This window comes from Vibrio profundum (assembly GCF_050337555.1).
GTDB classification, from domain to species: Bacteria; Pseudomonadota; Gammaproteobacteria; order Enterobacterales; family Vibrionaceae; genus Vibrio; species Vibrio profundum.
The window spans coordinates 173,015-214,619 of the sequence record NZ_JAKJTA010000008.1 but is presented as its reverse complement, the minus strand read 5'-3'; the positions used below and the strand labels follow the sequence as shown (position 1 = coordinate 214,619).

Below are 41,605 nucleotides of genomic sequence, written 5' to 3'. Positions count from 1 at the left end.
GGGTGTGTAAGTGCTGCGAGGCATTGAGCTAACCTGTACTAATTGCCCGTGAGGCTTAACCATACAACACCTAAGGGGTTTTGTGGACTCAAAGCCAAGAACGAATTGAATGTGTGATGAACTTTTAAAGCCAGCTTTCCGAATTTAAGCATTTGCTTGGCGACCATAGCATTGTGGACCCACCTGATTCCATGCCGAACTCAGAAGTGAAACGCAATAGCGCCGATGGTAGTGTGGGGTTTCCCCATGTGAGAGTAGGACATCGCCAGGCTTTAATACCGTCTTAGGTTACAGACCCAAGACAAACCTGAATAAAGCAGTTTGTTCGTAAGACTTTATTTATAAAAGCTCCGTATTAAACGGGGCTTTTTTATGAAAAACAAAATTAATGCTGGTATAGCTCAGTTGGTAGAGCGCACCCTTGGTAAGGGTGAGGTCCCCAGTTCGAATCTGGGTACTAGCACCACTAATTTTGTTTGGCGACCATAGCATTGTGGACCCACCTGATTCCATGCCGAACTCAGAAGTGAAACGCAATAGCGCCGATGGTAGTGTGGGGTTTCCCCATGTGAGAGTAGGACATCGCCAGACTCTAATTTCCTCCGCTGAATAAGCGTCGAGAAGAAAACGAAACCTCAGCTAACGCTGAGGTTTTTTTGCTATTTGGCGTTTAAATTCCAATTGTAATCATAATTCACTTTCCCATTATAACCTGCAAGCTTTGGCCGGTACTTAGCCAAGTGCTCGATTAACTGTGCCTTATTGCCAAAATCACTCGCGAACCAGTCATAAATAGAAGAAAGAACTAGGGTATCACCATCAAAGTGAGCACCTTTGGGGCTATTAATAAACTCCATTGCTGCCTTCTCTTTCATCGCTTCAGTATTGCCAGACGTGAGGGCTGTCGGCTGTAGGTTAGGACAACCTAAGCTGGCGCAATTTACTAAGTAGTGAGTGCGTTGATCTTTCCAGATTGGGCGCAATATTCTATGTTCAATGTCATTTAAGGTTAACTCCTTATTATCAATACGAATAATATTGTCTCCCCATGGACCAAAGCTAAACAACCCACCTAGCTTGGTAATAGACTGTATCGGGTAATTGTCTAGGATTAAGTTAACCGTTAAGGCATTGTATAGGTTAACCCAGTAAGCATATTGTTCTGCTTTGGAATAGACTCTCGGATCTAGCTGAGCAAGGTGTTTAATATATTGCTTAAGCTTTTGTTTATCTGTCGGGGTGACTTGTTGATAGTTAAATAATGTGTTTTTTCCCTCTTTGACGACATACTTGCTCAGGATTTTCTGCCAAGGAGCATGAGAGATGACGCTGTGATTGCTATTATCCCATTTTGCCCAATAAGGCCATAAGTCTGCTTTAGGGGCTGCTATTGTCGAGTAGGACACGCATACGAGAATTAATGAGAGGAGGTATTTCATTCTTGGGTTCCATAGTGAGAAAGATACTTAACTCACTAGACCTAGCGAAGAGCCCTAAAATTTCAGGTAATAAAAAAGTCGATGCTTTCACATCAACTTTTTATTAGTGGTTAGCTTTTTGATAACTAAGGCATCGCTTAACGAAGGTAATCTGGGATGCTTTGTTCGTACTCCGTGATCTTATCTTCGTATTGTAGTGTTAGACCAATATTGTCTAAACCATTTAGCAGGCAATGGCGGCGAAATTCATCGATTTCAAATGAATATTCCTTACCATTCGCCCGAACTTTCATGTCGACGAGATCCACTTGGATCTGTGCGCCTTCTTCATTTTCGACGAAATGGAATAACTCATCAACTTGTGATTCGGTTAGTCGAACAGGAACAAGTTGGTTGTTGATTGAGTTGCCATAAAAAATATCAGCGAAGCTTGGAGCTATCATCGCTTTGACGCCATAATCAGCTAATGCCCAAGGAGCGTGTTCTCGCGATGATCCGCAGCCGAAGTTTTCACGGGCTAAGAGAATAGAAGCGCCCTGATAGCGCGGCGCGTTTAAGACAAAATCGGGATTTGCCTTTTGGCCTTCATCATCAAGAAAGCGCCAATCATGGAAAAGGTGTTTACCAAAACCAAGCCTAGATACTTTTTGTAGGAATTGTTTTGGAATAATAGCGTCGGTATCGACATTCGCGGAATCTAGAGGAACGGCAATGCCTGTGTGTGTTTTGAAACCTGACATAATATTTCCCTTATAGCTCACGAATATCAACAAAGTGACCAGCGATTGCAGCGGCGGCGGCCATGGCTGGGCTCACCAAATGTGTACGGCCATCGCGCCCTTGTCGGCCTTCAAAGTTTCGGTTGGATGTCGAAGCGCAGCGCTCATGAGGCCCTAGTCGGTCGTTGTTCATTGCTAGACACATAGAACAGCCCGGTAAGCGCCATTCAAAACCTGCGTCAATGAACACTTTATCTAATCCTTCCGCTTCTGCTTGTAATTTGACTTGCTCGGAGCCTGGAACAATAAGAGCTTGTACATGAGAAGCCACACGCTGCCCTTTCGCAATTTCCGCAGCGGCGCGCATGTCTTCAATACGTGAGTTGGTGCAAGAACCGACGAAAACTTTATCTATGCGATAATCGGATAGGGATTTTCCAGACTCTAACCCCATATACGCTAATGCCTTTTCAGCTGATGCCTGTTCGATTGGGTCGCTGAAGCTATGTGGGGCCGGTATCGGCGTATCGATGGCGATGACTTGACCCGGATTGGTTCCCCAAGTGACCTGAGGTTTAATTTCAGCAGCATCTAGTGTCACAACAGCATCAAATGTAGCATCGTTGTCGCTGCGTAATGTGTTCCAGTAGTTGATAGCTTGATCTAACATATCATCGGCTGGAGAAAATTTTCGATCGCGAATATAGTCAAACGTGGTTTCATCAGGGGCGATAAGGCCAGCCTTGGCACCAAGCTCGATGGCCATGTTGCATACGGTCATACGACCTTCCATTGAAAGATCTGTGATCGCTTCACCGCAGAACTCCACAACATAGCCAGTTCCCCCCGCGGCCGTTGTTTTTCCAATGATCGCGAGAACGATATCTTTGGCTGTAATACCTGCGGAGACCTTGCCTCTAACTTCAATCTTCATCGTTTTGGCTTTGGCTTGCTTGAGGGTCTGAGTGGCCAACACGTGCTCAACTTCTGAGGTGCCAATACCAAATGCAAGGGAGCCAAATGCACCGTGGGTTGCCGTATGCGAATCACCGCATACTATGGTCATTCCTGGTAGTGTGATGCCAAGTTCTGGCCCCATTACATGCACGATGCCTTGGTATTTGTGGTTGATGTCGTACAGGGTGACACCAAATTCTTCGCAGTTCTTGGCAAGCGTTTCCATTTGGATACGCGCCATTTCACCTGAGGCATTGATGTCTTTGGTTGTTGTAGAGACATTATGATCCATCGTGGCGAATGTCTTATTCACTTGTCGTACACGACGTCCTTTTTCACGCAGACCATCAAAGGCTTGAGGGGACGTCACTTCATGAACTAGGTGCCTATCTATATACAAGATAGGTGTCTCTCCCTTTGCCGCGACGGCGACGTGAGCGTCGTAAACTTTTTCGTATAGTGTTTTACCCATTATGACTACTCTGTGTATGGCTCCTGACAACAGCTCATCAGGAGCGAATAATTATTATGAATTTAGAATGTATTCAGCAATCTTATCGCCCATCTCTGACGTGGAAAGCGCTGGGCTATTGCCTGCGAGATCTGCGGTCAATTCTCCCGCTGAAAGTGCTTTTGACACTGCGGCTTCAATGTCTTGCGCCGCTGATTCTTCGGCAAGGCTATAACGTAGCATTAGAGCGGTTGAAAGGATCTGCGCGACGGGGTTGGCGATATTTTTCCCCGCGATATCAGGGGCAGAACCGCCAGCTGGTTCATAGAGACCGAACTGACTTTCGTTTAAGCTGGCAGACGGCAGCATGCCCATCGAGCCTGTTATCATGGCGCATTCATCAGAAATAATATCGCCGAAAATGTTGGAGCAGAGCATCACGTCAAACTGAGATGGATCTTTGATAAGTTGCATGGTCGCGTTGTCGATATACATGTGCGATAGGTCAATGTCGGGGTAGCCTAGAGCCACTTCTTCGACGACTTCTCGCCAAAGAATCGAGCTTTGTAGTACATTTGCTTTGTCGATAGAGCACACTTTTTTTCTACGCAAGCGGGCGGACTCAAAGGCAATTTTGGCAATACGTTCAATTTCGTAGCGGTGGTAGACCTCGGTATCAAACGCTTTTTCATTTGCGCCTTCTCCTTCTCGCCCTTTGGGTTGGCCGAAGTAAATTCCGCCAGTGAGCTCACGCACAACGACAATATTAAATCCGCGCGTTGAAATATCTGCGCGCAACGGGGATAATTCAGCTAAACCTTGATGAATTTGACCAGGACGTAAGTTACAAAACAGTTGGAAGTGTTTACGTAGAGGAAGCAGGGCACCACGCTCAGGTTGTTCATTGGCTGGCAATCCTTCCCATTTAGGTCCGCCGACGGAACCAAACAATATGGAATCAGACTCCTCGCACGCTTTTAAGGTGCTTTCAGGCAGAGGCGTTCCGTGGTTGTCGATTGCAATCCCCCCGACATCGTGTTCTTCGCGCGAAAACTCAATGGCATGTTTTGTTTCAATCGCATCTAACACTTTGTGCGCTTGCTGCATGACTTCAGGGCCAATGCCGTCACCGGGGAGTACGGCGATTTTGTAACGTTTAGTGATCATCTTAATCCTTTAATACTTGTCTAAGTTTGTTTTGATCTTTCATTTACCAGCGATATTACATAGTCAGCATCTTGTCTGACTTTATCTTGGCGACTTTATTGGCTCGTTCAATACTGTTGATGACATGCAATAGCGCTTCTCCTGACGCTTCGACAATATCGGTGGAGACACCAGTACCGTGATATTTCCGGCCTTTGTAATTTGCGATGATATCGGCTTGTCCCAGTCCATCTTCACCTTCACCTTTGGCGGTTAAGTCGAATTTATCTAGGGTAATTTCGTAGCCCGTGATTCGGTAGATGCATTGGTATAGTGCGTCAACAGGACCGTTGCCTACGGCAGCTTCACACTTTTCTTCTTCGCCACACAGCAGCTTGATGCTAGTGGTTGCCATCACGCTGCCAGATTGCACGCTCAGATAATTTAGTTTGTAAAAGTCGTCCTCCGCACGGAGGTTTGAGAAATGCATTAGTGCTTCTAAATCGTAGTCGAAGACTTGTCCTTTTCGGTCAGCAAGTTTTAGGAAGTCTTGATACAAGGCGTCTAGACTGTATTCCTCTTCGTTGTAACCCATGCTGTCCATATGACTCTTAACGGCAGCACGACCCGAGCGACTGGTCAGGTTCAGCGCTTGGTTCTTTAGGCCGATGGATTCTGGCGTCATGATTTCATAAGTGTTCTTATTCTTCAGCATGCCATCTTGGTGGATACCAGAAGAATGGCTGAACGCGTTCGCACCCACGATTGCTTTGTTGTCTTGCACTGGCATATTACACAGCTGGCTGACCAGTTTACTGGTGCGATGGATTTCGTCATGTTTCAATGATGTGCTTACGCCAAGTAGTGTTTGGCGTGTTTTGATTATCATCGCGATTTCTTCAAGCGAGCAATTGCCTGCACGCTCACCAATGCCATTGATAGTGCCTTCAACTTGACGAGCACCTGCTTGAACGGCAGCGATTGAGTTGGCCACTGACATGCCCAGATCGTCGTGACAATGCACTGAAATGATGGCTTTATCGATATTCGGTACCCGATCAAACAAGGTCTGGATTATGCCACCAAATTCACTTGGCACGGTATAGCCCACTGTATCTGGGATATTGATTGTGCTAGCCCCTGCTGAAATGGCCGCTTCAACCATACGACAAAGGTTATCGATAGGAGTGCGGCCTGCATCCTCGCAAGAAAACTCCACGTCGTCGGTGTAATTACGAGCGTGTTTAACGGCGTTCACCGCCATCTCAACTACATCATCATAACTGCGGCGAAGTTTATCTTGGACGTGGATATCGGACGTGGAAATAAAGGTATGGATGCGAAACGCGTCCGCTACTTTTAACGCTTCTGCCGCGGCATCAATATCTTGTTTAACCGCCCGAGAAAGTGCGCACACTCGACTGTGTTTGATGCTTTGCGCAATAGCGCGTACCGATTCAAAGTCACCAGGTGATGAAATAGGGAACCCCGCCTCAATGATATCAACACCTAGTCGCTCTAAGGCAAAAGCGATTTGCAGTTTTTCCTTCACTGTTAAGCTAGCGGAGAGCGCTTGCTCACCATCACGTAAGGTGGTGTCGAAAATAATCACCTGGTCGTTCATGTTGACTTCCTTTTAGTTAGCTAATCGTTTATGCCTAATTGACAAAGACAAAAAAGCCCGCATCTCAGTGCGGGCTTTAGGAATTTTGTGTGGTTATCTTTCTTCCATAGTCTACCCGCGCGATTTAAACACGATAAGGAGCAGGTTCAGCAGGAGAGAAAATGGCGTTGTCATTGACGCGGTATCCACAAAATTGATTTAGTAAATTAGTACCTCACTCTGTGTAAAGGGTCAAGGAATTATCACAAATTTATAAAGAAAAACTCACACGGCAGCAAAGGCTGAGGTGTATCTTGCTTATTTGTAGGGAAAAACACTTTGTTGTCCTCATTCAAGCTACAAAGTTAGTTGGAGGGGATTTATAATTAATCATATGAATAATTTTAGCAGACCAATATGCACGACGAAAAAAGGAAGCCTGGTAGGCCTAGCACCGAGCTTGATACGCGAAATAAATTAATAGGCAGTGCGCGAGACTTATTTACCGTGCTCAGCTATGACAAGGTATCGACGCGTCTAATAGCGAAAAAGGCTGGCGTGAATAGCTCTATGATTCGCTATTATTTTAGTAACAAGGAAGGCTTGTTCGAAACTATGTTGAGAGAAACGATTGAGCCGATGAGGCTCAAGGTTCAAGCATTACTTCTCAACAGTAATAGGGCAACTTTGTTTGAAATTATGCGCACGTATTATCAAGAAATGCTTAAAATTCCACATTTCCCACGGTTACTGATGCAGGTCATGTTGTTGCCACCGTCCGATGTGCAGCATCAGCTGACCAAGAAAGTGTTTTTTGAGGTGAGTGGGCCTATGCATGGACTTGTTTTCGAGCGCTTACATGCCCAAGGAGCTATTCGGGAGGACGTTGACCCACGCCTGTTTCGCATGTCGTTCATTAGTTTGATGGTGTTCCCATTCATTATGCCTCCAGCGACTTATGAGCTGCATGACATGGAAATGAACGAAGACTTTTTGATGGCCTTGTTTGAGCACAATATTAAACTGCTTCAACACGGTTTGTTTAACTAACCTTCAATAAACAGTCTCAAGAACTTAGTTCAAGTATCTTCAGGTTTATCCCATGATGTAGGTCGGCCGAAGGAATGGTCTTTCCTCATGAATCGTGTTCATTAAATCCCATCTGTTTTTATCCTTTTCGTACTCTCTTTTGGCTAACCTTGATTGCCTGAATGTCTAATATGAAGCTGGAATGTAACGTAGGCGTTTTTGTTTTGTTGTCATGGTGTATTTACTCTATTTATGGTTCATAGGGAATATCCCTCAGTTCAATGTTTCCCGACAGCGCTTTGGTTGATGGGTTTTTGCTCGCTCATATGCCTAAATATATATATTAATTCGATAATAATGGTTTTTATGTTTTTTTATACTTCATTTAATTTGTTGATTGTTAGGTGTTATTTGGTTGGGTGGCTAAAAAATACTGATTAAATATCAATCTTGTTGCCAAGCCGCAATTGATTAGTTGATAGTGATGAATGTTCCGAAAGTATCTAGGTAGTAAATATAAAAATTAGGCTATCCAGTATTCACCTAGATACATAAAATCGAATTCACTAAGCAGTTGTTAAAACTGTTGATTGATTACTAGAAGAGGCGTAACCAATGTTAGATAAGAAAGATGCAATGAGTGCAATCGCGAGTTATCGTATGGAAAGCACATTGCGTGGCGTGGACCTGAATTTGTTAACAGTGTTTGATGCAGTGATGCAAGAGCAAAACATTACCCGAGCAGCACATAACTTAGGAATGTCTCAACCAGCGGTAAGTAATGCTGTCGCGCGTTTGAAAGTGATGTTTAATGACGAACTGTTTATGCGTCAAGGTCGTGGTATTCAGCCAACGCAACGTGCAAGACAGCTTTTTGGCCCGGTTCGTCAAGCATTACAATTGATTCGTAATGAACTTCCGAGCTCTATCTTCTCGCCTGAAACGTCAACGCGTTTGTTTAAATTGGCGATCTGTAGTCCATGTGATATGCGCTTTGCACCGAAAATCATGTCTAGCGTGCATGAGCAAGCACCAAACGTACAGCTTCACCTTGATGCTGAGTTTGATCGCTTATTGGCTGAGCGGATGCGTTACCAAGAAATTGACTTTGTTATTGATTACGCGCGTTTTGATGAGCAGGGCTTTTCTAGCACTGAGATTTTCCAAGACGAGCTAGTGGTTGTGGCATCCAAAGCTCACCCAAGAATTCAAGGAGATGTCACGGCATCGAACTTAGCCCTAGAGAAGCATGCGAAGCTTTCTAGAGTTCACGGCCAACGTAGTTTCTCTGAGCAAGCGTACAATGAGATTGATATTCAGGCTTACTACGAAGGTACGAGTCTAAGCAATGTGTTGTATGTTGTTGGCCAATCTGAATTGGTGACTATTGCACCGCGCTGGATGGTTGAAAATGCTGCGAACCAAGATCAGCTTCAGATCCTCGATTTCCCATTCGAAAATGGCAAAATCAGTGGTTACTTAAGCTGGCATGAGTCAAGTGAGAAAGATAAAGGTCACATCTGGTTACGTGATCAGCTCATGATGATTTGTGGTGAAGTGGTTGCTCTAGGCTAAATTGACGCACACTGATTGAAACGTTTGTCTTAAAAAGGCAAACGTTTTCTCTATTGATAAACGTATAATAAACATTCAACCTTCTTTTCCATTGTTTCCCGCTGTTTTCTTCTCTTCCCCCCATGATCAATTGCTCGTCATTTCTGATGCTCACCACTTTATTTATCCATATTGTATTAGCTATTAATGATTGAAATATCCATGAAAACCAGATTCTTATGCCATGTCATACTGAGGAATCAGTTCTCTGACCTAAGTTGTTAGAGCGTTTTGGACGATCTCTCTTTATTGGCTTTGCGGGGGTTAGATCAATATGCCATTAGGCGTTAGAGTTAGTGGGTCTCTTTATCGCGTTATGACGCTGATAGAGGCATAGCCGAGTAATAAGCAGTGTCTATTCGGGGCTACAAATAAGACCTACGACTATGTTTTTCGGAACTGCATATTGACCAAATAAGCGGTTGCCGAATAAAGGAGAATATATGGAAATGTTATCAGGGGCAGAGATGGTGGTTCAATCTCTGATTGAGGAAGGGGTTGAGCAGATTTTTGGGTATCCGGGCGGCTCAGTATTGGATATCTATGACGCGCTACATGCCAAATCAGAGCAAATAAAGCATGTGTTAGTTCGGCATGAACAGGCAGCCACGCACATGGCAGACGGTTATGCCAGAGCGACAGGCAATCCAGGCGTGGTATTGGTATGTTCTGGTCCGGGAGCTACCAATACGGTGACGGGGATTGCGACAGCTTATATGGATTCCATCCCCATGATTGTGATTTCAGGGAATGTACCGTCTAACTTAATCGGCAATGACGCGTTTCAAGAATGTGATATCGTGGGTGTGTCTCGACCTATCGTTAAACATAGTTTTCTTGTGAAATCAGCGGATGAAATAGCCGATACGGTAAAGAAAGCATTCTATATCGCCTCCACAGGGCGACCTGGGCCTGTGGTAATTGATTTACCTAAAGACATCTTAAATCCCTCAGTGAAACGGCCATATCAATACCCAGACTGTATTAACATGCGCTCTTATAATCCCACCACGGTTGGTCATAAAGGTCAGATTAAAAAAGCACTGAAAGCATTATTGCAAGCTGAGAAACCCGTTTTGTATGTTGGCGGTGGCGCTGTAATATCCGACGCTTCCGAGCCTCTTTTTCAACTTGCCCAAACACTGAACTTACCTGTTGTCAGCACGCTGATGGGGTTAGGTGCGTTCCCTGGTGGTCACAGTAATTCTTTAGGCATGCTTGGCATGCATGGGACCTATGAAGCAAATATGGCCATGCACAACGCGGATCTAATTTTTGGTGTTGGGGTTCGTTTTGACGATAGAACAACCAATAACCTAGAAAAATATTGCCCAGATGCCAAGGTGATGCACATTGATATCGATCCTTCTTCCATATCAAAAAATGTGAAAGTTGATTTGCCGATTGTTGGTTCTGCTGAGCAAGTGCTCACTTACATGGCGAACTTACTCGTCGAGCAAGGCGGGAGTAATGATGCTGGCGCACTCAACCGTTGGTGGGATGATATTAGCGTGTGGCGTGAGAAGCGCTGCTTAGATTACCAAACCTCTCCGGACCGAATTAAACCTCAGCAAGTTATTGAAACTTTACACGAGTTGACCAACGGCGATGCCTATGTTGCGTCGGATGTGGGACAGCATCAGATGTTTGCTGCGCTTTACTACTCATTTAATAAGCCAAGGCGATGGATCAATTCGGGCGGCTTGGGCACGATGGGCTTTGGTTTGCCTGCTGGTATGGGCGTAAAATTTGCGAAACCAGATGAAGAAGTGGTTGTTGTCACTGGTGATGGCAGTATTCAGATGAATATCCAAGAACTTTCTACGGCGCTGCAATACAGTATCCCTCTGAAAATCATAAACTTGAACAATAGGTTCTTAGGTATGGTGAAGCAGTGGCAAGATATTATTTATCAAGGTCGACATTCCAACTCTTATATGGACTCGGTGCCTGACTTTGCGGCTATTGCGGAGGCTTATGGCCATGTTGGTATGAGAATATCCTCACCTGATGAACTTGAAGAGAAATTGCAGCAAGCCTTAGCAATGAAAGATAAATTAGTCTTTGTGGACATCAGCGTCGATGAAACTGAGCACGTCTACCCGATGCAAATCAAAGGCGAGGGGATGGATAAGATGTGGTTGAGCAAAACGGAGAGGACGTAATATGAGGCATATAATTTCTGTGTTGATTGAAAACCAACCGGGTTCTCTATCTCGCGTCGTCGGTTTATTTTCGCAGCGTGGCTACAATATTGAATCTTTAACGGTCTCTCCGACGGACGATGAAACGCTGTCTCGCCTAAATGTGACGACAGAGTCCAATGAAATGCAGTTGGAGCAAATTCAAAAGCAATTGCATAAGCTCATCGATGTGCTCAAAGTGCAAGAAGTGACGGAGTTGGAACATATCGAGCGTGAGTTGATGATGGTAAAAGTAAAAGCCACCGGCATGTTACGTGCTGAGGTCAAGCGCACCGCCGATATTTTCCGTGGGCAAATTGTCGATGTGACGGCTTCTCAGTATACCGTGCAATTGACGGGCCCAAGTGAAAAGCTCAATGCCTTTATAAAAGCGGTGTCAGAAATGACCGAGGTTCTAGAAGTTGCTCGCAGCGGTGTGGTGGGAATTGTTCGAGGGGAGCGTGCGTTAAAAGCCTAATCCCTTATCCTATCTAAATACAGAGGGCCACGTATGTGGCCCTTGTTGAATCTGTGTCGCCAAAGATTAGTGCAAGATTCTGGCGCGGATTGTTCCTGAAATGCTTTTTAGTTTTTCGAGTGCTTCTTCAGAGCGCGCTGATTCAACGTCAATAACGACGTAGCCCAGCTCGGACGATGTTTGCAAATACTGACCCGCAATGTTGATACTTTCTTGTGCAAAGATGGTATTGATTTGCGTCAGAATACCCGGTTGGTTACGGTGAATATGCAGCAAACGTGAACAGTTTCGATGAATTGGCAGGGATACTTCAGGGAAGTTAACGCTAGACAGTGTTGAGCCGTTGTCTGAGTATTTAGCCAGTTTCCCTGCGACTTCTAGTCCTATGTTTTCTTGTGCTTCTTGGGTCGATCCGCCGACATGTGGGGTGAGGATGACGTTGTTGAATTGCATTAATGGCGATTCAAAAGGGTCTGCATTCGTTTGTGGTTCAACAGGAAATACGTCGATTGCGGCTCCCCCTAAGTGTTTGGACTCTAGCGCCGCACACAAAGCTGGTATATCCACCACAGTGCCTCTTGCGGCGTTTATAAATATTGCTCCGGGCTTCATCAGGGAAAATTGCTCTGCATCCATCATGAGCTTGGTCTCTGGTGTTTCAGGCACGTGCAGTGAGATCACGTCAGATTGGTTAAGTAAGTCAGGTAAGCTGTGGACCTGAGTAGCATTTCCGAGCGACAACTTATTCTCGATATCGTAAAAAGACACGCGCATGCCAAGATTTTCAGCAATGATACCAAGCTGAGTGCCAATATGACCATAACCAATGATGCCGAGCTTTTTCCCCCTTGCTTCATAGGAGTTGATAGCGCTTTTCTGCCAGATACCTTGATGTGCTAAGGCGTTTTTTTCTGGGATACCGCGCAAAAGCAGTAATAGTTGGCCCAATACTAATTCGGCGACGCTGCGAGTATTAGAAAACGGCGCGTTGAATACTGGAATGCCTCGCTCAGTCGCGGCTTGTAGGTCAACTTGGTTGGTGCCAATGCAAAAACAGCCGATGGCCACCAGTTTTGGTGCCGCATCTATCACTTTTCTGGACAAATGAGTACGTGAACGAATACCGACAAAATGGGCGTCTTGAATCGCGGCGATCAGTTCTGGCTCTGAGAGCGATCCTTTATGAAATTCAATGTTATTGTAGCCTTCAGATTTTAAGCTATCAACGGCAGACTGGTGAGGCCCCTCTAATAGTAAAATTTTGATTTTCTCTTTGTCTAGTGACACTTTTATCATTGTGCTTGTCCTTTTATAGCAAATAAAAATGGGGGGATACTGATGTTAGATGTTGGCAATATTTGGCTTTTATACTACACGCAAACGTTTTCTTTGTGCAAAATATCTACTTTTCGAGCGGAGAAGGTTGGCTAGGGCGGTTTGGTTAAATCGATGGACGACGAAAAGGCGGTTTAATATAGATCCGCCTTTGTTGTGGTGAGGCCTAGTGGCTACTCTTCAATTTTTGCGCCATTTGGGGTGCCAGTGATAATGACATCCGCGCCGCGATGAGCGAATAGTCCCACAGTGACCACGCCAGCGATAGCATTAATTTTGTCTTCTAAGGCTTTAGGGTTTGCAATCTTAAGGCTATGTACATCGATGATAACGTTGCCGTTGTCGGTGACAACACCTTCACGGTAAGCAGGATCGCCGCCCAACTTGAGAATTTCACGGCCGACATAAGAACGGGCCATTGGAATGACTTCAATAGGAAGAGGAAAGTCACCTAGCGTATCCACCGCTTTAGTGTCGTCTACAATGCAGACAAATTTGTCTGCAATGGCTGCGACAATTTTCTCTCTTGTTAGGGCCGCACCGCCGCCTTTGATCATTTCTTTAGCTGAGTTGATTTCATCTGCACCATCCACATACACATCAAGGTGACCCACTTCGTTGCAGCTATATACTTCGATCCCTAGCTGCTTAAGTTTTTCTGTTGAGGCTTCAGAGCTGGAAACCGCACCTTTGATATCATCTTTGATTGAGCCTAGTGCATCAATGAAATGATTAACGGTTGATCCAGTGCCCACCCCAACAATGTCTCCTTTCGTGACATATTTTAATGCGGCCCAGCCTGCTGCTTTTTTCATTTCATCTTGAGTCATGCGTGTCTCCTAAGAGTTAATCGAACCGAGAAATAAACTGGTCAAGATTATATACCTAAGTGCTTGGGTGTGCATTACACGGAATAACAAAACACGGGATGGAAAATATGGAATAAAAAACGCATTAGAAGAGCTGAAGGAAATACGTTCAACCTTACCATTGCCACGTTTTGGTCGGGGTGGCGATCATCGGTAAGGGAATGTCCCACGCTTCGGCAGGAATAGCATCGACAAACTGGCAGTCATAAGCGATACCAATGGGCTCTGGGCCTCGCCCCGTGCTGAACCAAGGCTCCAATGTTCTATCATAATAGCCACCGCCCATGCCGAGCCGATTACCATCACTGTCAAAGGCAACTAAAGGGACACAAATGAGGTTGAGCTGGCTTGCCGGTATGATCAGCCTCTGATCGAGCTTGGGTTCTGCTATGCCATAACGATTGGTGCTCATAACCGACTCTCGGTGATAGTGCAGAAACAGTAACTGGCCTTTCGAGAATGGGTGTAAGACGGGAAGGTAAGTTTTTTTCCCTTGTTGCCACAGGCGCTCAAACAACGGTTGGGTATCCAGTTCACCATCGTTGGATAGATACAATGCGATATGTTGGCTTTGTTGTACGACGGGGAGTTGACTAAACGAAGCCGCAAGTTCAAGGGCGTCTTGCTGGCGCTGTTCCAAACTGAGTTCACGTCGTTTGGTTCTTACTCGGGTTCGAAGGGCATTGCGCGAAAGTGTCATGATTCGCCTGCTAGAAAAGGAAGATACCCCGGGGTGCCGTTGAGGATATGGACCCTTGAACCAGCTGGTTCAAGGCGGATCAGTAATGACAACCGTAGGCTTCTCGATACGAGCCGAGCTTGCTCAATAGTTGGCTAATACCAACCCTAAAATATTGCTTATCGGCTCAGGGACTTAATCCCACAGACGAGCACCTCAGGGTAAATATGGTTGCGATTTAAGACAGTTTCTTCTCGTGAACCTGACTTAACGCTTGTTCTAATGACGCAGAAAGCTGTGCAACTTTGTTGGTCCAGTCACTTTGCTGGTGCTTGGTCAATCGATTATTTTGCTGCAACTCATAACAACAGTTTAACGCAGCGATAGTCAAAAGTTGAACTTCATTGGTAACTTTAGTGCGAGACGTCATGTCTTTAAGTCTGTCATCTAAATCTTGCGCCGCTTGGATCAGAGATTCCTCTTCACCCTCGGGGCAATTTACTCGAGTCAGTTTTCCTAATATTTCAACTTCTACCGCTTGATTACTCATTCTTAATGAACTCTATACGCGCTGCTTTTATGGTAGTTATGATACGTCCGACTAAGGTAGAAACTATAGGTAAACGCTCTATAAGATTCAAGCTTTTCCGTTTGTCAGCCTGCAAATGGTTGGTCAACTACACAGTAATTGGGCAAATTGGACACTCACTGTTCATTAATGATGACATCAGCATTTCAGCCAGAGGCGGGGAATGATAAAATAGCCAATATTTTTCTGTGTGAGCTTAGATATGACCAATAAAACGTTGCCAAAATACTCAGTAGTCGCGGACTCTTTACAAGCGGCTAGCATTTCAGTGACCCCTGCAGAATTGCATGGTTTGTTAGTTGGCATGCTCAGCGGCGGACATAGCCTGACCAAAGAAGCTTGGCAGGCATTGATCTTTGATTACACCAATGAAGGGATGGGGTGGCCAGATTTGGCGTTGCAACAGGCAAACGCTGTATTTGAATACTCAAAGCGCGAGCTAACGGGGACAGACTTAGAACTGAACCTGCTGTTAGCCGATTCTGAGGGCGAGAAAGGGGTGTTTGATTTTGCAGACAGCGTATCAGACTGGGTCAATCATTTTATATCTGGATTAGGCTTGGTAGGCGCGACATTGGTGAAAGCGTCGAAAGACACCAAAGAGGCATTGGCGGATTTAGAAGAAATCGCCAAGCTAGGCTTGGATGAAGACGATGATCTGGAAGAACAATCGCTGTTATTGGAGCAAGTCATAGAACATGTCAAAGTATGTGTGTTAACTATTCATTCTGAATTAGGTATTAAGCCGACCGACGAGACTTCTCCCACAATTCACTGATAGGGGAAGCATAGGTATCTGAATGAAAAAGTATAACGTTGTTATTGCGGGTGGCGCGATGGCAGGAATGACGCTGGCACTTGCTCTTGATGAGCTCAGTGGCGGGGCATTGGATATTGCCGTAGTGGAGGCGTATAAAGCCGATCACTCTCAACACCCCGGGTTTGATTCCCGCTCGATCGCGCTTTCTTATGGAACAGTGCAACTGCTTCAGAGTTATCAACTTTGGTCACATATTCGTGAACATGCGACCGCGATCCGTCATATCCACGTATCAGATAGCCATCATTTCGGCATGACAGAGATTGTTGCAGATGATTTATCCGTCGATGCGTTAGGGTACGTTGTAGAATTGTCGCATGTCGGGCAAGTGTTTGCCCAGCAAGTGCAAAAAAGGCAACGGATCGACTTGTTTTGCCCTGACAAAGTAAAGTCGATTTGCCGTGAAGCGGAAAAGGTAGATATTGAACTGAGTAGCGGGGATATTCTATCGGCTCAATTGCTGGTGGCTGCCGATGGCGCTCACTCCCACTCTTGCCAGATGGCGGGTTTAACAGCGCAGCAGCACGATTTTTCTCAAACAGCGATTATTGCTAATGTTCGTAGTGACCTTAGCCACCATGGGCGAGCATTTGAACGCTTTACCGAATTTGGTCCCATTGCGCTTTTGCCGCTGAGTGAGAATCGTTTATCTTTGGTATGGTGTATGCCGCCAGAGGTGGCGGAGCACGTTGCTGGATGTGAGGACGCAGAGTTTTTGTCTCGCCTGCAACAAGGGTTCGGCTGGCGTCTGGGGCGATTTAATCAGGTGGGCAGTCGAGCAAGTTACCCGCTTAGCCTGTCTTATCGGCCACAAACCGTATCGCACCGTATTGCCGCTGTAGGGAATGCTGCGCAAACGCTGCACCCGATTGCGGGGCAGGGGTTTAACCTTGGTATCCGAGATGTTGCGAGCTTGGCCGATGAAATATTAATGTCTCTTGACGATCCTGGCCGTTACCAAACCTTAGCTAACTTTCGCGCACGAAGAGCAGACGACAGTAGGCACACAATCGCACTCACTACATCCCTGGTGCGCTTATTCTCCAATGACATCCCATTGCTGAGCGGAGCGAGAAACGTCGGCTTAGCTGCAATGGACAATTTCCCTGCGCTGAAGTCGCCATTACTTAACATAGCCCTAGGGTTAGTTGCGCGCTAATGGTATCAATGAAGGTTTAGAAAAATGATTCAAAGTGTGGATATCGCCATTGTTGGCGGCGGCATGGTGGGTTTGGCCCTTGCGGCAGCTTTCCAAGATAGCGATTTACGGATTGCTGTCATTGAAGGGAAAGAGCCTAGTGCTCAGTTTGATGATTTACCGGATGTTAGGGTATCGGCATTGAGCCGAGCGAGCGAAACGATCATTCGTAATTTAGGTGCATGGCAAGGGATTGAGCAGCGTCGGTTGTCGCCTTACCATAAGATGGAAGTGTGGGAGAGAGACAGCTTTGCCAATATCGACTTTTCCGCCGATCAAATCATGCAGCCCAATTTGGGCCATATCGTTGAGAACCGTGTCATTCAAGTGTCTTTACTCGAAAAAGTAAAAAGCTGCAGTAACGTTAGCTTGTTTATGCCCGCGAAATGCCAATCTATCAACATAGGCGAAAGTGAGGCATGGCTGACACTTAATAACGGCCAAGCGCTCACGGCTAAATTGGTGGTGGGTGCTGATGGAGCGAATTCATGGCTGCGTCAGCAGATGGCAATTCCTGTGACTCATTGGGATTATGGACATACAGCCATTGTTGCGAACATCAAGACGGAGCAAAACCACCAAAAAGTGGCGAGGCAAATTTTCACTCCGTCAGGCCCGTTGGCGTTTTTGCCTATGTCTCAACCGGATATGAGCTCCATTGTCTGGTCGACTGACTCACATCGAGCAGAGACGCTATCTCATTGTTCTGACAATGAATTTAATCAATCACTTAGCGCAGAGTTTGACGTTAGATTAGGACGATGTGAAGTGGTTGGTGAACGTTTTGCTGTACCGTTGAAAATGCGTTATGCACGTGATTTCGTTCTTGATCGTGTGGCTTTAGTTGGCGATGCGGCACACACTATTCACCCTTTAGCGGGGCAAGGTGTCAATTTGGGCTTACTTGATGCCGCGTGTCTCGCTGAGCAGGTAAGTAAGCTGTGGCAGAACAGTCAGGATATTGGTCTGAGAAGAAACTTACGTCCATTTGAACGCGCTAGAAAAGCAGAAGCTGCAAAAATGATTACGGCGATGCAGGGATTTAAAGAGCTTTTTTCAGGAGGCAGTCCTGTGAAAAAACTCCTGCGTGGATTTGGTATGAAAGTGGTCGCGAATCTGCCAGCCGCCAAGAGCGAAGTCATCAAACATGCGATGGGGCTGAGTGGCAATTTACCTGAATTGGCGAGGGTCAGTAAGGACAAAAGTGAAGCGCGCTAGAATCCTGTCGTCACTATTAGTGTGTAGTGACTACTAGCGTGTAGTAACTATGAGCATGTAGTGACTATGATCGCGTAGTTATTGTGAACGTGAGTTACTATGGGTGAGGCTGGCTGGGCAGCCTCACTATTCTGTATATATAACATGCTTGCTATACGTAGGCGCAGCGAAGTTTCAGTATTTCTTCATTCACCTCTTTTACCGCCTGAAAATGTCGATCTTTAGCTTTGGCTGGCAAGATCAATTTGCCATTATCAAATTCAAACCCGCCAACGCCGTGAATATAGAGTCTTCCCTTGAACAGTCGAGTGATATGTTTCGCTATCATAGTGGGAATATAGCGCTTAAACAGTCTCATAGTGTTTCCTTCCTAAATTTTAGCGCGGAAAGTATACCAGTACTCTCTTTGTTGTTTTGTGACAATACTGGATAAATGTATAGTTAAACCGCCCTTAGTTTAGATATTTATTCCGATGGCGAGAGAATTTGTGGTTAGAAAGTTTGCTTGTTAAGACTCGGCTATGCTTAGTGTATTCATTGCTGAGTGCCATTAACCTATGTGGTGTGCCCACGTATTGTCTTTCACCATTTTGCGTTGAGTATAGAAACCGGGTAGACGCTTTGTATCTATCGGTGTTAATAACTAGACAGCGCTCAGTATAATTAGTTCCGTCTATTGTCACTGACCGTATTGGGCTCTAAGGTTAGATGTTCACTATGTGTTTAATCGCGGCAGATATCAGCCCAAGATAGGGTGCAAAGACGCTCCAATTCTAGACGGCTGAGCGCAAGGCCAAAGTGCTTGTTTCCGCTACTGATGGAAACGTGAGGATGTTGCTGTAGTTTGGGGTCAAAAAGAATGGTGATGTCCTTTTGGGCAAGCAACAGTGGGTTTACAGTGCCTAACCCGTAACCAGTCACGCTTTGAATTTCAGCCTCACTCGCACAAGTCACACGCCGGCAGCCGAGTGCGGCTCGCACTTTTTTCGGATCGACCGATTGATCTCCTGGTATACATGCCAAAATGTAATTCTTCGCCATATCTTTCAGTAAGATTGACTTAACCATTTGGCTCGTACAGATGCCCCGTTGAGCGGCGGTCTCTCGAATGCTGGTGGTTGGTTTATCTTGAGGTAAGATCGTAAACTCAATACCTAGTGAAACTAGGTATTGAGTTACTTTGGTGCTGAAATTATTCGTCATCAAGCGAATAAGGTAGAGGTTGAAGAGACCAAATTGATTCTGGCTGGTCCGTCAGTCTTAGCTGCACATTGCTATCTAAATTATTGGGTAGCACAATCAAGCCAATCGTGGTGCCGTCGGCATAACGCAGGTGTGTCAGTAATTGTCCCGCGCTACGCCAGTTTTCGCCTACGGCTCGCTGTAACTCAATCGGGTTGGTCTGCTCATCAATATCAGCGTTTGAGTGGCCTTTGACCAAGTGCATTGAGCGTTTATTCATACCACGATATTTGGCGCGAGCGACGGTTTCTTGGCCCGTGTAGCAGCCTTTGCTAAAACTGATTCCGCCTAGCGCATGTAGGTTTAGTGCTTGAGGGATATGTTCAGTCTGAGCAAAGCTCGGTACAAACGGTTGCGCTTGCTCAATGTCTTGTTTAAGCCACAATCTTTGATCGATTTTATCTGCATCGCTGGCCTGGATGAGAGTTTGCACGGTTTCTTCATTAACCAACAACAGCCAGCGGTTCGCTCCGACTTTGACGGCGCTGCCACCACTGATAGCACGTACACTTCCTTCGTCTTGGCATAGAGTATCGATGAAAGCGTCAGCTTGTTCGCCCATAACACCCAGCAGGATATCTTGGCTTTGTTGGAATTCAACTTTGGAGAAGACCGAATATTTTTTTAGTTCTTGTAATTCTTTTTCGACTGCCGACTGAGCTTGCACCATGGCATAGCCTTGATTGTGATGGAATAAGCGAAAAGCACTCCATATCTTCCCTTTTGCGTCGCAGTGCGCGCCGAGCGTTGACTGCTGAGCAGATAAAGAAACGACGTCACAGGTAACTTGGCCCTGTAGATACGATTTTTTATCATCACCAGTGAGGGTGATCGTACCCCAAGAAGTCAGGTGAGCGATCGCTAATGCTGGAACGGGAGTCGTTTCAGTCAGCGATAGACAAGAAAATTCACTTTGCCAATTCATTGGTTCATACCTTAGCCATAGCCGTTCATTTTATGTCTTATGGTAAGGCTTATTGGTAAGGAACATCAAGAGGGCTGGCACTAATTGGGTACAAAGTAATAATGTCGGTGATGTCACGTTATTACTGTGATTAGGTTACTAGTGGAAATGAGCTCTGCTTGATACACTCAGGCCAAAGTTGCCACCTTCAGTTTGAGGATAAGATGTACACAAATGAAGAGAAAGCACGCGTAAAGTGGGCGTGTCGTAGAGGGATGTTGGAGCTGGATGTTGTGATCATGCCTTTTTTTGAAGAATGCTTCGAGGCGCTAACTGACAACGAACAAAAAGACTTTGTTGCACTTCTCGAGTGCGATGACCCAGATTTATTTAGCTGGATCATGGGACATAGTCGCAGTGAAAACCTAAGCCATGCGGCGATGGTAGATAAGATTGTCGCACACAACCGCAGTAAATTGCGTTAGATTATCGGCCTCTCCATCAGCGCGCGCGATATATTCTAACTTGCTGGTTGGGTCTGGATTAATTGCTTTGTTGGTGGTTTATCCGCTTCCACTTACGCCATCGCTGTTTTTGCTTGGCCTTATAATGCGCCGACTTCACACTGGGGCTTTTATGCCGTTGCCTTTAGTCGGCACTTTAGCGTTGGATGTGTCTGGGAAGTTGCAAGTAAATGGTATTGATTATCAGTATAAAAAGATGTTTACCATTTATGCAGAACTGTTTGTGATTATCGATACCCAGCAAGGGCTACGTTGGTGCGTATGGCGTGACAGTGTGAGAGAGGATGCTTACCGGCATTTATTAGCTTTATTCCGCTAGCGCTTTGGTTATTGATGTGAATAGGGCGTGCATTGCACGCCCTTTTTTTGACCACTCACCTATTTCACATCGTTCAGCTTGATACCGATTGGTTTAACATCGATTAGCAACTGCAATGACGAGATCTCGTATGGTTAGATCTCGTGTGACTAGATCTCGTATGGGCTGAGTATGGTTGGTCCGCTATCTTCGGCGAGTTCAGGGTAGTCTAGGGTGTAATGCAGCCCGCGACTTTCTTTTCTTTGCATTGCGCATCGAACCATTAGCTCAGCTACTTGCAGTAAGTTCCTAAGTTCAATGAGGTTATTGGATACTCTGAAGTTACTGTAGTACTCGTGCGTTTCTTGTTGTAGTAATTGAATTCGACGTAGAGCTCGTTCGAGGCGTTTATCTGTGCGCACAATTCCCATGTAGTCCCACATAAACAATCTCAGCTCGTGCCAGTTGTGTTGGATGACGACCTCCTCATCCGAGTTACACACTTGGCTTTCATCCCAAGCGGGCAGTGATGGCGGTAAACTGGCATGTTTGATGTGTTTCAGAATATCAGTCGCCGCAGACCAAGCGTAAACGACACATTCTAACAATGAGTTGGAAGCCATGCGGTTTGCGCCGTGTAATCCAGTATAACTGACCTCACCGATGGCATACAAGTTCGCCAAGTCGGTTTGGCCTGTTTGGTTAACCATGACCCCGCCACAAGTGTAATGGGCGGCTGGAACGATAGGGATCGGCTCCTTGGTCATATCAATCCCAAGCTCTTGCAAGCGCATATGAATGGTCGGAAAATGCTTTTCGATGAATTCAGCAGGTTTATGGCTGATATCGAGGTACATGCAGTCGATGCCTAATCGCTTCATTTCGTAATCGATGGCTCTGGCGACAACATCTCGCGGTGCAAGCTCTGCTCGTTCATCAAAGTCCAGCATAAATCGGGAACCATCTGGGCGTTTAAGGAAGGCTCCTTCACCTCGAAGTGCTTCGGTCAGCAAAAAGTTTCGTGCTTCAGGGTGGAACAAGCAAGTTGGGTGGAACTGATTAAATTCCAAATTGGCAACGCGGCAGCCCGCTCGCCATGCCATGGCAATGCCATCACCAGAGGAAACGTCTGGGTTGGAGGTGTATTGATACACCTTAGATGCACCACCTGTGGCGAGCACAACAAATTTTGCGCGCACGGTTTCGACATGTTCGTCGTTACGATTCCAGATGTAGGCGCCAATGGCTTTATTTTTATCGCCGCCAATTTTATCTTCGGTAATGATATCGAGGGCGTTGTGCAACTCAAATACGTCGATATTGGGGTGATCGTGAACATTATCTTGTAGAGATGATTGCATCGCCACCCCTGTGGCATCGGCGGCGTGTAGTATTCTTCTGTGGCTGTGACCGCCTTCACGAGTCAAGTGATAGCGAGGCTTACCATCATCACTGTTTTCTTCTCTGTCGAATGGCACACCGCCATCAATCAACCATTGCACACAATCTTTAGCGTTCTCTGCAATGAACTGGACGGTGTCATGTTCGCAGATTCCAGCGCCAGCGATATGAGTGTCCTGTACGTGGGACTCAATACTGTCTGATTCGTCGAATACCGCTGCAATGCCCCCTTGGGCGTAATACGTTGCGCCTTCGCTGCGAGGCCCTTTACTTAGTACGATAACTTTGCCGTGCTCTGCGACTCTCAGGGCTAATGATAAGCCAGCTGCGCCGCTCCCTATGACTAAAACATCACACTGATGCTCACGATGTGCATTCATAAAAATCTATCTTCCCGAATGGCGAAATTTTCATATTAATAAATGGAGTTTGCAGGTCAGGTTCGTAGTCAATCTTCGCGAAATTTCGTTGCTTTTAGTGGTGTTCATTATTAGATTGACTAACCAAACTCGTTGTATAACCTCATGGGTATATCATAATGAGTAAATTAATTACGAAATTTTTGAACTTTTCTTGCATAACTAGGTCACAATACTGCTCATGACAGCGGTGGTGTCAATACTACATTTTGCATAATTAAAGCTCATATCTCGTCAGATGGGGTGATTCACAATAGGAGTATGGGCTCGAATGAACGAGCAGATAACCGATCAAGTATTGATAGAGCGAGTTCAGAGTGGAGATAAGCAAGCATTTAATTTGTTAGTTCTACGCTATCAGAACAAGGTATGCAACCTTATCTCACGTTATGTTAGCAACTCGGGAGACGTTGCAGACGTAGCGCAAGAGGCGTTTATTAAAGCGTATCGTGCGATCCCAAGTTTTCGCGGAGAAAGCGCATTCTATACTTGGTTGTATAGGATTGCGGTCAATACAGCAAAAAATTATATTGTTGCGCAAAGTCGGCGGCCTCCAGCCAGCGACGTAGACGCAGAAGAAGCCGAATATTTTGAAAGCAGTAACGCTTTAAAAGAAATATCGAACCCTGAGAACTTAACGCTGTCCAATGAATTGAAGCGCGTAGTTTTTAGTGCGATTGAAGCGTTACCTGAAGATTTAAAAACTGCAATGACATTGCGTGAGCTAGATGGCCTTAGCTATGAAGAAATTGCAGATGTGATGGACTGTCCTGTAGGGACAGTGCGCTCTCGTATATTCCGTGCTCGTGAAGCGGTGGAAAAGAAAATCAATCCTCTTTTGCAACGCTAATCCCTGTAATGAAAATGGTGGAAATAATGGCTGACAAAGAAAAACTTTCAGCACTCATGGATGGAGAAGCGATCGATAACGCTTTAATCAGTGAATTAGAGCAAGATCCTGAGGCTTTACTTACGTGGAAACACTACCACTTAGTGGGAGATGTGATACGTGGTGAGCTGCCAGAAAAAGTGGAATGGGATATCGCTGGAAGTGTTGCTTTAGCGTTAGAGGACGAGCGGGCACATAGCACTCTGACAAACGCGAAGCTTGCCTCTCAAGATGCAACTCTTGAGCCTCAACCTAATCCGATAAAAGCTCGTCGTCAGCTGCCGGCATGGCTATCTCAGTTGGGTCAGGTGGCAATTGCCGCTAGTGTCACATTAGCTGTGGTTGTCGGTGTGCAGCAGTATGGCGTGCCTAGTCAGGCCACACAAGCAGAGCAACCGGTCCAAGTGCTATCTACTGTGCCATGGGGTGGTTCGGCTTCACCAGTTAGCTTGACTCGCCAATCGCTTGAAAATAGCCAAGAAAATTTGCGTCAGCGAGTGCATAGTTATTCGTCTGACTTTGATAAACAAATGTTATTTGGTAGCCAGTCTCGTCAAGATTAGTCACAGGCGATACAATCGTGCGACGAGCTTTCCAAGCGTAACAATCGGTAGTTGAATGAAAAAAATTCTCTTCGCGGTGCTGGCGATGTGTGCCCTTAATTCTGAAACAGTGTTGGCTGCTGATGCTAACACTGCTCAGGCGTTATTGACCGAGATGCACCAAGCCAGTCAGCAGTCAAATTATCAATTGTCTTATATTGTTATCAATAGAAATGCAATTGAGCCCCTTCAATATAGCCATGCGGTGGAAGAAAACCAACAAGTTGCCCATTTGGTCTATTTGAGCGGACCTATGCGTGAAGTGATTCGTCGTGGCAATGAGATCAGCTATATTGATGCTAGCTCTGAACCATTTACTATTCGCGCTAATTACATGGTAGCGCCGACTTTACCTTTGCTAAACAGCAATATTGAGCAGCTTAGCCATTATTATGACTTTATCCCATTGGGCAAAGCCCGAGAGGCTGGAGCCACCTGCCAAGTGCTACGCATCGTGCCTAAAGACGGCATGCGTTATTCCTACATTCTTTGGGTGGATGAGAATTCTAAGCTTCCCCTAAGAGCTGATTTAATTGATCGCAATGGTGATATCTTAGAGCAGTTTCGTACCATTTCCTTTGTTGTTGGCAAAGAGGTAATGCAGCACCTCAGCGGCCTCAAAGAAGCCACCTTGCCACAGGTACTTTCGTTGCCGAAAAGCAATTTACAGCAGACGTTCTGGAAGGCCAGTTGGGTTCCAAATGGTTTTAAAGCGCGAGAGTTAAATCGTTACAAACTAGCAGGAACGGATCAAATAGTGGAAAGTCAGCTATTTAGTGATGGCCTGTTCGATTTCTCTATTTATGTGTCTGCTCATAGCGGCCAATCACTAAAAAATCAGTTAGTTCGTCAAGGGCGAAGAACACTACAGATTTTTATCAATGGTGAACATGAAGTCGCGGTGATTGGTGATATTCCACCGGAAACTGCGCAGCGCATTGCGCGTTCGGTTAGTTTTTCTGCTGTGAAAGCTGGTGCTGAGAACGAATCCAATCAAGTAGAAGGCAGTAACAGAGAGAGTAGTTTGCAATGATGACTGCTCTGGCCACGGTTGCAAAAGTTCAACCGATGAAATCTGGTTATCAAGTTGAACTGAGTTGTGAACAGCAAACAAGCTGTAACAGCTGCTCGTCACAGAAAAGTTGTGGAACGGGTATTGTCACCAAAGCGGTTGGAAATAAGACGTTATCATGGCGTTTATCTACGTTGCAGCCGGTTCAAGCGGGTCAAGTGGTTGAAATCGGATTTCCTGAAAAAAGTCTTTTGAAATCAGCCTTTATTGTTTACTTGGTCCCCTTGTTTTCGCTGTTTGTTGGTGCGTTTATCGCCCACAGCCTTCTTGCCCCGATGCTTCATACGGGGGAGGGAACCACTATTTTGTTTTCTGCTATGTTTACTGGGCTTGGTATTCTGCTGGCAAAAAAACTTTCTCACCATATGGAGAAGGAAGCTGAGCGCGATGTGGTGCTGGTGAGGATCTTGGGAGAACCAATTAGCTAGTGCGTCTTGGCGAAAAATTGGGTAGAATCTGCCAACCTGAAAGAAATGCCGCGAAAATGTGGTGTTTTAGTTTCCTTTTTGCAACGAGTTTAGTCACGCCGTACTTATGAAGCATATCCGTAATTTTTCGATCATCGCCCATATCGACCATGGTAAATCCACGCTGTCAGACCGTTTAATCCAAGATTGTGGAGGATTGAGCGATCGTGAAATGGCCTCTCAAGTACTCGATTCTATGGATCTTGAGCGCGAGCGCGGGATCACCATTAAGTCTCAGAGCGTGACATTAAACTATACCGCGAAAGACGGTGAAACTTACCAGTTGAACTTTATCGACACTCCTGGGCACGTTGATTTTGCCTATGAAGTTTCACGTTCACTTGCGGCATGTGAAGGTGCATTGCTGGTTGTGGATGCAGGCCAAGGTGTAGAAGCTCAGACTCTCGCCAACTGTTATACCGCAATGGAAATGGACTTAGAAGTGGTGCCAATCTTGAACAAGATTGACCTTCCTGCTGCAGACCCAGAGCGTGTTGCCGAAGAAATTGAAGACATCGTTGGTATTGATGCCCTCGATGCAACTCGCTGTTCAGCGAAAACTGGCCTAGGTGTTGACGATGTACTGGAAAACATTGTGTCGTCAATTCCAGCACCAGAAGGCGATCCTGATGCGCCGCTGCAAGCTCTGATTATCGACTCTTGGTTTGATAATTACTTAGGTGTTGTTTCTTTAGTACGCGTTAAAAATGGTGTGCTGAAGAAAAATGACAAAATCAAAGTGATGAGTTCTGGACAAATTTGGGGCGTTGATCGCCTTGGTATCTTTACACCAAAACAGATTGATACCACTGAGCTTAATACCGGTGAAGTAGGCTGGGTTGTGTGTGGTATTAAAGATATCCTAGGCGCGCCTGTTGGTGATACGTTAACCCAAGCCAAAAACGGTTGTGAAGAAGCCTTACCAGGCTTTCAAAAAGTGAAACCTCAAGTTTATGCGGGTCTGTTCCCTGTATCATCTGACGACTATGAAAACTTTCGTGATGCGCTTGGTAAGTTAAGCCTTAACGATGCGTCGTTATTTTATGAACCAGAGAGCTCTGCTGCACTAGGGTTTGGTTTCCGTTGTGGCTTCTTGGGGATGCTGCACATGGAGATCATCCAAGAGCGCTTAGAGCGTGAATATGATTTAGATTTGATCACCACAGCGCCGACTGTAGTGTATGAAGTCGAAACCACGGCTGGTGAGCTGGTGTATGTTGATAGCCCAGCCAAATTACCTGCAGTCAATGATGTCGAAGAAATTCGCGAGCCGATTGCCCGTTGTAATATCTTGGTGCCATCGGACTACCTAGGTAATGTGATTACCTTATGTATCGAAAAGCGTGGTATGCAGGTTGATATGGTCTATCACGGCAATCAAGTCGCAGTAACGTACGATATTCCAATGGCTGAAGTTGTCCTCGATTTCTTTGACCGATTGAAGTCGACATCGCGCGGTTATGCATCCCTCGATTACAACTTCCAACGCTTTGAAACGTCAAGCATGGTACGCGTAGATGTACTACTTAATGGCGATAAAGTTGACGCGCTCGCAATCATTACCCACAAAGATCAAGCGCAGAGCCGCGGCCGTCTCTTAGTGGAAAAAATGAAAGAATTCATTCCACGTCAGATGTTCGATATCGCGATTCAAGCTGCTATTGGTAACCACATTATCGCTCGCTCTACAGTGAAGCAGCTGCGTAAGAACGTGATCGCCAAATGTTATGGCGGTGATGTGAGCCGTAAGAAAAAGCTACTGAAGAAGCAGAAAGAAGGTAAAAAGCGCATGAAGCAAATCGGCAATGTCGAATTGCCGCAAGAAGCCTTCCTTGCCATTTTGCATGTAGGTAAAGAGTAAGACTCGATTTACAGATTAGACTCGCAATGAATGGTGGCGCGTAGCGTCACCATTTTCAATCGCAGATAAGGACAATCCATGGCTAATACCTTTTCAATTATCCTAGTGATCATTACGTTAATCACTGGCGTAGTTTGGGCTCTCGAAAAATGGGTTTGGGGCAAAGCTCGCTTGGCGAAAATTAAGCAAGTTGAAGCACAGACCAATGGGCTTGACGATGTAGTTGTGGCCAAGATGAAGACTCAGCCATGGTGGATCGAAAATAGCGTGTCGATTTTTCCTGTGATTGCGTTTGTTCTTATTTTGCGATCGTTCGTGTTTGAACCTTTTCAAATTCCGTCAGGCTCGATGATGCCAACCTTATTGGTGGGTGATTTTATTCTGGTGGAAAAATTTGCTTATGGATTGAAAGATCCAGTTTGGCATCATCAACTTGTGGATGTTGGCCAGCCAAAGCGTGGGGATGTTGCGGTTTTTCGTTACCCTCTGAACCCGAATATTGACTACATTAAACGTGTCGTTGGTTTACCAGGGGATGTTATTCGCTACAACAGCGATAAAACCTTGTGTATCCAGCCGAAAGGCAGCACAACGTGCACCGATGTTGCTGATTCAAACGTCCATGAAAGCCGTTTTGTGCAAAATGGAATTCCGTTGATAGAAAAAACCGAGCAATTGGGCGCGGTGCAGCACCATATTTTGATTAACCCAATTCGTAAAGATAGAACTTACGAGTATCAGCCGAGACCGGGAGTTGACGAGTGGGTCGTTCCGCCGGGTGAGTACTTTATGATGGGTGATAACCGTGACAATAGCGCAGATAGTCGTTATTGGGGCTTTGTACCTAAAGCCAATTTAGTTGGTAAAGCCGTTGCGATCTGGATTAGCTTTAAGTTTGATCGCAGCCCAAGCAGCGTTTTACCATCTTGGGTGCCAACTGGTGTGCGTTTAAACCGCATCGGTAGCATTAAATAGTCTAACTAAGTTAGACCTGTAAAGTTGAGAGAGTATGAATTCTCCTATTAGTAAACTAGAAACTAAGCTTGGCTATCAATTTGATAATGCTGAGCTTATTCATTTGGCTCTGACACACCGTAGCGCCAGTGGTAAGCACAACGAACGTCTAGAATTCCTGGGTGATTCAATTTTAAGTTTTGTGATCGCAGATGAGCTCTATCACCGTTTTCCTAAAGTAAACGAAGGTGATATGAGTAGGATGCGCGCGACCTTAGTCCGTGGTAATACGCTGGCTGAACTGGGTCGAGAATTTCAACTAGGAGATTACTTAAAATTAGGTCCAGGTGAGTTAAAGAGTGGTGGCTTTCGTCGTGACTCGATTCTCGCAGATGCAGTAGAAGCGATTATTGGTGCTGTTTATCTCGATAGTGATATTGAGGTGGCAAGAAAGATAATTTTGAGCTGGTATGCGTCTCGCTTAGATGCGATTGAACCAGGTGTTTCACAAAAAGATCCGAAAACACGCTTACAAGAGTTCCTTCAAGGTCGAAGAAAACCGCTGCCGGTTTATACAGTGACTAAAATTAAAGGGGAAGCTCATAACCAAGAGTTTACCGTATCGTGTGAAATTGCCGGCGCTCAACAGCCTATCATAGGCATGGGAACTAGCCGACGTAAAGCGGAGCAATCGGCTGCTGAAGCTGCATTGGAGACACTAAATAATGTCTGAGAACGAAATAGATCTAGACGCATATTTTGCGTCTGCAGGTGAATCAAGCACACCTGAAAATCAACATTGTGGCTTTGTCGCGATTGTTGGCCGTCCTAACGTGGGCAAATCAACCTTGCTCAATCAAGTGCTAGGTCAAAAGATATCCATTACTTCGCGTAAGCCGCAAACTACCCGTCACCGAATCATGGGTGTTGAGACAGAAGGCGATTATCAAGCGATCTATGTCGATACGCCGGGACTACACATCGAAGAAAAACGAGCGATTAACCGCTTAATGAACCGCGCAGCGAACAGCTCACTTAGTGATGTTAACCTAGTTCTATTTCTCGTCGATGGTACTCAATGGACCCCAGATGATGAAATGGTGCTTAACAAGCTGAGAAAGTCGAACTTCCCAGTGATATTGTGTGTCAATAAAGTTGATAACGTTAAAGACCGCAACGAAGTGATGCTGCACATGCAGGCAATGTCCACCAAGATGGACTTTGTTGATGTGGTGCCAATTTCTGCTAAGCACAATAAAAATATCGATGTGATTCGCAAGCATGTACGTGAAGCTCTGCCAAAGGCAACGCATCACTTCCCTGAAGAGTATGTGACGGATCGTTCACAACGCTTCATGGCATCGGAAATCCTACGTGAAAAGCTGATGCGCTTCACCGGCGACGAGCTTCCTTACTCTGTCACGGTTGAAATCGAGCGTTTTGACTATAACCCAGATACCGATGGCTTCCATATCAATGGTTTGATTTTGGTGGAACGAAGCGGCCAGAAGAAAATGGTGATTGGTAAAGGTGGGGACAAGATCAAAACAATTGGTCGTGAAGCTCGCTTGGATATGGAAGAACTCTTTGGCCGTAAGGTGTATCTAGAAACTTGGGTGAAAGTGAAATCCGGTTGGGCCGATGATGAAAGAGCGCTCCGCTCACTAGGCTATATCGACGATCTATAATCATAAATAACCTAAGTATTTTCCCAAGAGAGAGCGCAGGCTCTCTCTTTTTGTATCAGTGAGGAATCGAGTGTCTGACGGCTTACAGCGGTGCTTTATTTTACATCGCCGCCCTTACAGCGAAACTAGCCTCATTCTGGATGTGTTGAGTGAAGAACACGGGCGATTGACGTTGATGTCGAAAGGCGCGCGCAGTGCACGGTCTCCGCTGAAGGCGACACTGCAGCCTTTTACTCCTTTGTTGCTCAAATGGTCAGGGTCTGGCTCAATGAAGACCCTGCGCCAAGCGGAAGCCATCAGTTTGGGAATCCCCTTAACTGGCTTGTACTTATACTCGGCGTTATATGTTAACGAATTGCTTGCCAGAGTTTTGCCATCTGAAGTGGCCATGCCCGCCTTGTTTCACGACTACCTTGCAGTAATAACCGAACTTGCCCAGAGCGAAAACCCAGAGCCTTGCTTGCGCCGATTTGAGTTGGCTTTATTATCCGCGATTGGTTATGGCGTCGATTTCTTGTCTTGCTATGGTTCTGGGCAGCCAGTAGAGCCGGGTATGACTTACCGTTTTCGAGAACAAAAGGGTTTCATTGCGAGCATAAAACGCGACAACCTTACTTTTGTGGGTGATGAACTCATTGCGATGGCAGAGCGTCGTTTTGTTACGCCAGCGCAATTAAAAGCGGCAAAACGCTTTACTCGAATGGCACTAAAGCCGTATCTTGGCGGTAAACCATTAAAAAGTAGGGAGCTGTTCACCAAAAGGCCATCAGCTCCTCCAACACGGAGTAATGAACAATGAGTTCGATTTATTTAGGCGTTAACATCGATCATATCGCAACGTTACGTAATGCCCGCGGCACCAAATACCCAGATCCCGTCCATGCTGCAGAAGTTGCAGAGCGTGCAGGCGCGGATGGCATCACGGTTCACTTGCGTGAAGATCGCCGTCATATCAACGATCGAGACGTTCGCCTACTTCGTGAAACCTTACAAACGCGGATGAATCTGGAAATGGCGGTCACCGACGAAATGATCGATATTGCCCTAAACACTCAACCTGAGTATGTGTGTCTTGTGCCAGAGAAGCGTGAAGAGCTTACGACGGAAGGCGGCCTAGATGTGGCTGGCCAGCTAGAGAAAATAAAGCTGGCGACCGGAAAACTGACCGAGGCAGGAATTAAAGTGTCGCTGTTTATCGATGCGGACAAACGTCAGATTGACGCTGCGAAAGCATGTGGTGCTCCGTTTATTGAATTGCATACCGGCCACTATGCCGATGCGAGTGATGATCAAGATAAGCAAGATGAGCTGAAAAAAATCGCTGCGGCGGCTAGCTATGCAGGCGATTTGGGCATCACGGTCAATGCTGGCCACGGCTTAACCTATCACAATGTTGGCCCAATCGCGGCGCTGCCGGAAATCTATGAACTTAACATTGGTCATTCAATTATCGGTCGAGCAGCGTTTGATGGTTTAGCCAAAGCTGTGGCTGATATGAAAGCGATCATGGATACGGCTCGTAGGTAACAGGATATGGCAATTCTAGGCTTAGGGACGGATTTGGCTGAAATTGAGCGCTTTGATAAAGCGCTGCAACGTTCCGGCGATGCATTGGCGAAACGTGTTTTGACCAATGATGAGTACGTTACGTACCTCGCCCGTAAAGACAAAAGTCGTTTTCTAGCGAAGCGTTTCGCTGCTAAAGAAGCGGCTTCCAAAGCGTTAGGCACAGGGATTGCCAATGGCGTTACTTTCCAAGACTTTAATATATACAACGATGACGCTGGAAAACCGCATTTATCATTGATTGACCGCGCTGCGGAACTGGCTGGTGAGATGGGCGCTAACCATCTCCACCTTAGTATCTCAGACGAACGCCATTATGCAGTGGCGACCGTGATTTTAGAATCTTAGCCGTCGTTATCTGCATTGGTATTTGAAGTAAGGTAGCTGGCAGATTGCTCGGTTACCTTACTAATTTCATCTTGTAATTCAAATAGCTCAGGCTCAATTTGTTCAACGGTACTGCCCGAACGTAAGGCGGCTTCTAATGTCGCACAGACGCTTTTTAGCCTAGGTACACCGCTGTAAGCACAGCTACCATGCAGTTTGTGAATGTGCTGCAGGAGCTGCTGAGTGTCTGCGCCATTGTCCATTTCTAGCGCGTGTTGTACGCAAGTTAGTACGTCAGGAAATGAATGCACTAGCATACTCAACATTTCTTGGGCGAGCTCTTCCTTATTCGCTGATTGCTTAAGGGCGAGTGACCAATTGATTATCGATTGATTGTCGTTTGATACCACTGTTGCTAGAGGGGAATCACCGAGCTGCGCTGAGTTTGAAGCGGCGTTTGTGAGTGCGCCTGTCTCAGGCAGCATATTGCCTCCCCACTGAGATAACACCTCCTGAAGCCTCACTTCCTCGATGGGTTTGGTGAGGTAGTCATCCATGCCTTCAGCTAATAGTCTATCTCGCTCGCCACTCATTGCGTGTGCGGTTACGGCAACTACAGGAGTCGTAGCGTTGAGCAGTGTGGTTTTGATGTGTTTGCAGGTGGTCACGCCATCCATGTTCGGCATTTGGATATCCATCAGAATAAGATCAAACTGCTGCGATTTCGCCTGCTGTATTGCCGATTGGCCATTCGAACACGTAACCACATGTGCTACCTGTTCTTGTAACAAAGCAGAAATAAGCTTGAGGTTTGCAGCATTGTCATCCACCGCCATCACGCGCAGTGGCAATTTGTTATGGGTGTTGTCGTTGGCAGGCTCAATATATTCCAGTGGCTGCGGTTTTGGTTTATTGGCCAACAAAGCGTGCAGTAATTTCTTCTTGGCGAGAGGCTTGGTTACGCACTGTATCTGGTACATTTTCGTGAGTTGATCGGCCAGTGCTAAAGAAGTACTTGGCGTTGCGACCACCACATGAGGCGTAATACTGAGTGCCCATTTTAGCTGCCTTTCAACTTCACGGTAGCTGTGTTCTATGCAAGGGCTTAAGTTCAAGACGATATAGTCGTGGTGTGAGCTAGACTCGGGGAGGGTTTCTTCATATGTGACTTTAAGGCCTGCCTGTTCTAGTTGTTGTTGAGCAATGGCTGCAGTACGTTGATTAGGCTCAACGAGTAATAGACTGCGGTTGTGGAGCAGCTCCGCGCCAAACAGGTCGCCCATCGGCATATCGGTGGCGTGTAGGCTTAAGGTAAACCAGAAAGTAGAGCCTTGATGCAAACGGCTGGTGAGGCTGATTTCCCCACCCATTTGCGCGACTAATTTTTGAGTGATGACTAAGCCTAGCCCAGTACCGCCATAGCGACGTGAAATACTGGCGTCTGCCTGACTAAAGGCTTGGAACAGTTGAGCTTGCTGTCTTTCGGAAATGCCGATGCCCGTGTCACGAATCATGAACTGAAGCTCGACTTGCTTGTCTTGTTGGGTACGTAGCTCGACACTGATATCGACGCTGCCTCGCTCGGTGAACTTAATGGCATTGCCTACCAAATTGGTCACGATCTGCTGGATGCGCAGTGGGTCTCCGACTAAACCTGCGGGGATCTTAGGATCGACTTTTAGGGTGATTTCTAAATTTTTCTCATGCGCACTGGTGGCTTGTAAACTCACGACTTCTTCAAGATTTTCTTGGAACTCAAATGGTATTTGTTCTAGTGCTAATTTTCCGGCTTCTAGCTTAGAAAAGTCGAGGATATCATTGATAATAGTTAATAAGTTATTCGCTGATTTCTCGATGGTACCGAGATAATCTGCCTGGCTATGAGAAAGTTGAGTTTTCAACATTTGCCGAGTAAAGCCAATCACTCCGTTTAGTGGCGTACGCAGTTCATGCGACATATTGGCTAAAAACTCGGATTTTACCCGCGCGGCTTCTTGAGCACGCTTTTTAGCGATATCCAACTCAACGTTTTGAATCTCTAATTGTTCTAAGGTCTCGCGTAAATCTGAGGTCGCTTGGTCAATACTGTGCTGCATTTCAATGTGGTATTCCGACAAGGAAGCTGCCATAGCATTGATACCATTTTTGAGCTCGTCGAGCTCGCCATGCAATTTCCCTTCTATCCTGACATCAAGGTGGCCACGACGGATACGGTCGACGGTGTTTTTCATGTGAGTAATGGGCTTAGTAACATCGTGGAGTAAGCGAAAAGCAAAAATGCTCGATAGCCCTAACCCCGCTATTAGCACCAAAAACGCGAAGAAGATTTCTTGATACTGCTGCAACCTCAGCGACGATAAATCGAGTTCTACCGAGATATACCCCAACGCTTGATTCGGCCCTGCTTGGCCTGACAAAGTGTTGATGTACCCCCCTTCTGCGAGGATAGGAGAGCGCAAAATAAGGGTGTTGTCGTGCTGCTCAGAAGTGCCGACCAGAGGAATGGGTTTATTTTTGGGGAAAGTCAGCTCTTGGAAGTTAGGGTGAAAGTTAGAAGTGACAAATAAATCGTGATTGTAATCAAACACAGCAATACTGCGGACAAACTTCGAATTTTTTCTATGCGCAAAACTGATTAGGCGGCGCACCGACTCTCGGTTACGATTTTTGAGCCCTTCAGCACTCGCAATGGCCAAAGGGTTAATGATGCTCAGGCCTTCATTGACGACCTGCTGTTCTAAATCGTGGTAGCGGCTGAATGAAAAAAACGCGCTTAACAATAATCCAACGATTAAGGTTGGCGCCAGTGTTAACGCGATTACACGGGTTTTGAGGCCATATCTTGTCATTATTATCTAAACATCATCTCGTGGATATGGGAAAATAACTCGCTGTGCGAACTATTAAGCTGATTGTTTAGCTTAATCAAGTCGCGACAGTTCGACAATCACCAAAATAGCAAATACTGCACGCTTGGTGAATGACACGCTCAATTTTATATGTGGACTAAGATCATGGCTCGCTTTTTTCAACCGAAAAAATCAAAATTAAATACGAAACATCAACGTCTTATGGTTGAAAAGCTCGATCATCTCGGTGCGGGGCTCGGTTACCTCGATGGTAAGCCAGTCTTTATTCCCAGCGCGCTGCCCAGCGAGGAAGTGTTGATTCAGTTGACCGAAAGTAAGAAAAACTATGCTCGAGCGAAAGTCATCAAGCGCCTTACTTCGGCAGATGAGCGCGTAGAACCGTTTTGTCCTCACTACCAACAATGTGGCGGTTGCCATTTACAGCATTACTCGGAGCAGGCACAAATCGAGCACAAGCAGCAGTCATTAATGCAATTAATGGAAAAGTTGTCAGGTCAAACTGTGCCACTTGATGAATCGATTATCAGCGAGTCAACAGGTTATCGCCGCCGGACCCGTTTGAGCTTAATGTTGGATAAAAAAAACCACCAACTTGCTTTTGGCTTTCGTAAGCAGCAAAGCAATCAGATTGTAAACATTGCGCAATGTGCCGTACTTGATCCTGAACTGAATGCATTGCTGCCAGCGCTTAAGACGTTGTTTCTCGGCTTCAAGAAGAAACAAGTTCTCGGTCATGTGGAGTTAGTGAAAGCGGACAATGGTGTGGTAATGGTACTGCGCCATACGCAGGCATTAGCCTCTTCTGATTCTGAAGCGCTACAACATTTTGCCAGCGAACATGCGTTGACTTTGTATTCTATGCCGAGTGAAAACGAATTGGTGAAGCTCTCTGGTGAACAGCCAATGTATCAAGAGGCTGGCACGCAAATCGCTTTTCAACCCAATAACTTTATTCAAGTGAACCAAAAAGTGAACCAACAAATGGTGGCGAGAGCCATGCAATGGTTGGAACTTGATGAGCAAGATCGGGTCTTAGATCTGTTCTGTGGTGTTGGTAACTTTAGCTTGCCGATCGCCCAAGTGGCTCAGCAAGTGGTTGGCGTTGAAGGTGTGCAAGCGATGGTGGATCAAGCGTCGCAAAATGCGCGGTGTAATCAGCTAAGCAATGTCGCGTTTCATCAAGCGAATTTGGAACTCGATGTCATGGCGAACTCTTGGGCTCACGGCGGTTTTGATAAAGTATTGCTTGATCCCGCGCGAGCTGGTGCCGCTGGAGTGGTCGAGCAGATTGGCCAACTGAGTCCGACTCGCGTGGTGTATGTGTCTTGCAATGCGGCAACACTAGCACGAGACAGCCAAAGCCTTTACGCGCAGGGATACGCCTTAAGCAAACTGGCGATGTTAGATATGTTTCCGCATACGCACCATTTTGAATCAATGGCCTTGTTTGTGAAAAATTGACCCCCACTAATATTGTGTAGGAACCGATATGTTTGGTTGTCTGGTACGTATTATTAGATAGATTAGGATGAAAAGATGGTTGCGGTACGAAGTGCTCATTTAACCCCAGACGAACAGTTTGAGTTAGAGAAATGGATTTCCAGTTTAGGGCAAGAGTCTAGCACGGCGAGCAAACTGACCAAGGTTTATCGTCAGTGTGAACAGATGCTAGCAGACAACGAAGAGGCAGCGTTGTTGTTATGGCGAGGAAGGGAAATGATCGAAATATTGGTCACCTTGTCAATGGATCGCGCAACCCTGATTGCCGCTCAGTTGTTTCCTATTGTGGCCAGTGGTGTTTATGATCGGGAGCTATTGGAGCAAAATCACAGTAAAGAAATTATCAAGCTGATTGATGGTGTTGAGGAAATGGCCGCCATTGGTCAACTGAATGCGACGTTAGAAGCAAACTCGGCCTCTGGGCAAATCGATAACGTACGACGCATGCTGCTCGCGATGGTTGACGATTTTCGCTGCGTAGTTATCAAGCTGGCGGAGCGCATTAGCAACCTAATAGAAGTGAAGCAAGCTCCAGACGAAGTGCGCCAAGCCGCGGCCAAAGAATGTGTCAATATCTACGCGCCTCTAGCTAATCGTCTCGGTATTGGTCAGTTAAAATGGGAAATTGAAGATTACGCTTTTCGTTATCGCCAGTCGGATACCTACAAACAAATCGCCAAACAATTGTCCGAGCGTCGTATTGTTCGTGAACAATACATCCAAGATTTCGTCGATGATTTGTCATCTGAAATGAAAGTCTCGCATATTCAAGCCGAGGTAAGTGGCCGGCCGAAGCACATCTATAGCATTTGGCGAAAAATGCAGAAAAAGAGCCTCGAGTTTGATGAGTTATTTGATGTGCGTGCGGTGCGCATCATTGCCGATCGCCTACAGGATTGTTATGCCGCGTTAGGTATCGTGCACACCAAATATAAACACCTACCTTCTGAGTTTGATGACTATGTCGCGAATCCAAAGCCGAACGGCTACCAATCGATTCACACTGTCGTGCTAGGCCCTGAAGGGAAGACGATAGAAATCCAAATCCGTACGAAACAAATGCATGAAGACTCTGAGCTAGGAGTCGCAGCGCACTGGAAGTACAAAGAAGGCAGTAGCGCACGCAGTGGTTACGATGAAAAAATTACTTGGCTACGTAAACTGATTGATTGGCAAGAGGAAATGTCTGATTCAGGTGAGATGCTGGATGAGCTCCGTAGTCAGGTATTTGATGATCGTGTCTATGCCTTTACGCCGAAAGGGGATGTAGTGGATTTGCCAATGGGAGCGACTCCGCTCGATTTTGCCTACCATATTCACTCCGAAGTGGGTCATCGCTGTATTGGCGCGAAAGTGGGCGGCCGGATTGTTCCCTTTACCCATAAACTGACCATGGGTGATCAGGTTGAAATCATTACAGCAAAAGAGCCGAACCCTTCTCGAGATTGGCTCAATCCGTCGATGGGGTTTGTCCATTCAGGGCGGGCTCGGGCTAAAATCAATGCTTGGTTTAGAAAGCAAAGCCGCGAGAAAAACATTGAAGCGGGCCGAGAAATTTTAGAGACCGAACTTGCTCAAATTGGCGCTAACCTAAAGGATGCCGATGAATATGCGCTGAAGCGTTTTAACGTGAATACCGCCGATGAGTTATATGCCGGTGTCGGCAGTGGCGACTTACGTATTAATCAAATCGTTAATCATATTAATTCGCTGGTGAATAAGCCGACGGCAGAAGAAGAAGATCAGCAGGCTTTACAGAAACTACAAGAATCTGAATATAAAAACCCCGCAACCAGCCGTCCGAAAAAAGATGCGGTTGTGGTTGAAGGGGTGGATAACGTAATGACGCATTTGGCGAGATGTTGCCAGCCGATCCCAGGTGATGAGATCAAAGGCTACATCACTCAAGGGCGCGGTATATCTGTCCACCGCAGTGATTGCGAGCAGTTGGAAGAGCTGCACCACCATGCGCCAGAGAGAATCATTGATACCGTGTGGGGGAGTGGATTTGTCGGATCGTACGTGCTGAGTTTGCGAATCGAAGCAATGGAAAGAGGTGGCTTATTAAAAGACATCACCTCGCTATTAGCTAACGAGAAAGTGAAAGTGAACAGCATGCGCAGTCGCAACGATTATAAGCGCCAGTTGTCGGTGATGGACTTTGATTTGGAGATGTCTAACGTGGAAGTGTTAGCACGGGTCATCACTCGAGTGGAGCAGATCAAAGACGTGATGTCGGTGAAGCGTTTGGGTTAGTGGATTCGCAAACCGGACATATTTATTGTTAGGGGCTATTTAGCCCCTTTTCTTTATCGGCAGGAAAAACGATGAACAGTAGGAATAAACGATGACTCACCCAATAGAGCAATTAGAAAAAATCATGACCCAGTTGCGTGATCCCGATACAGGTTGTCCTTGGGATCAAAAGCAAGATTTCGACACCATTGTTCCGCATACAATTGAAGAAACCTACGAAGTCGTGGATGCGATTTGTCGCCGCGATTGGTCAAATTTACAAGAAGAGTTGGGTGACTTACTCTTCCAAGTGATTTTCTACAGTCAGATGGCGGATGAAAAAGGACTTTTCGATTTTCGTGATGTGGTGGAGACCGTCAATGAGAAACTGACGCGTCGCCATCCTCATGTATTTGCTGGGGTTAATGTCGCGGAAAGCGAACTCAATAAAAATTGGGAGAAAGAGAAGGCCAAAGAAAAAAGCCGCCTTGGCCATGTAGAGAGCAGCATACTTGATTCTCTTCCGCAATCGTTGCCCGCCCTTGCTAAAGCCAATAAAATCCAGAAAAAGTGTGCCTCGGTGGGTTTTGATTGGACCAGCTTAGAACCAGTGCTTGCCAAAGTGAATGAAGAAATTGACGAAGTAATGGCCGAAGTGGAAGCCGAGCCTCAAGAGCAGCCCAAGATAGAAGAAGAGCTAGGGGATTTACTCTTTGCGACGGTGAATTTCGTGCGTCATTTGAAAGTAGACCCTGAAGTGGCACTGACGAAGGCGAACCAAAAGTTTGTGAAACGCTTTCAAAGCGTTGAGCAGCAAGTTCACGCTCAAGGTCATAAAATGGAAAATCTCGACCTCGATGAATTAGAAGCGATTTGGCAGAAGGTGAAACAGCGAGAGTAATGCCTAATATTTTGAAAATATGAATGAAATTCAGGCGTAAAAAAGCAGTAGCAGCGAGCTTGATTTAAAACAAATAGAAAATAAGACACTGTGATATATTTCACGTTGTGGGAGTTATGGGCTTCTGGTATAGTTTCATCCCGTCCAGATGAAACTCATTTATCTCATTCAACCAACTTCAGGTTAAACATGACGACAAATTATATTTTTGTTACTGGCGGGGTTGTATCCTCTCTAGGTAAAGGCATTGCAGCGGCCTCTCTTGCAGCGATTCTAGAAGCTCGTGGTCTTAAAGTGACTATGATGAAGCTTGATCCATACATCAACGTTGATCCGGGCACAATGAGCCCAACTCAGCATGGTGAAGTGTTCGTTACGGAAGATGGCGCTGAAACCGACCTAGACCTTGGTCACTATGAGCGATTCATTCGCACCAAGATGAGCAAGCGCAACAACTTCACTGCAGGTCGTGTTTACTCAGACGTTCTAGCGAAAGAGCGTCGCGGTGATTACTTAGGCGCAACAATTCAAGTTATCCCTCACATTACTAACGCGATCAAAGATCGTGTGATTGCGGGTGCTGAAGGCCAAGATGTGGCTATTGTTGAAGTTGGTGGTACGGTTGGTGATATCGAGTCATTACCGTTTATGGAAGCCATTCGTCAACTTGCAGTTGAACTAGGTCGTGAACGCGCTATGTTCATGCACCTTACATTGGTTCCTTACCTAGCCGCAGCAGGCGAAGTGAAAACTAAACCAACCCAGCACTCTGTAAAAGAGCTGCTATCGATTGGTATCCAACCAGATATCCTTGTTTGCCGTAGCGATCGTACGATTCCGGCGAACGAGCGTAAGAAAATCGCACTGTTCTGTAATGTTCAGGAAAAAGCGGTTATTTCGATGCGAGACGTTGATTCTATCTACAAGATCCCACAACTTATCAAAGCTCAAGGCTTAGATGATTTAGTGTGTACTCGTTTTGGTATTACTGCACCTGAAGCAGACTTATCAGAATGGGAACAGGTTATCTACGAAGAAGCGAACCCAACCGCTGAAGTTACCATTGGTATGGTCGGTAAGTATATTGAACTGCCGGATGCGTACAAATCGGTTAACGAAGCACTGAAGCACGCAGGTCTTAAGAACCGTTTGAGCGTTAATATTAAGTATGTTGACTCTCAAGATGTGGAAAGCAAAGGCGAAGAAGTATTAGCTGGCCTAGATGCTATCTTAGTACCTGGTGGTTTTGGCGATCGTGGTATCGAAGGTAAGATCCGCGCTGCACAATTTGCACGTGAAAATAAAGTCCCATATCTAGGCATTTGTCTAGGTATGCAAGTGGCGCTTATCGAATACGCTCGTAATGTAGCGGGCTTAGAAGGCGCACACTCTTCAGAATTTAATAAAGACACGAAATACCCAGTTGTTGGTTTGATTACTGAATGGGTTGACGGTGAAGGTAAGGTTGAAGAGCGTACTGCAACCTCTGACTTAGGCGGAACAATGCGTCTAGGTTCTCAGCTTTGCCACCTAGAAAAAGGCACCAAAGCACATGCTT

General features: G+C 45.9%; 38 protein-coding genes, 1 tRNA gene, 2 rRNA genes and 1 other RNA gene (1 of these 42 only partly in view). 27 read left to right on the top strand and 15 right to left on the bottom strand.

Features of this window, described 5'->3' with window-relative positions; genetic code table 11:
* Window positions 1–155 precede the first annotated feature (155 nt).
* The 3 genes from rrf (L4C34_RS09700) (at window position 156) to rrf (L4C34_RS09690) (ending at window position 591) form a co-directional block, all read left to right on the top strand.
* A 5S ribosomal RNA gene (gene rrf, locus L4C34_RS09700) occupies window positions 156–271 on the top strand.
* 119 nt (window positions 272–390) lie between these two features.
* Window positions 391–466: transfer RNA gene (locus tag L4C34_RS09695), tRNA-Thr, on the top strand.
* A 9-nt stretch (window positions 467–475) separates the two neighbouring features.
* Window positions 476–591: ribosomal RNA gene (gene rrf, locus L4C34_RS09690) — 5S ribosomal RNA — on the top strand.
* A 68-nt stretch (window positions 592–659) separates the two neighbouring features.
* On the opposite strand, the gene L4C34_RS09685 is transcribed toward rrf (L4C34_RS09690), so the two are convergent.
* The 5 genes from L4C34_RS09685 to leuA form a co-directional block, all read right to left on the bottom strand.
* Complete coding sequence (locus L4C34_RS09685) at window positions 660–1,439, bottom strand: DUF547 domain-containing protein (protein ID WP_428789145.1); 780 nt, start codon at window positions 1,437–1,439, stop codon at window positions 660–662.
* Window positions 1,440–1,576: 137 nt separating this feature from the next.
* On the bottom strand, window positions 1,577–2,179 hold the full coding sequence (leuD, locus tag L4C34_RS09680; protein ID WP_428789144.1) for a 3-isopropylmalate dehydratase small subunit: 603 nt from the start codon (window positions 2,177–2,179) through the stop codon (window positions 1,577–1,579).
* 10 nt (window positions 2,180–2,189) lie between these two features.
* Window positions 2,190–3,587 carry a 3-isopropylmalate dehydratase large subunit gene (gene leuC / locus L4C34_RS09675; protein ID WP_428789143.1) on the bottom strand — a complete coding sequence of 466 codons (1,398 nt, stop codon included), beginning with the start codon at window positions 3,585–3,587 and terminating at the stop codon, window positions 2,190–2,192.
* A gap of 54 nt (window positions 3,588–3,641) precedes the next feature.
* Complete coding sequence (gene leuB, locus L4C34_RS09670; RefSeq protein ID WP_428789142.1) at window positions 3,642–4,733, bottom strand: 3-isopropylmalate dehydrogenase; 1,092 nt, start codon at window positions 4,731–4,733, stop codon at window positions 3,642–3,644.
* 55 nt (window positions 4,734–4,788) lie between these two features.
* Window positions 4,789–6,336, bottom strand: a complete 1,548-nt coding sequence (leuA, locus tag L4C34_RS09665; RefSeq protein WP_428789141.1) for a 2-isopropylmalate synthase — start codon at window positions 6,334–6,336, stop codon at window positions 4,789–4,791.
* Between the two features lie 396 nt (window positions 6,337–6,732).
* On the opposite strand from leuA, the gene L4C34_RS09660 reads away from it, so the two are divergent.
* The 4 genes from L4C34_RS09660 to ilvN all read left to right on the top strand — a co-directional run bounded on the left by L4C34_RS09660 (window position 6,733) and on the right by ilvN (window position 11,619).
* Window positions 6,733–7,365, top strand: a complete 633-nt coding sequence (locus L4C34_RS09660; RefSeq protein ID WP_428789140.1) for a TetR/AcrR family transcriptional regulator — start codon at window positions 6,733–6,735, stop codon at window positions 7,363–7,365.
* Window positions 7,366–7,959: 594 nt separating this feature from the next.
* Window positions 7,960–8,919 (top strand): transcriptional regulator LeuO, encoded by a 960-nt coding sequence (gene leuO, locus L4C34_RS09655; protein ID WP_428789139.1) that lies wholly within the window; start codon window positions 7,960–7,962, stop codon window positions 8,917–8,919.
* Window positions 8,920–9,401: 482 nt separating this feature from the next.
* Window positions 9,402–11,123, top strand: coding sequence for an acetolactate synthase 3 large subunit (locus L4C34_RS09650; RefSeq protein ID WP_428789138.1), 1,722 nt, complete (start codon window positions 9,402–9,404; stop codon window positions 11,121–11,123).
* A 1-nt stretch (window position 11,124) separates the two neighbouring features.
* Complete coding sequence (gene ilvN / locus L4C34_RS09645) at window positions 11,125–11,619, top strand: acetolactate synthase small subunit (RefSeq protein ID WP_428789137.1); 495 nt, start codon at window positions 11,125–11,127, stop codon at window positions 11,617–11,619.
* Between the two features lie 66 nt (window positions 11,620–11,685).
* Here the strand turns inward: ilvN and serA are convergent, their stop codons facing one another.
* From serA to zapA, 5 genes are all read right to left on the bottom strand, one after another.
* Window positions 11,686–12,915: a phosphoglycerate dehydrogenase gene (gene serA, locus L4C34_RS09640; RefSeq protein WP_428789136.1), complete on the bottom strand. Its 1,230-nt coding sequence runs from the start codon at window positions 12,913–12,915 to the stop codon at window positions 11,686–11,688.
* A 212-nt stretch (window positions 12,916–13,127) separates the two neighbouring features.
* Window positions 13,128–13,784 (bottom strand): ribose-5-phosphate isomerase RpiA, encoded by a 657-nt coding sequence (gene rpiA, locus L4C34_RS09635; protein WP_428789135.1) that lies wholly within the window; start codon window positions 13,782–13,784, stop codon window positions 13,128–13,130.
* A 154-nt stretch (window positions 13,785–13,938) separates the two neighbouring features.
* Window positions 13,939–14,523 carry a 5-formyltetrahydrofolate cyclo-ligase gene (locus L4C34_RS09630; protein WP_428789134.1) on the bottom strand — a complete coding sequence of 195 codons (585 nt, stop codon included), beginning with the start codon at window positions 14,521–14,523 and terminating at the stop codon, window positions 13,939–13,941.
* 21 nt (window positions 14,524–14,544) lie between these two features.
* Window positions 14,545–14,728: non-coding RNA, 6S RNA (gene ssrS / locus L4C34_RS09625), on the bottom strand.
* 12 nt (window positions 14,729–14,740) lie between these two features.
* Entirely contained in the window at window positions 14,741–15,052 is a 312-nt protein-coding gene (gene zapA / locus L4C34_RS09620; RefSeq protein WP_428789133.1) for a cell division protein ZapA, read from the bottom strand.
* A 241-nt stretch (window positions 15,053–15,293) separates the two neighbouring features.
* On the opposite strand from zapA, the gene L4C34_RS09615 reads away from it, so the two are divergent.
* The 3 genes from L4C34_RS09615 to L4C34_RS09605 are packed head-to-tail and all read left to right on the top strand — an operon-like array spanning window position 15,294 to window position 18,327.
* The gene (locus L4C34_RS09615) at window positions 15,294–15,869 is read left to right on the top strand and encodes a YecA/YgfB family protein (RefSeq protein ID WP_428789132.1); all 576 of its coding nucleotides are present in this window, start codon (window positions 15,294–15,296) and stop codon (window positions 15,867–15,869) included.
* A gap of 22 nt (window positions 15,870–15,891) precedes the next feature.
* Window positions 15,892–17,070, top strand: a complete 1,179-nt coding sequence (gene ubiH, locus L4C34_RS09610; protein ID WP_428789131.1) for a 2-octaprenyl-6-methoxyphenyl hydroxylase — start codon at window positions 15,892–15,894, stop codon at window positions 17,068–17,070.
* A gap of 24 nt (window positions 17,071–17,094) precedes the next feature.
* Window positions 17,095–18,327 carry an FAD-dependent 2-octaprenylphenol hydroxylase gene (locus L4C34_RS09605; RefSeq protein ID WP_428789130.1) on the top strand — a complete coding sequence of 411 codons (1,233 nt, stop codon included), beginning with the start codon at window positions 17,095–17,097 and terminating at the stop codon, window positions 18,325–18,327.
* Between the two features lie 151 nt (window positions 18,328–18,478).
* On the opposite strand, the gene L4C34_RS09600 is transcribed toward L4C34_RS09605, so the two are convergent.
* From L4C34_RS09600 to ygfZ, 3 genes are all read right to left on the bottom strand, one after another.
* Window positions 18,479–18,685 carry a DUF1107 domain-containing protein gene (locus L4C34_RS09600; protein ID WP_428789129.1) on the bottom strand — a complete coding sequence of 69 codons (207 nt, stop codon included), beginning with the start codon at window positions 18,683–18,685 and terminating at the stop codon, window positions 18,479–18,481.
* A gap of 365 nt (window positions 18,686–19,050) precedes the next feature.
* Entirely contained in the window at window positions 19,051–19,530 is a 480-nt protein-coding gene (locus L4C34_RS09595; RefSeq protein WP_428789128.1) for an aminoacyl-tRNA deacylase, read from the bottom strand.
* A complete protein-coding gene (ygfZ, locus tag L4C34_RS09590) occupies window positions 19,520–20,494 on the bottom strand; it encodes a tRNA-modifying protein YgfZ (protein WP_428789127.1) in 975 nt (324 codons plus the stop codon). The genes L4C34_RS09595 and ygfZ overlap by 11 nt, the downstream gene beginning before the upstream one ends.
* Window positions 20,495–20,697: 203 nt before the next feature.
* Here ygfZ and L4C34_RS09585 point away from each other — a divergent pair, with 203 nt between their 5' ends.
* A complete protein-coding gene (locus L4C34_RS09585; protein WP_428789126.1) occupies window positions 20,698–20,958 on the top strand; it encodes an FAD assembly factor SdhE in 261 nt (86 codons plus the stop codon).
* Complete coding sequence (locus tag L4C34_RS09580; RefSeq protein WP_428789125.1) at window positions 20,927–21,316, top strand: YgfX family protein; 390 nt, start codon at window positions 20,927–20,929, stop codon at window positions 21,314–21,316. Before L4C34_RS09585 ends, L4C34_RS09580 begins: the two co-directional genes overlap by 32 nt.
* 149 nt (window positions 21,317–21,465) lie before the next feature.
* Here L4C34_RS09580 and nadB read toward each other — a convergent pair whose 3' ends face one another.
* The gene (nadB, locus tag L4C34_RS09575; RefSeq protein WP_428789124.1) at window positions 21,466–23,076 is read right to left on the bottom strand and encodes an L-aspartate oxidase; all 1,611 of its coding nucleotides are present in this window, start codon (window positions 23,074–23,076) and stop codon (window positions 21,466–21,468) included.
* A gap of 310 nt (window positions 23,077–23,386) precedes the next feature.
* Between nadB and rpoE the strand changes: the two genes are divergently transcribed.
* The 11 genes from rpoE to acpS all read left to right on the top strand — a co-directional run bounded on the left by rpoE (window position 23,387) and on the right by acpS (window position 32,562).
* Window positions 23,387–23,965: an RNA polymerase sigma factor RpoE gene (gene rpoE, locus L4C34_RS09570; protein WP_428789123.1), complete on the top strand. Its 579-nt coding sequence runs from the start codon at window positions 23,387–23,389 to the stop codon at window positions 23,963–23,965.
* A 26-nt stretch (window positions 23,966–23,991) separates the two neighbouring features.
* Complete coding sequence (locus tag L4C34_RS09565; protein ID WP_428789122.1) at window positions 23,992–24,567, top strand: RseA family anti-sigma factor; 576 nt, start codon at window positions 23,992–23,994, stop codon at window positions 24,565–24,567.
* Window positions 24,568–24,622: 55 nt separating this feature from the next.
* Window positions 24,623–25,639 (top strand): sigma-E factor regulatory protein RseB, encoded by a 1,017-nt coding sequence (gene rseB, locus L4C34_RS09560; RefSeq protein ID WP_428789121.1) that lies wholly within the window; start codon window positions 24,623–24,625, stop codon window positions 25,637–25,639.
* On the top strand, window positions 25,636–26,106 hold the full coding sequence (locus tag L4C34_RS09555; protein ID WP_428789120.1) for a SoxR reducing system RseC family protein: 471 nt from the start codon (window positions 25,636–25,638) through the stop codon (window positions 26,104–26,106). The genes rseB and L4C34_RS09555 overlap by 4 nt, the downstream gene beginning before the upstream one ends.
* A gap of 106 nt (window positions 26,107–26,212) precedes the next feature.
* Window positions 26,213–28,006, top strand: coding sequence for a translation elongation factor 4 (gene lepA, locus L4C34_RS09550; RefSeq protein WP_428789119.1), 1,794 nt, complete (start codon window positions 26,213–26,215; stop codon window positions 28,004–28,006).
* Window positions 28,007–28,084: 78 nt separating this feature from the next.
* Window positions 28,085–28,981 (top strand): signal peptidase I, encoded by an 897-nt coding sequence (gene lepB, locus L4C34_RS09545; protein ID WP_428789118.1) that lies wholly within the window; start codon window positions 28,085–28,087, stop codon window positions 28,979–28,981.
* A gap of 34 nt (window positions 28,982–29,015) precedes the next feature.
* On the top strand, window positions 29,016–29,693 hold the full coding sequence (rnc, locus tag L4C34_RS09540) for a ribonuclease III (protein WP_428789117.1): 678 nt from the start codon (window positions 29,016–29,018) through the stop codon (window positions 29,691–29,693).
* The gene (era, locus tag L4C34_RS09535) at window positions 29,686–30,648 is read left to right on the top strand and encodes a GTPase Era (RefSeq protein WP_428789116.1); all 963 of its coding nucleotides are present in this window, start codon (window positions 29,686–29,688) and stop codon (window positions 30,646–30,648) included. Before rnc ends, era begins: the two co-directional genes overlap by 8 nt.
* Before the next feature lie 70 nt (window positions 30,649–30,718).
* Complete coding sequence (gene recO, locus L4C34_RS09530) at window positions 30,719–31,447, top strand: DNA repair protein RecO (protein ID WP_428789115.1); 729 nt, start codon at window positions 30,719–30,721, stop codon at window positions 31,445–31,447.
* The gene (pdxJ, locus tag L4C34_RS09525; protein ID WP_428789114.1) at window positions 31,444–32,175 is read left to right on the top strand and encodes a pyridoxine 5'-phosphate synthase; all 732 of its coding nucleotides are present in this window, start codon (window positions 31,444–31,446) and stop codon (window positions 32,173–32,175) included. The genes recO and pdxJ overlap by 4 nt, the downstream gene beginning before the upstream one ends.
* A 6-nt stretch (window positions 32,176–32,181) precedes the next feature.
* Window positions 32,182–32,562, top strand: a complete 381-nt coding sequence (gene acpS, locus L4C34_RS09520) for a holo-ACP synthase (RefSeq protein WP_428789113.1) — start codon at window positions 32,182–32,184, stop codon at window positions 32,560–32,562.
* Here the strand turns inward: acpS and barA are convergent.
* Complete coding sequence (gene barA / locus L4C34_RS09515) at window positions 32,559–35,390, bottom strand: two-component sensor histidine kinase BarA (RefSeq protein ID WP_428789112.1); 2,832 nt, start codon at window positions 35,388–35,390, stop codon at window positions 32,559–32,561. The genes acpS and barA overlap by 4 nt on opposite strands.
* Before the next feature lie 165 nt (window positions 35,391–35,555).
* Between barA and rlmD the strand changes: the two genes are divergently transcribed.
* The 4 genes from rlmD to pyrG all read left to right on the top strand — a co-directional run.
* Window positions 35,556–36,872, top strand: a complete 1,317-nt coding sequence (gene rlmD, locus L4C34_RS09510) for a 23S rRNA (uracil(1939)-C(5))-methyltransferase RlmD (protein WP_428789111.1) — start codon at window positions 35,556–35,558, stop codon at window positions 36,870–36,872.
* 75 nt (window positions 36,873–36,947) lie between these two features.
* Window positions 36,948–39,167, top strand: coding sequence for a GTP diphosphokinase (relA, locus tag L4C34_RS09505; RefSeq protein WP_428789110.1), 2,220 nt, complete (start codon window positions 36,948–36,950; stop codon window positions 39,165–39,167).
* 91 nt (window positions 39,168–39,258) lie between these two features.
* Window positions 39,259–40,047 (top strand): nucleoside triphosphate pyrophosphohydrolase, encoded by a 789-nt coding sequence (gene mazG / locus L4C34_RS09500; RefSeq protein WP_428789109.1) that lies wholly within the window; start codon window positions 39,259–39,261, stop codon window positions 40,045–40,047.
* Between the two features lie 189 nt (window positions 40,048–40,236).
* Window positions 40,237–41,605, top strand: partial view of a CTP synthase gene (gene pyrG, locus L4C34_RS09495; protein ID WP_428789108.1) — the 5' portion only. Its footprint extends 269 nt past the window's final position; 1,369 of the gene's 1,638 nt are visible here — the first part of the coding sequence; its start codon is at window positions 40,237–40,239; its stop codon lies off the right edge, out of view.

What these genes read in the sequence shown, in the direction of transcription:
- L4C34_RS09595 (WP_428789128.1), bottom strand. Translation starts at nt 19,530, where the DNA reads ATGACGAATAATTTCAGCACCAAAGTAACTCAATACCTAGTTTCACTA.
- ilvN (WP_428789137.1), top strand. Translation starts at nt 11,125, where the DNA reads ATGAGGCATATAATTTCTGTGTTGATTGAAAACCAACCGGGTTCTCTA.
- L4C34_RS09630 (WP_428789134.1), bottom strand. Translation starts at nt 14,523, where the DNA reads ATGACACTTTCGCGCAATGCCCTTCGAACCCGAGTAAGAACCAAACGA.
- lepB (WP_428789118.1), top strand. Translation starts at nt 28,085, where the DNA reads ATGGCTAATACCTTTTCAATTATCCTAGTGATCATTACGTTAATCACT.
- L4C34_RS09585 (WP_428789126.1), top strand. Translation starts at nt 20,698, where the DNA reads ATGTACACAAATGAAGAGAAAGCACGCGTAAAGTGGGCGTGTCGTAGA.
- leuA (WP_428789141.1), bottom strand. Translation starts at nt 6,336, where the DNA reads ATGAACGACCAGGTGATTATTTTCGACACCACCTTACGTGATGGTGAG.
- leuO (WP_428789139.1), top strand. Translation starts at nt 7,960, where the DNA reads ATGTTAGATAAGAAAGATGCAATGAGTGCAATCGCGAGTTATCGTATG.
- rnc (WP_428789117.1), top strand. Translation starts at nt 29,016, where the DNA reads ATGAATTCTCCTATTAGTAAACTAGAAACTAAGCTTGGCTATCAATTT.
- rpiA (WP_428789135.1), bottom strand. Translation starts at nt 13,784, where the DNA reads ATGACTCAAGATGAAATGAAAAAAGCAGCAGGCTGGGCCGCATTAAAA.
- ubiH (WP_428789131.1), top strand. Translation starts at nt 15,892, where the DNA reads ATGAAAAAGTATAACGTTGTTATTGCGGGTGGCGCGATGGCAGGAATG.
- zapA (WP_428789133.1), bottom strand. Translation starts at nt 15,052, where the DNA reads ATGAGTAATCAAGCGGTAGAAGTTGAAATATTAGGAAAACTGACTCGA.
- L4C34_RS09565 (WP_428789122.1), top strand. Translation starts at nt 23,992, where the DNA reads ATGGCTGACAAAGAAAAACTTTCAGCACTCATGGATGGAGAAGCGATC.
- L4C34_RS09660 (WP_428789140.1), top strand. Translation starts at nt 6,733, where the DNA reads ATGCACGACGAAAAAAGGAAGCCTGGTAGGCCTAGCACCGAGCTTGAT.
- rlmD (WP_428789111.1), top strand. Translation starts at nt 35,556, where the DNA reads ATGGCTCGCTTTTTTCAACCGAAAAAATCAAAATTAAATACGAAACAT.
- leuB (WP_428789142.1), bottom strand. Translation starts at nt 4,733, where the DNA reads ATGATCACTAAACGTTACAAAATCGCCGTACTCCCCGGTGACGGCATT.
- L4C34_RS09685 (WP_428789145.1), bottom strand. Translation starts at nt 1,439, where the DNA reads ATGAAATACCTCCTCTCATTAATTCTCGTATGCGTGTCCTACTCGACA.
- era (WP_428789116.1), top strand. Translation starts at nt 29,686, where the DNA reads ATGTCTGAGAACGAAATAGATCTAGACGCATATTTTGCGTCTGCAGGT.
- L4C34_RS09600 (WP_428789129.1), bottom strand. Translation starts at nt 18,685, where the DNA reads ATGAGACTGTTTAAGCGCTATATTCCCACTATGATAGCGAAACATATC.
- L4C34_RS09605 (WP_428789130.1), top strand. Translation starts at nt 17,095, where the DNA reads ATGATTCAAAGTGTGGATATCGCCATTGTTGGCGGCGGCATGGTGGGT.
- rseB (WP_428789121.1), top strand. Translation starts at nt 24,623, where the DNA reads ATGAAAAAAATTCTCTTCGCGGTGCTGGCGATGTGTGCCCTTAATTCT.
- leuD (WP_428789144.1), bottom strand. Translation starts at nt 2,179, where the DNA reads ATGTCAGGTTTCAAAACACACACAGGCATTGCCGTTCCTCTAGATTCC.
- acpS (WP_428789113.1), top strand. Translation starts at nt 32,182, where the DNA reads ATGGCAATTCTAGGCTTAGGGACGGATTTGGCTGAAATTGAGCGCTTT.
- relA (WP_428789110.1), top strand. Translation starts at nt 36,948, where the DNA reads ATGGTTGCGGTACGAAGTGCTCATTTAACCCCAGACGAACAGTTTGAG.
- barA (WP_428789112.1), bottom strand. Translation starts at nt 35,390, where the DNA reads ATGACAAGATATGGCCTCAAAACCCGTGTAATCGCGTTAACACTGGCG.
- lepA (WP_428789119.1), top strand. Translation starts at nt 26,213, where the DNA reads ATGAAGCATATCCGTAATTTTTCGATCATCGCCCATATCGACCATGGT.
- L4C34_RS09650 (WP_428789138.1), top strand. Translation starts at nt 9,402, where the DNA reads ATGGAAATGTTATCAGGGGCAGAGATGGTGGTTCAATCTCTGATTGAG.
- pdxJ (WP_428789114.1), top strand. Translation starts at nt 31,444, where the DNA reads ATGAGTTCGATTTATTTAGGCGTTAACATCGATCATATCGCAACGTTA.
- L4C34_RS09555 (WP_428789120.1), top strand. Translation starts at nt 25,636, where the DNA reads ATGATGACTGCTCTGGCCACGGTTGCAAAAGTTCAACCGATGAAATCT.
- nadB (WP_428789124.1), bottom strand. Translation starts at nt 23,076, where the DNA reads ATGAATGCACATCGTGAGCATCAGTGTGATGTTTTAGTCATAGGGAGC.
- rpoE (WP_428789123.1), top strand. Translation starts at nt 23,387, where the DNA reads ATGAACGAGCAGATAACCGATCAAGTATTGATAGAGCGAGTTCAGAGT.
- mazG (WP_428789109.1), top strand. Translation starts at nt 39,259, where the DNA reads ATGACTCACCCAATAGAGCAATTAGAAAAAATCATGACCCAGTTGCGT.
- L4C34_RS09615 (WP_428789132.1), top strand. Translation starts at nt 15,294, where the DNA reads ATGACCAATAAAACGTTGCCAAAATACTCAGTAGTCGCGGACTCTTTA.
- ygfZ (WP_428789127.1), bottom strand. Translation starts at nt 20,494, where the DNA reads ATGAATTGGCAAAGTGAATTTTCTTGTCTATCGCTGACTGAAACGACT.
- leuC (WP_428789143.1), bottom strand. Translation starts at nt 3,587, where the DNA reads ATGGGTAAAACACTATACGAAAAAGTTTACGACGCTCACGTCGCCGTC.
- serA (WP_428789136.1), bottom strand. Translation starts at nt 12,915, where the DNA reads ATGATAAAAGTGTCACTAGACAAAGAGAAAATCAAAATTTTACTATTA.